General features: G+C 60.6%; 57 protein-coding genes (1 of these 57 running past the window's edge). 29 read left to right on the plus strand and 28 right to left on the minus strand.

What is annotated here, in order from left to right:
• The 3 genes in view from DA915_RS03500 to DA915_RS03510 are tightly spaced (at most 14 nt apart) and all read right to left on the minus strand, a layout consistent with a single transcriptional unit that may run on beyond the window.
• Positions 1–200: the 5' end (the start) of a 2-dehydro-3-deoxy-6-phosphogalactonate aldolase gene (locus DA915_RS03500; protein ID WP_003503136.1), read on the minus strand. 430 nt of this gene lie to the left of the window's left edge; the window shows 200 of its 630 coding nt (coding positions 1–200); it begins with the start codon at positions 198–200; the stop codon falls past the left edge of the window.
• A gap of 14 nt (positions 201–214) precedes the next feature.
• The gene (locus DA915_RS03505; protein WP_107675172.1) at positions 215–1,129 is read right to left on the minus strand and encodes a 2-dehydro-3-deoxygalactonokinase; all 915 of its coding nucleotides are present in this window, start codon (positions 1,127–1,129) and stop codon (positions 215–217) included.
• On the minus strand, positions 1,129–1,911 hold the full coding sequence (locus DA915_RS03510; RefSeq protein WP_192886393.1) for an SDR family NAD(P)-dependent oxidoreductase: 783 nt from the start codon (positions 1,909–1,911) through the stop codon (positions 1,129–1,131). The genes DA915_RS03505 and DA915_RS03510 overlap by 1 nt, the downstream gene beginning before the upstream one ends.
• 72 nt (positions 1,912–1,983) lie before the next feature.
• Between DA915_RS03510 and DA915_RS03515 the strand changes: the two genes are divergently transcribed.
• From DA915_RS03515 to chrA, 14 genes are all read left to right on the plus strand, one after another.
• On the plus strand, positions 1,984–2,853 hold the full coding sequence (locus DA915_RS03515; RefSeq protein WP_192886394.1) for an IclR family transcriptional regulator: 870 nt from the start codon (positions 1,984–1,986) through the stop codon (positions 2,851–2,853).
• A 212-nt stretch (positions 2,854–3,065) separates the two neighbouring features.
• A complete protein-coding gene (locus DA915_RS03520; protein ID WP_003503128.1) occupies positions 3,066–3,806 on the plus strand; it encodes an autoinducer binding domain-containing protein in 741 nt (246 codons plus the stop codon).
• Positions 3,807–3,884: 78 nt separating this feature from the next.
• A complete protein-coding gene (locus DA915_RS03525; RefSeq protein ID WP_107675173.1) occupies positions 3,885–5,108 on the plus strand; it encodes a CmpA/NrtA family ABC transporter substrate-binding protein in 1,224 nt (407 codons plus the stop codon).
• Between the two features lie 119 nt (positions 5,109–5,227).
• A complete protein-coding gene (locus tag DA915_RS03530) occupies positions 5,228–6,358 on the plus strand; it encodes an Mrp/NBP35 family ATP-binding protein (RefSeq protein WP_107675174.1) in 1,131 nt (376 codons plus the stop codon).
• 336 nt (positions 6,359–6,694) lie between these two features.
• The gene (locus DA915_RS03535; RefSeq protein ID WP_080865900.1) at positions 6,695–7,672 is read left to right on the plus strand and encodes a magnesium transporter CorA family protein; all 978 of its coding nucleotides are present in this window, start codon (positions 6,695–6,697) and stop codon (positions 7,670–7,672) included.
• A 15-nt stretch (positions 7,673–7,687) separates the two neighbouring features.
• A complete protein-coding gene (locus DA915_RS03540; RefSeq protein WP_003503124.1) occupies positions 7,688–9,607 on the plus strand; it encodes a potassium transporter Kup in 1,920 nt (639 codons plus the stop codon).
• 281 nt (positions 9,608–9,888) lie between these two features.
• Complete coding sequence (locus tag DA915_RS03545) at positions 9,889–11,052, plus strand: cell wall hydrolase (RefSeq protein WP_060726062.1); 1,164 nt, start codon at positions 9,889–9,891, stop codon at positions 11,050–11,052.
• 270 nt (positions 11,053–11,322) lie between these two features.
• Complete coding sequence (locus tag DA915_RS03550) at positions 11,323–11,688, plus strand: AtpZ/AtpI family protein (RefSeq protein WP_003503122.1); 366 nt, start codon at positions 11,323–11,325, stop codon at positions 11,686–11,688.
• 60 nt (positions 11,689–11,748) lie between these two features.
• Positions 11,749–12,498 carry a F0F1 ATP synthase subunit A gene (locus DA915_RS03555; protein ID WP_003503121.1) on the plus strand — a complete coding sequence of 250 codons (750 nt, stop codon included), beginning with the start codon at positions 11,749–11,751 and terminating at the stop codon, positions 12,496–12,498.
• Between the two features lie 72 nt (positions 12,499–12,570).
• Positions 12,571–12,798 carry a F0F1 ATP synthase subunit C gene (locus tag DA915_RS03560; RefSeq protein WP_003494147.1) on the plus strand — a complete coding sequence of 76 codons (228 nt, stop codon included), beginning with the start codon at positions 12,571–12,573 and terminating at the stop codon, positions 12,796–12,798.
• A gap of 80 nt (positions 12,799–12,878) precedes the next feature.
• Positions 12,879–13,520, plus strand: a complete 642-nt coding sequence (locus tag DA915_RS03565; RefSeq protein WP_003503119.1) for a F0F1 ATP synthase subunit B — start codon at positions 12,879–12,881, stop codon at positions 13,518–13,520.
• Position 13,521: 1 nt separating this feature from the next.
• Positions 13,522–14,007 carry a F0F1 ATP synthase subunit B gene (locus DA915_RS03570; protein ID WP_020010562.1) on the plus strand — a complete coding sequence of 162 codons (486 nt, stop codon included), beginning with the start codon at positions 13,522–13,524 and terminating at the stop codon, positions 14,005–14,007.
• A 392-nt stretch (positions 14,008–14,399) separates the two neighbouring features.
• The gene (locus DA915_RS03575) at positions 14,400–15,212 is read left to right on the plus strand and encodes a sulfurtransferase/chromate resistance protein (protein WP_003503114.1); all 813 of its coding nucleotides are present in this window, start codon (positions 14,400–14,402) and stop codon (positions 15,210–15,212) included.
• Positions 15,213–15,216: 4 nt separating this feature from the next.
• The gene (chrA, locus tag DA915_RS03580) at positions 15,217–16,614 is read left to right on the plus strand and encodes a chromate efflux transporter (protein WP_107675175.1); all 1,398 of its coding nucleotides are present in this window, start codon (positions 15,217–15,219) and stop codon (positions 16,612–16,614) included.
• 56 nt (positions 16,615–16,670) lie between these two features.
• Here the strand turns inward: chrA and DA915_RS03585 are convergent, their stop codons facing one another.
• Positions 16,671–17,324, minus strand: a complete 654-nt coding sequence (locus tag DA915_RS03585) for a ribonuclease HII (RefSeq protein ID WP_080570173.1) — start codon at positions 17,322–17,324, stop codon at positions 16,671–16,673.
• A gap of 449 nt (positions 17,325–17,773) precedes the next feature.
• Positions 17,774–18,931, minus strand: coding sequence for a PA0069 family radical SAM protein (locus DA915_RS03590; RefSeq protein ID WP_192886395.1), 1,158 nt, complete (start codon positions 18,929–18,931; stop codon positions 17,774–17,776).
• A gap of 286 nt (positions 18,932–19,217) precedes the next feature.
• Here DA915_RS03590 and DA915_RS03595 point away from each other — a divergent pair, with 286 nt between their 5' ends.
• Positions 19,218–19,736 carry a glycosyl transferase gene (locus DA915_RS03595; RefSeq protein WP_003503106.1) on the plus strand — a complete coding sequence of 173 codons (519 nt, stop codon included), beginning with the start codon at positions 19,218–19,220 and terminating at the stop codon, positions 19,734–19,736.
• Positions 19,737–19,746: 10 nt separating this feature from the next.
• Here DA915_RS03595 and DA915_RS03600 read toward each other — a convergent pair whose 3' ends face one another.
• The 3 genes from DA915_RS03600 to DA915_RS03610 all read right to left on the minus strand — a co-directional run bounded on the left by DA915_RS03600 (position 19,747) and on the right by DA915_RS03610 (position 22,962).
• Entirely contained in the window at positions 19,747–21,180 is a 1,434-nt protein-coding gene (locus DA915_RS03600) for an FAD-binding oxidoreductase (protein ID WP_192886396.1), read from the minus strand.
• 50 nt (positions 21,181–21,230) lie between these two features.
• Complete coding sequence (locus DA915_RS03605) at positions 21,231–22,208, minus strand: L-threonylcarbamoyladenylate synthase (protein ID WP_060723034.1); 978 nt, start codon at positions 22,206–22,208, stop codon at positions 21,231–21,233.
• Positions 22,209–22,353: 145 nt separating this feature from the next.
• Positions 22,354–22,962, minus strand: coding sequence for a DUF6656 family protein (locus DA915_RS03610; RefSeq protein ID WP_060722977.1), 609 nt, complete (start codon positions 22,960–22,962; stop codon positions 22,354–22,356).
• 332 nt (positions 22,963–23,294) lie between these two features.
• On the opposite strand from DA915_RS03610, the gene DA915_RS03615 reads away from it, so the two are divergent.
• The 4 genes from DA915_RS03615 (at position 23,295) to DA915_RS03630 (ending at position 27,026) form a co-directional block, all read left to right on the plus strand.
• A complete protein-coding gene (locus tag DA915_RS03615; protein ID WP_003503099.1) occupies positions 23,295–24,539 on the plus strand; it encodes an aromatic ring-hydroxylating dioxygenase subunit alpha in 1,245 nt (414 codons plus the stop codon).
• A gap of 7 nt (positions 24,540–24,546) precedes the next feature.
• Positions 24,547–25,629: a hybrid-cluster NAD(P)-dependent oxidoreductase gene (locus DA915_RS03620; RefSeq protein WP_107675177.1), complete on the plus strand. Its 1,083-nt coding sequence runs from the start codon at positions 24,547–24,549 to the stop codon at positions 25,627–25,629.
• A 185-nt stretch (positions 25,630–25,814) separates the two neighbouring features.
• On the plus strand, positions 25,815–26,282 hold the full coding sequence (locus tag DA915_RS03625) for a BA14K family protein (protein WP_003503095.1): 468 nt from the start codon (positions 25,815–25,817) through the stop codon (positions 26,280–26,282).
• A gap of 225 nt (positions 26,283–26,507) precedes the next feature.
• Positions 26,508–27,026, plus strand: coding sequence for a BA14K family protein (locus DA915_RS03630; RefSeq protein ID WP_003503093.1), 519 nt, complete (start codon positions 26,508–26,510; stop codon positions 27,024–27,026).
• Positions 27,027–27,084: 58 nt separating this feature from the next.
• On the opposite strand, the gene DA915_RS03635 is transcribed toward DA915_RS03630, so the two are convergent.
• Positions 27,085–28,080: a transporter gene (locus DA915_RS03635; protein WP_035212536.1), complete on the minus strand. Its 996-nt coding sequence runs from the start codon at positions 28,078–28,080 to the stop codon at positions 27,085–27,087.
• A 222-nt stretch (positions 28,081–28,302) separates the two neighbouring features.
• Between DA915_RS03635 and DA915_RS03640 the strand changes: the two genes are divergently transcribed.
• The 3 genes from DA915_RS03640 (at position 28,303) to DA915_RS03650 (ending at position 31,263) form a co-directional block, all read left to right on the plus strand.
• Positions 28,303–30,087, plus strand: coding sequence for an acyl-CoA dehydrogenase (locus DA915_RS03640; RefSeq protein ID WP_107675178.1), 1,785 nt, complete (start codon positions 28,303–28,305; stop codon positions 30,085–30,087).
• 10 nt (positions 30,088–30,097) lie between these two features.
• Positions 30,098–30,856 carry a crotonase/enoyl-CoA hydratase family protein gene (locus DA915_RS03645; RefSeq protein ID WP_107675179.1) on the plus strand — a complete coding sequence of 253 codons (759 nt, stop codon included), beginning with the start codon at positions 30,098–30,100 and terminating at the stop codon, positions 30,854–30,856.
• A gap of 89 nt (positions 30,857–30,945) precedes the next feature.
• Positions 30,946–31,263: a hypothetical protein gene (locus tag DA915_RS03650; protein ID WP_003503086.1), complete on the plus strand. Its 318-nt coding sequence runs from the start codon at positions 30,946–30,948 to the stop codon at positions 31,261–31,263.
• 196 nt (positions 31,264–31,459) lie between these two features.
• On the opposite strand, the gene DA915_RS03655 is transcribed toward DA915_RS03650, so the two are convergent.
• Positions 31,460–32,710 (minus strand): class I SAM-dependent RNA methyltransferase, encoded by a 1,251-nt coding sequence (locus DA915_RS03655; protein ID WP_107675180.1) that lies wholly within the window; start codon positions 32,708–32,710, stop codon positions 31,460–31,462.
• Positions 32,707–33,459 (minus strand): TlyA family RNA methyltransferase, encoded by a 753-nt coding sequence (locus DA915_RS03660; RefSeq protein ID WP_107675181.1) that lies wholly within the window; start codon positions 33,457–33,459, stop codon positions 32,707–32,709. The genes DA915_RS03655 and DA915_RS03660 overlap by 4 nt, the downstream gene beginning before the upstream one ends.
• Before the next feature lie 273 nt (positions 33,460–33,732).
• On the opposite strand from DA915_RS03660, the gene DA915_RS03665 reads away from it, so the two are divergent.
• On the plus strand, positions 33,733–35,754 hold the full coding sequence (locus DA915_RS03665; RefSeq protein ID WP_107675182.1) for a methyl-accepting chemotaxis protein: 2,022 nt from the start codon (positions 33,733–33,735) through the stop codon (positions 35,752–35,754).
• 82 nt (positions 35,755–35,836) lie between these two features.
• On the opposite strand, the gene DA915_RS03670 is transcribed toward DA915_RS03665, so the two are convergent.
• A complete protein-coding gene (locus DA915_RS03670) occupies positions 35,837–36,799 on the minus strand; it encodes a nucleoside recognition domain-containing protein (RefSeq protein WP_107675183.1) in 963 nt (320 codons plus the stop codon).
• Positions 36,800–36,919: 120 nt separating this feature from the next.
• Here DA915_RS03670 and DA915_RS03675 point away from each other — a divergent pair, with 120 nt between their 5' ends.
• Positions 36,920–37,372: an Lrp/AsnC family transcriptional regulator gene (locus tag DA915_RS03675; protein WP_003503071.1), complete on the plus strand. Its 453-nt coding sequence runs from the start codon at positions 36,920–36,922 to the stop codon at positions 37,370–37,372.
• A gap of 87 nt (positions 37,373–37,459) precedes the next feature.
• The gene (locus tag DA915_RS03680) at positions 37,460–37,843 is read left to right on the plus strand and encodes an ACT domain-containing protein (RefSeq protein ID WP_060726072.1); all 384 of its coding nucleotides are present in this window, start codon (positions 37,460–37,462) and stop codon (positions 37,841–37,843) included.
• Here the strand turns inward: DA915_RS03680 and DA915_RS03685 are convergent.
• Both DA915_RS03685 and DA915_RS03690 read right to left on the minus strand, forming a co-directional pair.
• Positions 37,840–38,154, minus strand: a complete 315-nt coding sequence (locus DA915_RS03685; RefSeq protein WP_107675184.1) for a putative quinol monooxygenase — start codon at positions 38,152–38,154, stop codon at positions 37,840–37,842. The genes DA915_RS03680 and DA915_RS03685 overlap by 4 nt on opposite strands.
• Before the next feature lie 5 nt (positions 38,155–38,159).
• A complete protein-coding gene (locus DA915_RS03690; RefSeq protein ID WP_107675185.1) occupies positions 38,160–38,951 on the minus strand; it encodes a helix-turn-helix domain-containing protein in 792 nt (263 codons plus the stop codon).
• Between the two features lie 107 nt (positions 38,952–39,058).
• Between DA915_RS03690 and DA915_RS03695 the strand changes: the two genes are divergently transcribed.
• On the plus strand, positions 39,059–39,421 hold the full coding sequence (locus DA915_RS03695; RefSeq protein ID WP_003503064.1) for a nuclear transport factor 2 family protein: 363 nt from the start codon (positions 39,059–39,061) through the stop codon (positions 39,419–39,421).
• Positions 39,422–39,463: 42 nt separating this feature from the next.
• Here DA915_RS03695 and dxs read toward each other — a convergent pair whose 3' ends face one another.
• The 7 genes from dxs to DA915_RS03730 form a co-directional block, all read right to left on the minus strand.
• Positions 39,464–41,383, minus strand: coding sequence for a 1-deoxy-D-xylulose-5-phosphate synthase (gene dxs / locus DA915_RS03700; RefSeq protein ID WP_003503063.1), 1,920 nt, complete (start codon positions 41,381–41,383; stop codon positions 39,464–39,466).
• Positions 41,384–41,481: 98 nt separating this feature from the next.
• A complete protein-coding gene (locus DA915_RS03705; RefSeq protein WP_003503061.1) occupies positions 41,482–42,405 on the minus strand; it encodes a pirin family protein in 924 nt (307 codons plus the stop codon).
• A 101-nt stretch (positions 42,406–42,506) separates the two neighbouring features.
• The gene (locus tag DA915_RS03710) at positions 42,507–42,761 is read right to left on the minus strand and encodes an exodeoxyribonuclease VII small subunit (RefSeq protein WP_003503059.1); all 255 of its coding nucleotides are present in this window, start codon (positions 42,759–42,761) and stop codon (positions 42,507–42,509) included.
• A 2-nt stretch (positions 42,762–42,763) separates the two neighbouring features.
• Complete coding sequence (locus DA915_RS03715) at positions 42,764–43,699, minus strand: histone deacetylase family protein (protein WP_060722985.1); 936 nt, start codon at positions 43,697–43,699, stop codon at positions 42,764–42,766.
• Between the two features lie 25 nt (positions 43,700–43,724).
• Complete coding sequence (locus tag DA915_RS03720; protein WP_107675186.1) at positions 43,725–44,288, minus strand: biotin transporter BioY; 564 nt, start codon at positions 44,286–44,288, stop codon at positions 43,725–43,727.
• A gap of 5 nt (positions 44,289–44,293) precedes the next feature.
• The gene (locus DA915_RS03725) at positions 44,294–44,926 is read right to left on the minus strand and encodes an energy-coupling factor transporter transmembrane protein EcfT (protein ID WP_107675187.1); all 633 of its coding nucleotides are present in this window, start codon (positions 44,924–44,926) and stop codon (positions 44,294–44,296) included.
• Positions 44,923–45,603 (minus strand): energy-coupling factor ABC transporter ATP-binding protein, encoded by a 681-nt coding sequence (locus DA915_RS03730; protein WP_080865927.1) that lies wholly within the window; start codon positions 45,601–45,603, stop codon positions 44,923–44,925. Before DA915_RS03730 ends, DA915_RS03725 begins: the two co-directional genes overlap by 4 nt.
• Before the next feature lie 113 nt (positions 45,604–45,716).
• Between DA915_RS03730 and DA915_RS03735 the strand changes: the two genes are divergently transcribed.
• The gene (locus DA915_RS03735) at positions 45,717–46,913 is read left to right on the plus strand and encodes a winged helix-turn-helix domain-containing protein (protein ID WP_107675188.1); all 1,197 of its coding nucleotides are present in this window, start codon (positions 45,717–45,719) and stop codon (positions 46,911–46,913) included.
• 246 nt (positions 46,914–47,159) lie between these two features.
• Here the strand turns inward: DA915_RS03735 and ribB are convergent, their stop codons facing one another.
• Together ribB and aroC are read right to left on the minus strand one after the other, a co-directional pair.
• Positions 47,160–48,260, minus strand: a complete 1,101-nt coding sequence (gene ribB / locus DA915_RS03740) for a 3,4-dihydroxy-2-butanone-4-phosphate synthase (protein WP_107675189.1) — start codon at positions 48,258–48,260, stop codon at positions 47,160–47,162.
• An 11-nt stretch (positions 48,261–48,271) separates the two neighbouring features.
• Positions 48,272–49,369 carry a chorismate synthase gene (aroC, locus tag DA915_RS03745; RefSeq protein WP_080864301.1) on the minus strand — a complete coding sequence of 366 codons (1,098 nt, stop codon included), beginning with the start codon at positions 49,367–49,369 and terminating at the stop codon, positions 48,272–48,274.
• A 454-nt stretch (positions 49,370–49,823) separates the two neighbouring features.
• On the opposite strand from aroC, the gene DA915_RS03750 reads away from it, so the two are divergent.
• Positions 49,824–50,084 carry a DUF1344 domain-containing protein gene (locus tag DA915_RS03750; protein WP_060726078.1) on the plus strand — a complete coding sequence of 87 codons (261 nt, stop codon included), beginning with the start codon at positions 49,824–49,826 and terminating at the stop codon, positions 50,082–50,084.
• Between the two features lie 206 nt (positions 50,085–50,290).
• On the opposite strand, the gene DA915_RS03755 is transcribed toward DA915_RS03750, so the two are convergent.
• From DA915_RS03755 to DA915_RS03770, 4 genes are all read right to left on the minus strand, one after another.
• Entirely contained in the window at positions 50,291–50,884 is a 594-nt protein-coding gene (locus DA915_RS03755) for a histidine phosphatase family protein (RefSeq protein ID WP_003509169.1), read from the minus strand.
• Between the two features lie 30 nt (positions 50,885–50,914).
• Positions 50,915–51,733: an enoyl-ACP reductase FabI gene (fabI, locus tag DA915_RS03760; RefSeq protein ID WP_003509163.1), complete on the minus strand. Its 819-nt coding sequence runs from the start codon at positions 51,731–51,733 to the stop codon at positions 50,915–50,917.
• A 131-nt stretch (positions 51,734–51,864) separates the two neighbouring features.
• Complete coding sequence (locus tag DA915_RS03765; RefSeq protein ID WP_065694895.1) at positions 51,865–52,977, minus strand: DnaJ C-terminal domain-containing protein; 1,113 nt, start codon at positions 52,975–52,977, stop codon at positions 51,865–51,867.
• 211 nt (positions 52,978–53,188) lie between these two features.
• The gene (locus tag DA915_RS03770; RefSeq protein WP_107675190.1) at positions 53,189–53,638 is read right to left on the minus strand and encodes an RT0821/Lpp0805 family surface protein; all 450 of its coding nucleotides are present in this window, start codon (positions 53,636–53,638) and stop codon (positions 53,189–53,191) included.
• 56 nt (positions 53,639–53,694) lie between these two features.
• Here DA915_RS03770 and pdxH point away from each other — a divergent pair, with 56 nt between their 5' ends.
• Positions 53,695–54,315 carry a pyridoxamine 5'-phosphate oxidase gene (gene pdxH / locus DA915_RS03775; protein WP_107675191.1) on the plus strand — a complete coding sequence of 207 codons (621 nt, stop codon included), beginning with the start codon at positions 53,695–53,697 and terminating at the stop codon, positions 54,313–54,315.
• Between the two features lie 29 nt (positions 54,316–54,344).
• Here the strand turns inward: pdxH and DA915_RS03780 are convergent, their stop codons facing one another.
• Complete coding sequence (locus DA915_RS03780) at positions 54,345–55,124, minus strand: sulfite exporter TauE/SafE family protein (protein ID WP_060722993.1); 780 nt, start codon at positions 55,122–55,124, stop codon at positions 54,345–54,347.
• Positions 55,125–55,175: the final 51 nt, after the last annotated feature.

Genomic DNA, 55,175 nt, shown 5'->3' on the forward strand with positions numbered 1-55,175 from the left:
GCGCCGATCAGGCAATCGGCGGGCGCCATCTTTGCGGCGATCTCGATCGAGCGGAACGGATCGGGCGAATTGAGCGGGATTTCGATGGCGCGGAAGCCGGTCTCGATCAACGCGCCGACAACGCCTTCGGTTTCCTCGGGCTTCAGACCGCGCAGGATGGCGATCAGCGGATATTTGATGGAAGGGAAGGGAATACGCATGATGTCTCTTTATCCTATGGCCAGATGGCATTTGCAGCGGCGAGCAATCCGCGCCGCACGGCCTCGTCGGCGTCGATGACCGTATATTGAATATCGAGGGCTGCGAAGGCACCCTCGTAAAGCGCGCCGAGCGCACCGGAGCCGATCAGCACCACGGGCGTCTCCCGCTGTGCCGTCGAATGCGCACCGGCGATTTCCAGCCCGATCATGATGCCGGAGAGCTTGGCCTTGGCGTCGGTCGCGGTAAGCCCGTGCAGCAATTGCCCGGAGCGCAGGGTGAAAAAGCGATTGGTCGCAAGCGCGGGATGGGCGTAAATATCGCGCACGGCCGCCGTGAAAGCCTCATGCTCGCCGGTAAAGGCTTCGGCCTCTGCCACCGCATGGGAAAGGATCGTCTGTTTCGAGATGACTTCGAAGAGTTCGCCGGTCATGAAAGTGGCAAAACCCGTCACGCCGCCATCCTTGACGGTCACCCATTTGGAATGGGTGCCGGGCATGCAGACGAGTTTTTCACCGGCGTCCGAAGAAGCGAGAGCGCCAAGCAATTGCGTTTCTTCGCCGCGCATCACGTCGGGCGCGTTTTTATCCCGCTGCGCCAATCCCGGCAGAATGCGCACATCCCGCACCTGGCCCGGCACGCGAACCGCGCCATCGAGAACCGCCGAAAGCGATGCCGGCACGTCGATATAACCCGCTTCGACCCAGCCCTGCCGCGCTCCCGCCATGCCGCAGACGAGAACCGGCAGATCTTCCGGTGCGCCGATAGCGTCGAGATGCGATTGCAGCACCTCGGCAAAACCGGTCCGCATGGCGGTGGTCATGCCTTCCGTGCTTCTGCGCTCCGCCAGCACCGCGCCCGATCGGCTCATGAGCCAGAGCCGGAAACTGGTTGTACCCCAGTCGACGGCGATGAAAGCGGGTTCAGACATTATAGAAGGCCTCCGTCTACGATTATGGATTGCGCCGTGATGGCGCTCGATGCCGATGATGCGAGAAACAGGCACGGACCCGCCAGGTCGGCGGCGACGAGCGTGCGCTTCAGACATTGCCGCGCCGTGGTGGCGGTAATGCCCTCATCCGTCAGCCATAGTTCCTTCTGCCGCTCCGTCACGATCATGCCGGGCAGCAGCGTGTTGACGCGGATGTTTTCCGGGCCCAGCCGGCCGGCGAGGCTTTTCGTCAACCCGATAATGCCGGCCTTGGCCGCCGCATAGGATGGCAGCTCGCCCATGTTGAGCAGAAACGAGATGGACGAAAAATTGACGATAGAGGCGCCCTTCGCCTGCCGGAGATAGGGCAGGGCTGCCTGAACCGAGAAGAACATCTGCTTGAGATTGACCGCCTGATTGGCGTCCCAATAGGCTTCGGTCACCGTTTCTATATCGTGGCGGTCGTCCCAGGCGGCATTGTTGACGAGTACCCTGATGCCGCCGGTGGCCAAGGCCGCCGCCTCCACCGTCTTTCCGATCGCCGCGATATTGCGAAGGTCGGTTTTGAAGAAGTGGACCGGATGCTGCGCCGTTGTCGCAAGCCGCTTTACGAGCGCCAGGCTTGGCTCTTCGGCGATGTCGATGAAGGAAACCGTCGCTCCCTGCATCGCGAAGGCTTCCACCAGCGATGCCCCGATGCCGGAACCGCCGCCGGTGACGAGCACGCCCGCATCCTTGAGGTCCGGAAATTGGGCTTGCGTCATCGGCGTCATCTCATCCATTGAAAGGCTTGATTGTTCCATTATTTGGAACTAGATTTTACTAAATGGAATTATTCTCTTGGCGTCACGCTTATGTCAAGACAGATGACGGTGGATGTTGCCATGGCCGATAATAAAAAGCCCAATGGGCAAAAGCCTGATGCGGTTCCGATGGTGCAACGGAAAACCGGGAGTGACACGGGCACGCTCGGCAAGGCCGTCTCGCTGCTGGAGTTGATCGCCTTTGCCGACAAGCCGATGCGCTTTACCGATGTGGTCGAAGCCTGCGGTCAGCCGCGCGGCTCGGTTCACCGCCAGCTCGCCCATCTCGTCGCCGAGGGCCTTATCGATCACGCTGCCGATCAGACCTATGCCGTGGGGCTGAGACTGCTGCAACTGGCAGCGAAAGCCTGGAGCGGCAATGACCTGCGCAGCGTCGCGGCCCCGCATCTGGCAGCGTTGCAGGAGGTGACGCAGGAGTCCGTGCATCTCGCCGCGTTGAACGGCAGGCAGGTGACCTATCTCGACAAGATGGAGGGGCAGCACACATTGCGCATGCATTCGCAGGTCGGCAAAACCTCACCGGTCTATTGCACGGGGGTGGGCAAGGCGGCGCTGTCGCTGCTCGCCGGTGATGAACTGGCGGCGCTGACTGCGGAACTCGATTTTCATCGCTTCACGGAAAACACGATCACGACGACGGACGCGCTGATGGCTGACGTGGCGACCATTCGCGACAATGGCTACGGTTTCGACCTTCAGGAGCACGAGATCGGGATTCATTGCGTTGCCGCACCGGTCCGGGCGCCCGGGCGCAATTTTCGCGCGGCGATCTCCGTCACCGGTCCGGCCTATCGTGTGGATGTGGAACAGCTTCGCAAATGGGCCCCTCTGGTGCGCGAGACTGCCGATAGAATTTCCGATGATCTTGCCTGCAGATTATCCCCGGTTGCGGATGGTTGAGGAAAAAACGGGGCGTTAGCCGGTGGATTTTCCCTTATGGAAAGCGCGGGGACGCGTCCATTCAGGTGCATTTGATATTATTTTCGACTATTCTGAATTAAGTTTTCAACTTTTGTTTGCATGAATCGTTTTGGTGAGTAACATCCGCAACAATTTCCGGGCAAAGGCGGGCCTTTGCGGCGGCATTTTCTCATTCTCGAAGAACAGCTTTGATGCAGAAAACAGAGACGGCCGCCGTTCAGTCGATTGGTGTTGATTGCGTTCGCGAGATCGCTGATCTCAACACGCAATTCGATATATTCCGGTTTCTGAAGCGGCTGACGGAGGCCTGGGAATTCAGGGCTTTCATGGTGCTCGACCTGTCCTCGGAAGTGGCGAGCGAACTGTCGCAATATACTGTTATCACCAGCTGGCCGGCCGAGCTTTTGCAGCGCTACGATGAAGAGGGCATGCTGCAGACCAGCCGGGTGATGGCGCAGTTGAAAAAATCGACCGTCCCCTTTTCCGTCTCGATGGATTTTCTGGTCAGAGGCGACGGAGAAATCGCCAAGAAAACCGTGATCAACCTTTTCGAACGTTTCGAGATGATCAATTCGGTGTGGTTTCCCGTTCACGACATCACCATGCGACGCGGCGCGGTCTCGTTTTCCGGCAACAAGACGTCTCTGCCGGCCAACCGGCTTGCCGAGCTTTTCTACATTTCCAGCCATGTCTTTGCCCGGCTATCTGAAATACGACGCCTCGATTTGAGGGTTCCCGAAACATTGAGCGAGCGGGAGATCGACTGTCTGAACTGGACCGCCGCCGGCAAGACCAGCGCTGAAATTGCTGAAATCATGATGCTGTCGGAACACACCATCAATCATTACCTGAACCGCGCAACGAAAAAACTCGACACGGTCAACCGCACCCAGGCTGTCGCCAAAGCGCTGCGGGTCGGCCTGATAAAATAGCGAAACCGTAATTTTATCATTGTGATAAAGCGCTTCCTGGGCGATCCTCCTTTCGAATCACCGGAAAGGAGAAATCGTTTGCCGGAACGGCATAGGGTAAAAGCAGGATTTTCTCCGACTATCGACTGCGCCGTGCTGATAGCCGCTGCCGAAAAAGGCTTTGCTGCCGATGAGGGCATAGAACTCGAACTTTTCCGAAAACAGTCCGCGCGCGCCGTGCTTGCGGCGCTTGGCGAGGATGGCGTTCATGTCGCGCATCTGCCCGCCCCGGTTCCTGTTGGTTCCGCTGTTGGCCTGGATGATCTGCCGGGCGATATTGTCGGCGTTTTCACACTTTCCCTTGGCGGATCGGCAACGACCGTTTCGCACGGATTTTATGACGAACTTTACCGCGAAGGCCTGAAGCTGCCGGATCCGGCGGCTTTTGGGCGGGCCATGGCCCGCGTCTGCGCCGCGCGCCGCGCAGCAGGTGAAAACCCGCCGGTCTTTGCGGTTGAGGATATTGTCTCCACGCCATTTTATGCCCTGCGTTATCTACTCGGAAGCTGCGGCGTGCTGCTCGGCCGGGACATGGAAATCGTCGAAGCCCTGCCGAAGGCGATGCCGTCTCTGCTGGAAAGCGGCAAGGTCGATGCGCTCTGTACCGCCGAACCGGCGGGCAGCGCCGTGGTGCTGGGCGGCGGCGGCCGTATCGTCACCACGGGCGCGCTGATCTGGCACAATGCGCCTGAAAAGATACTGGCCGTGAAGACGCGCTGGGCAGAGGAAAACGCCGCCCTTCTGGAAGGGCTGCTGCGGGCGCTTTACCGTGCCGGTGAATGGTGCGCCAATGCCGCCAACATAGAGGAACTGGCCGGCATCCTCGCCGCGCCTCAATATCTGGATGAGAACGGCGAATTCCTGCTGCCGGCGCTGACGGGCTATATTTCCACCTCGCAGCGGGACATGCAGCGGTTTCAGGAGTTTTTCGTGACGAGCGCCAAGGCCGCCAATTTCCCATGGCAGAGCCAGGCCCTGTGGTTCTTCAGCCAGATGTTGCGCTGGGGCGAGGTTTCCGCCGATTACCGGCTCGATGCCGCCGTGGTGGAGGCCGCCCGCAACGCCTACCGGCCGGATATTTTCCGCAAGGCCATGAAGCCGCTTTTCGTGCCGGTGCCGGGTGCCAATCTGAAACTCGAAGGCACGTTGCGCGAGCCTGTTCATGTCGGCGCGTCGCGCACGGGTCTGGTGGTCGGCCCCGACTGTTTTTTCGACGGCCATGTTTTCGATCCGGAAACGCTGGCGATGGACGACGAAATCTGAAACGGCAGCGTTAAATCGTCGCGAATGCCTGACTGTCGCGCTTTGGCATTGGCGAAGCGCTCCGGCTTGTCTATGGATGGCACGCAATACCCGGTCGGACGATGTAGCGGAGCAGGAATATGGCAGAGGTCAGCAAGAGCCAGGTGGAAAAGGCGCTGGAAGCGGTGATCTATCCCGGCAGCGGTAAGAGCATCATCGCACTCGGCATGGTCTCGGAAATCTTCATCGCCGATGCGAAAGCCTATTTCTCGATCACCGTACCGGCCGACAAGGCTGCGGAGATGGAGCCGCTGCGGCTTGCCGCGGAACAGGCGGCCAAGGGCGTTGAGGGTATCGTCGGCGCGGTCGTCGCGCTGACGGCCGATCGCAAGCCCGGCCAGCAGCAACCGGCGCCGGCGCGCCCCGCCGCCGCACCCGGCCGGCCGGCCACACAGCCCGGTTCGTCAAAGGTGGGCGTACCGGGCGTGCGGGCCATCATCGCCGTGGCCTCGGGCAAGGGCGGGGTAGGCAAGTCGACGACCGCGGTCAATCTGGCGCTGGGTCTCCAGTCGCTCGGCCTGAAGGTCGGCATGCTCGATGCCGATATTTACGGCCCTTCGCTGCCGCGATTGCTGAAAATTTCCGGCCGTCCGAAGCAGCAGGAAGACCGCATCATCCTTCCCATGGAAAATTATGGACTGAAGGTCATGTCCATGGGTTTTCTGGTGGATGAGGAAGCAGCGATGATCTGGCGCGGGCCGATGGTGCAGTCCGCGCTGATGCAGATGCTGCGCGAAGTGGCCTGGGGCGAGTTGGATGTGCTGGTGCTGGACATGCCGCCCGGCACCGGCGATGCGCAGCTTACCATCGCCCAGCAGGTGCCGCTCGCCGGCGCGGTCATCGTCTCCACACCGCAGGATCTGGCGCTGATCGACGCGCGCAAGGGCATCACCATGTTCCGCAAGGTGGAGGTGCCGCTGCTCGGGGTTATCGAGAATATGAGCTATTTCATCGCGCCCGATACCGGCGCTCGTTATGATATTTTCGGCCATGGCGGGGCGAAGGCGGAAGCGGAAAGGATCGGCGTGCCCTTCCTCGGCGAAGTGCCGCTCACCATCTCCATCCGCGAAATGTCGGATGCCGGAACGCCTGTTGTCGCCGCCGAGCCTGATGGCCCGCAGGCCGCGATCTACCGCGATATCGCGCAAAAAGTCTGGGCGCGCATTGGTGCGAGCGAGCAAAAAGCCGCGCCGAGGATCGTTTTCGAATAATGCGCCAGTCGCGGACGCAAAGCGGGCAGGCATCTGCCCGCTTTGAATAATCCTTTGAAAACAGAAGATTAACCGAAAGTATCTGGTAGCATTTCCGGATTTGAACTCCAGAGATGCTTCGCCTGCAATGCTGTCGCGAAAAAATATTGCTTGATTGCATCTCGCTTTGGGCGCATACGCCTGCGCCGTTTGGCTCTTGGTTCATCGGGCTGGCGAGATTGTGAAATCCCGCCTGGTCCGGCGCTCCCTGAAGTGTCGTCCAAAGGTTTGCCGACGGCAAACAGGATATGTTAAGCAGCATTGCGGCAAGCCCGCGATGTGGAGCGGAGAAGCGGATTGATAAAAGCCTATCGCGCCAATTGCGAGGCGATCAGCCTGTCGGCAGTCGACGGCTCCGGACCGATTCCCGACGACATCGTCTGGATCGATCTCGTCAATCCAGACAGGGCGGAAGAGCAGCATGTGGAAAAGCTGCTGGGCGTGGAACTGCCGACGCGCGAAGACCTGAAGGATATCGAGCCTTCCAGTCGTCTCTATATGGAAGACGCCAATGTCTTCATGACCGCGTCTCTGGTGTGGAAGGCGGATTCGGATGATCCGCGCCTCACCGATGTCGCCTTCGTTCTGGTTGGCAAGCGTCTGGTGACAATCCGTTATGCCGAGCCGAAATCATTCCACCTTTTCATTGCCGCCATTACCCGCGCGCCGCACGAAATGCGCAGCGGCACGGCGCTGCTTTTGAAACTGCTCGAAACAATCGTCGACCGCACGGCGGAAATTCTCGAAAACTCGGTCACTGGCATCGATAATCTCGCCGCCGACATTCTCGGCAGCCAGGCCCGTTCCAAACGCAAGGCGCCGCGCTATCTCGAAGACCGCCTGACCAATATCGCCGCCTATCACCGGCTGATCTCGAAGGTCCGCGTCAGCCTCGCATCGCTGGCGCGGCTGCAGACCTTCCTCTCCACCAGCGATCAGGCTCGCGAGGACAAGGGAGCGAGGGAACAGGGCAAGTCGATCGGGCGCGATATTCAGTCGCTGAACGAACATGCCTCCTTCGTTTCCGGCAATCTGACCTTCCTGCTTGACGCCTCGCTCGGCATCATCAACATCGAGCAGAACGGCATCATCAAGATATTCTCGATTGCCTCGGTGGTGTTTTTGCCGCCCACGCTGGTGGCCTCGGTTTACGGAATGAACTTTCAACTCATGCCGGAGTTGAACTGGACGTTCGGTTATCCCCTGGCGCTTGTTATCATGCTGATGTCCGCAATCATCCCGTTTCTCTTTTTTCGTTGGAAGGGCTGGCTCTGAGGAGCCAGGATCATCATGTCCCAGATCGTTGACAAGGACGTTGCCGAGAAACCGGATGCCGATGACGAGCACAAGAACAAGGGGCTTTACGCCGCGATCCTTGGTTCGATCGGCGTCGTCTATGGCGATATCGGCACCAGCCCGCTCTATGCCTTTCGCGAAGCCCTGCGGCCCATCGCCTATGACGGGGTGACTCAGGAAGAAGTCATCGGCCTGACATCACTGATGATCTGGTCTTTGACGATCATCGTCACCTTCAAATATATCACGCTGCTGCTGCGCGCCGACAATGACGGCGAAGGCGGCACGCTTTCGCTGCTGGCGCTGCTGATGAAGACGGCGGGCACCCATCGCGGCGTGCTCATCGTGCTCGGCCTCATCGGTGCCGCCCTGTTTCTCGGCGATGCCATGATCACCCCGGCACTATCGGTGCTTTCGGCGGTGGAAGGCCTGAAACTCGTCACGCCGGAAATGGACGAGTTCATCATTCCGATTTCCGTCGGCATTCTCATTGGCCTCTTCGCCATTCAGTCTCACGGCACGGGCACGGTGGCGAAGTTCTTCGGGCCGATCACCGCTGTCTGGTTCATCGTCATGGGGCTTGCGGGCCTCATCCATATTGCCGACGATTTCAGCATTCTCTTTGCCTTCAACCCGTGGCATGCGGTCGAGTTTCTGGCGAATGAAGGTTTTTACGGCATCGTCGTGCTGGGCGCGGTCTTCCTGACGATAACAGGGGCGGAAGCGCTTTACGCCGATCTCGGCCATTTCGGTCGCCGTCCCATCCAGTGGGCGTGGTTCTGTCTGGTTTTCCCGGCATTGACGCTGAACTATCTCGGTCAGGGCGCGCTGGTGCTGAAAGACCCGGCGGCGATGTCCAATCCGTTCTATCTGATGTTCCCGCAATGGGCGATCCTGCCGGCCGTCATTCTGGCGACTGCCGCCACCATCATCGCCAGCCAGGCGGTCATAACAGGTGCGTTTTCGCTCGTGCGTCAGGCGATCCATCTCGGCTACCTGCCGCGCATGGAAATCCTCTTCACCTCGGAAACCAATACGGGGCAGATCTACCTGCCCGCCGTCAACACCATCCTGCTGTTCGGCGTCGTCGCGCTGGTGCTCACCTTCAAGAGTTCGGATGCGCTGGCCACCGCCTACGGTATTTCCGTGACGGGCGCGATGGTCGTCACCAGCCTGATGTTCTTCGAATTCGTGCGCAAGCGCTGGCAATGGTCGGTCTGGCTGGCAATCGCCGTGCTGGCCCCGCTTCTGGCGCTGGAACTGATCTTCCTTGGCGCGAATCTGCTCAAGATTCACGATGGCGGCTACGTGCCGGTGCTCTTGGCAATTGCCTTCACCGTCATCATGACCACCTGGCAGCGCGGCTCGAAAATCCTCTTCGCCAAGACCCGCCGCGGTGATGTGCCGTTAAAGGCTTTCGTCGCTTCGGTGGAAAAGGAAAGCGCCCATGCGCCGGTGCGTGTGCCCGGCACCGCGATTTTCTTGACCGGCGATCCGGAGGCCGCGCCGGCGGCACTGCTGCACAATCTCAAGCATAACCACGTTCTGCACGACAAGAACGTCATCCTGACGATCCGCACCGAAGACCAGCCGCGCGTTCACCCCGAGGATCGTTATACGCTGACGAAACTGAGTGATCGTTTTGCCGTGGTCGAACTGCATTTCGGCTTCATGGAAACGCAGAACGTCACCCAGGCGCTCGGCTATCTGCGCCGTACCGGCTACAAGTTCGACATCATGTCCACCTCGTTTTATCTCGGCCGCCGCAAGCTGGTGCCGGATCCGAAATCGGGCATGCCGGGCTGGCAGAACCGCCTCTTCATCGCACTCGCCGAAACGGCCGCCGATCCCTCGGACTACTTCCGCTTGCCCGCCAACCGCGTGGTGGAACTGGGTTCGCACGTCGTCGTCTGACGACGGGAGCATGCCTCTCGGCAGTCTAAAGCGCTCCTTCCTTCCGTCATGCCGGCTCAAGACCGGAATGACGGCGGTGGGGATGCCGTGCATGAAGCTGTGTCCGATACTATGGAATCTAAAGCAGCGCGACGCGCATTAGAATATGTTCACACATTAACGTGAAACCGCGTCCGTGCCCGGCGTTAACCAAGCATCAAGGTTAATAAGAGATTCTCGAACACCTGTAGCAAATATGGTTGTCGGTGTTCGGAGTGCTGGTTTTGCGTTCGAAAAGAGTAATGCGTCGTCGGTCCCCCGTGTCCCTTCAGGGGTGGGTGTCAAAATGGACCTCGCCCGTCGTCTTCGGCCTTGCCGCCTGGCTCGTTTTTCCATCCCTCGCTGCGCGTGCGGATCTGGCCTCGCTTCTGGCTGGGCTGGACAAGGGCGGGGAGCAATGGCGCATGGTGCTGACGGCATCTCCGGCAGGCTCCGTTCATAATGCCTCGCTGACGTTCGATGATGCCGCAGGGGAGGCCGCATTGCATGGCGGCGGCATGACCCTGCCCAATGGCAGCAAGGTCGCCTTTGTCACCAACAAGAAGGGTGAGGCAACGACGCCGGACAGCGAGCGCGTCAACCGCGCCGCCAAGAAGGGCCGCATCGTCGCAACCGAAATCATGCAGCCGCCCAAGGCCTTCACCGCCGGTTCCGTCCTGCAGCGCACCAGCATGCTGGATATCGAGCCGCTGAAGCGCAAGGACCGCACGGCTTTCGTCAAGCCGAAGCGCGGCAAGGACGTGGAACTCGCCTCCTTCTATTTCCGTCGTGAGGAAAAGAAGGCGGACAAAAGCGTCTCGCCGATGCTGGCCGAACTCATCACCAACAGGACGCCGGATATTCTCGCCACGGCTTACGCGCCGGCCGAGCCGGATTTCGCCCGCGAGTCGCCCTTCGACGCCATTCTCAAAAAGCCCGAGGCCGGTCGTTTCGTGCCGCAGATCAGCCAGGACGATCACGCCTGGGCAGCCACCCCGCTGCCGGCCGCCGTGTTTTCCGCAGCCGAACAGCAATGCCTGGCTTCAGGCATCTATTTCGAGGCGCGCGGAGAATCGGTGAAGGGACAGGCGGCCGTGGCACAGGTCATCCTCAACCGCGTGCGCAACCCCGCTTATCCGAAAACCATCTGCGGCGTCGTTTATCAGAACAAGGACTGGCGCAACCGCTGCCAGTTTTCTTTCGCCTGCGACAATATCAAGGACCGGGTGAACTCCGAACGCCACTGGAAGATGGCGCGCGAAGTGGCCATGGCCACCACCGCCGGCAAAATCTGGTTAAACGAAGTGGGCTCCGCTACCCATTATCACGCCGTTTATGTGCGTCCCGCCTGGGGCAAGTCCATGAAGAAGGTCGGCAGGATCGGCCTGCACGTCTTTTACCGTACCTATGGTGGCGGCTGGAGCTGATACCACCGCCGATTTGTCGCATTTTGCGTGTCAAAAATGCCGATTCCCTGGGGAAACATCGCCGCTAAACCGCGATTTGATGTCAAGCTGTTGTTTTTGCATGATTAATTTGTGCCAAAACAACCGCTCGCAGTGCCTTGACTAGAGAAGCCCCTAAAACTATGTTGCGCGCGACTTCAGAGCGGGCTGGAACAGGCTTAATCCGTCACCGTTTACAACTCCAAAGGGTTCTGGCATGGCTGGAACGGAGAAAATGGGTGGGATTTTAAGATGACTGGCAACCGTGACGATAGTCTGGACGAGCGCCGCAAGCGCCTTGCCGAAGAGCTGGCAAAGGTGAAGGCGGAGGATGAGGCGGAAGTGAGGGCGGAGACCAACGCTGCGGAAAACCGGAAAGGTTTTGCGATGGCGGTTAAGCTCTCATCGGAGTTCATTTCGGCCATCGTGGTCGGCGCTATGCTGGGTTATCTTCTGGACTATTTTGTCGGCACGACGCCGTGGGGGATGATCGTTCTTCTTCTTCTCGGTTTCTGCGCAGGCGTATTGAATGTGTTGCGCTCGACCGGCGCGGTGGCCAAGCCGCCGCTGCTGGAAAAGGCGGACAGACAGGACGAGGGTGGAAAAGACGGCGTTTAAGCTGTTTTTTCTTGCAGTTGAGATGCCGCGACAGGCGGCGACAGGTAAAGAGGGCAGCCGGTGGCAAACGATCCGACCCATCAGTTCTTGGTGCAGCCGATCATTCCGATCGAAATTGGCGGCGTCGATTTTTCCTTCACCAATGCGTCGCTCTTTATGGTCGCGACCGTGGCTGCCGCTTCCGGTTTCCTTTATTTCGCAACGTCGAACCGCGGTCTGATCCCGACCCGCATGCAGTCCGTTGCTGAAATGTCCTACGAGTTCATCGCCTCCATGCTGCGCGAAGGCGCCGGCAAGAAGGGCATGGTGTTCTTCCCATTCGTGTTCTCGCTGTTCATGTTCGTGCTGACGGCAAACCTGCTTGGCATGTTCCCGTATTTCTTCACGGTCACCAGCCAGATCATCGTCACCTTCGCGCTTGCCTGCCTCGTCATCGGCACGGTCATCGTTTACGGTTTCTACAAGCACGGCCTGCACTTCTTCGGCATTTTCGCCCCCTCGGGCGTGCCGAAGGCGCTTTTGCCGCTTGTCGCGTCAATTGAAATGATTTCGTTCCTGTCGCGCCCGATCAGCCTTTCCGTTCGTCTTTTCGCGAACATGCTGGCCGGCCACATCACGCTCAAGGTTTTCGCAGGCTTCGTCGCCTCCATGGGTGCGCTCGGCGCGCTCGGCATCGGTGGCGCAGTTCTGCCTCTCATCATGACGGTCGCCATGACCGCTCTCGAATTTCTCGTTGCCTTCCTGCAGGCTTATGTCTTCGCGGTACTGACTTGCATGTACCTGAACGACGCCGTGCATGGTGGTCACTGAGAAGTAAAGTCGCTGGCCCCGGCAACGGGCGTCAAAAACAGCCGCAACAACCAATATCTCAAGGAGTCTCACATGGAAGCGGAAGCAGCAAAGTACATCGGCGCAGGTCTCGCATGCCTCGGCATGGCTGGTACGTCCCTCGCACTCGGCCGTATCTTCGGTGATTACCTGTCCGGCGCACTGCGCAACCCCTCTGCTGCCGACAGCCAGTTCGGCCGTCTGGTATTCGGCTTTGCCGTTACGGAAGCTCTGGGCATCTTCTCGCTGCTCGTTGCTCTCCTTCTCCTGTTCGCTGTTTAATATCAGCATCAGGTCTGGATCACGGCCCGCAACATAGCGTGCCGTGATCCTTCGCATTTGCAGTCCCCCTGGAGGTGAGCATGTTCGTGACCGAGGCTTATGCCCAGTCAGCACCGACCGTAGGTGAAACGCATACGGAAACTCCGGCTGTCGGCCAGCCGCAACCGGAAGCCACGCACACGGAAACCGGTGTGGCGCACGGCGCTGAACACGGTGCTTCCGGCGTATTCCCGCCGTTCGACCAGTCTACTTATGCATCGCAGGTTCTCTGGCTGGCGATTACGTTCGGCCTTTTCTACCTGCTCATGCAGAAGGTCATCGTTCCGCGCGTCGGCGGCATTCTCGAAAACCGTCATGGACGCATCGCACAGGATCTCGATGAAGCGGCACGCCTGAAAAGCGAAGCCGACGCTGCCGTCGAAACCTATGAAAAAGAACTCGCGGCAGCCCGCGCCAAGGCAAGCTCTATCGGCGCCGCGGCACGTGACTCCGCTAAAGCGAAGGCCGATGCCGACCGCGCCGCCATCGAGGCCGGACTTGCTGAAAAGCTTGCCGCCGCCGAAAAGCGCATCGCTGGTATCAAGGAACAGGCTTTCGCCGATGTCGGCGCCATTGCTGAGGAAACCGCGACTGCGATCGTTGACCAGCTGGTCGGCACTAAGGTCAAGGATACCGACGTCAAGGCCGCCATTGCAGCCGCTTCGACTGTGAAGGGAGCCTGATATGGCGTTTGATGCATCATTTTTCGCTCTCGTCGGTCTTGTTCTCTTTTTCGTCCTGATCGCCTATCTCAAGGTTCCGGGCATGCTCTCCAAGTCTCTGGACGAGCGCGCGCAGAACATTCAGGACGAGCTGGCCGAAGCCAAGCGCCTGCGCGAAGAGGCCCAGCACCTGCTGGCCGAATATCAGCGCAAGCGCAAGGAAGCCGAAGCTGAAGCCGCCGGCATCGTTGCTGCCGCCGAGCGTGAAGCCGCAGCGCTCACCGAAGAAGCCAAGCAGAAGACGGAAGAATTCGTCGCCCGCCGTACGGCTCTTTCGGAACAGAAGATCAAGCAGGCCGAAGAAGACGCCATCGGCGCCGTCCGCGCCGCCGCAGTCGATATCGCCATTGCCGCTTCCGAGAAGCTGCTAGCCGAAAAGACCACGGCTGCCACTAAGGCCAAGCTTTTCACCGCCACGATTGGCGAAGTGAAGTCCAAGCTGAACTGAGATTTATCTCGGACTGATAAGAACCCCTCCGGCGAGAGCTGTGAGGGGTTTTTTGTTGTCAAATCTGGTTGGAGTTATAGCGCCAAAGGTGGGTGATCGACCCGCTTTGGCCAAAGTCTTCTTAATGGCGGATATCGGATTGCTCTTCCGCTTTGCACCAACAGCGGACATGCTGTGCATTTTCTGACGCAACCAACTTATCGTCGGGAAGGCTTATTCGATAGCGAGGCACAGAAGCGCCATTTGCTGGTGTGGTCCGATAGGACGCCCGGTCACCTGCTTGACATATTCCAATTCCGGTGCGAATTTTTACCTATGGGGTAGCGATCGCCCCATGAGGCCACGGCCGAAGAATCGCGTCCTTTGAACCCGAGAAAACGGAGGGACGCGCGATGCCGTCATTTCTTGAAATCACACCCGAAAAGCTCAATCGCATTATCGGCACGCCCAACGCGCCGACGATTATCGACGTCCGCACTGACGAGGACTTTGCTGCTGATCCCCGCCTCATACCGGGAGCGATTCGGCGCGATTACCGCCAAGTGATGGACTGGGCCGAAGGGCTTACCGGGCCATTGGTCGTCCTCTGTCAGAAAGGCCAGAAGCTCGGTCACGGTGTTGCCGCTCACCTTCGTGCGGTTGGCAGTGCCGCCGAGGTTCTCGAAGGCGGCTTCGAAGCCTGGCGTGCGTCGAAAGCGGCCCTGGTCCCCGACGATAGGCTGCCGCCCCGCGACAGCCGTGGCCGGACGGTCTGGGTAACCCGCTCGCGTCCGAAAATCGACCGCATCGCCTGCCCGTGGCTGATCCGGCGCTTCGTCGATCCTTCGGCGGTCTTCCTGTTTGTAGCGGCGGCGGAAGTATCAGCGGTCGCCGATCGCTTCAACGCCACGCCCTTCGACATTGAAGAGGTCTACTGGAGCCACCGTGGCGAGCTTTGCACCTTCGACGTCATGGTCGAGGAATTCGGCCTTGCGACGGAACCCATGCTCCGCCTCGCGACAATCGTCCGGGGAGCAGATACGTCCAGACCCGAACTCGCCCCCGAAGTGCCGGGACTGCTTGCCGCCTCACTCGGCTTATCCCGGATGTTCAACGACGACCTCGAACAACTCGCGGCCGGCATGACGCTCTACGATGCGTTTTACAGATGGTGCCGTGATGCAACCGAGGAGACCCACAACTGGCCCAACCCGAGGAAGGCATGAGACCATGACCGACCTTGCAAAGACCAGTGTCCGCCTGGATGCGGGCGAAGACGACATCGTTCCGCTTTCCGAAGCCGTGAAGGTATGGGCGCGCGTGGCAGCGCTCAGCTTCGGCGGCCCAGCAGGCCAGATAGCAGTGATGCACCGCATCGTCGTTGACGAGAAGCACTGGGTGGGTGAGCACCGTTTCCTGCATGCCCTCAACTACTGCATGCTGCTGCCGGGGCCGGAGGCTCACCAGCTTGCCATCTATATCGGCTGGCTGCTGAACAAGACCAGGGGCGGCATGATCGCCGGCCTGCTGTTCGTCTTGCCGGGATTTCTATCCATTCTGGCGCTCAGTTACATCTACGTTATCTTCGGCGACGTCACCGCGATCGAGGGCATGTTCTTCGGGCTGAAATGCGCGGTCCTCGCCGTTGTCGTTCAGGCGGTCTTTCGGATCGGCAGCAGGGCGCTGAAAAACAATGTGATGGTCGCCATGGCGGCCGCCGCCTTCGTCGCGATCTTCTTCCTTCACGTGCCCTTTCCACTGATCATCCTCGCGGCCGCAATCATCGGCTGCTTCGGGGGGCGGGCAGGGCTTCCCGCCTTCAAGGCAAACGGCGGACACAAGTCGGGATCGGGCAAGATACTCGAAGACAGGGATTCCATCCTCGGCGAGGACATTCCTCCTCACGCCAGGCCCAACCTTGCCTGGTCGCTCAAAACCTCTGGCACTCTTGCGGCGCTCTGGCTCATTCCCGTCGCGACGCTGATCCTGGTGCTCGGTTGGGACAATGTGTTTTCGAAGATGGGTCTGTTCTTTAGCCAGATGGCCGTCGTCACCTTCGGCGGCGCCTATGCCGTGCTCGCCTACGTCGCTCAGGCTGCGGTGGAAAACTATGGATGGCTTCGTCCGGGAGAAATGCTCGATGGTCTCGGTATGGCCGAGACGACGCCCGGTCCTCTCATTATGGTAACGCAGTTCGTCGGCTTTCTCGCGGGCTATCGCGATCCGGGGGCGTTGTCGCCGCTGGCGGCGGCAACTCTCGGAGCGATCCTGACGACCTGGGTAACCTTCCTGCCGAGTTTCCTTTGGATATTCGCTGGCGCGCCCTTCATCGAGAAGATGCGCGGTAACGCGGCGCTTGGCGGGGCGATGTCGGCCATCACTGCGGCCGTCGTCGGGGTGATCCTCAACCTGGCGGTCTGGTTTGGACTTCACGTGCTGTTTGAGGAAGTCCGACCCGTGGCCCTCGGCCCGCTGGCATTGGATGTCCCAGTCTTCTCATCACTCCTGCTGCCGTCGCTCGCCCTGACATTGCTCGCGGCATTCGCCATTTTCCGGCTCAAGCTGTCCGTGATAGTCACGCTGGCCCTGTCTGCAGCGCTTGGGATTGCCTGGCGGTCGATAGTTTGAAACCCGGGGTCCGCTTTGGCCTATCGCGGAAGTGATTGCCGGACCTTCATTCACGATCAGTCCCGCTTCAGCGGCCGAAAGCTCATCCTGTGCAACGGGCAGGGGCCGTGGCTTTCGATGGCGCGCAGGTGGGCGGGCGTACCGTAGCCGGCATGGCCTTCGAAGCCGTAGGATGTGTGCACCACACCGGCGCGTTCCATCATCCGGTCGCGCGTCACCTTGGCGATGATCGAGGCTGCGGCGATGGAGAGGGAGCGGGAATCGCCCTTGATGACGGCCTTGGCTTCGCAGGTGATACCCGGCGGCCGGTCGCGGCCGTCGGCGAGAACGAGGGCAGGGGAGATTTCGAGACCGAGCACGGCGCGGCGCATGGCGTCCAGGCTGGCGCGCAGGATATTCATGCTATCGATCAGGCCGGGGCCGGAGGAGGCGACGGATACGATCGAGGTTTCCATGATCTGTACGAACAGGCTTTCCCGCTTCTGCTTGGTCAGCTTCTTGGAATCGTCCATCCCCTTGGGAATATTGTCCGGATCGAGAATGACGGCTGCCGCAACCACCGGTCCGGCCAAAGGCCCCCGGCCTGCCTCATCCGTGCCGGCGACGGGCCAGAGGCCCTTCTTTTTCGCTTCCAGTTCGAAGGAAAAATCCGGGCCGGCATCGGCAAGATCAAAAAGAGCAGGAGAATCGGGTGTGGCCGTGCGTTTCATGCGGCGAAACTGGCACACACACCCGATCTCCTGCAAGCCCCCGGAAGCGGGCGATGACAGGCATGGTGAGCCGGGGTCAAGGGGCGTGGCTCACCGTGCCCCGAAGGTCATCATGACCTTTGATCCTCCAACGGGGCGGCGGAGGAAAAACGATCGCACGCGAGGCGGCGGCTCCGGGGGCGATGTCCGGCGGGCCAGGGAAAACCCGCCGGGCATTTCGTGGGGAGCAACAAGATGAGAAGGTTGCTCCCTATCGTTTTGAATTCCGTTTAATCTAGGCTCACAGAGCCCCCGATTGTTGGCGAGTTATCCTTCATGCTCGACGTCATCCTCGGGCTTGACCCGAGGATCCATTATCGCGCTCGGTTTATATCCTCGGGTCAAGCCCGAGGATAACGTCGAGTTCAGTTCGGGCATCCATCACCTCAGTCACTTTCAGCGTTTACTTCTCAAAGCAGCGACAATTGCACGCCTGCACCGCCCGGCGGCACGAAGAGATCGTCACGCAGCTGGATGCCGCGGCGGATGAGGCCAAGCCGCTTCGTGGCCATCTCGAAACGCCTGCCGATCTGCCAGGCATAGGGGCCGGCGCCCTTCATGCGTTTTCCGAATTCCGCGTCATAATCCTTGCCGTCACGCATGGAGCGCACCAGCGACATGACATGGCGGTAACGGTCCGGATAGTTGCGCAGCAGCCAGTCGCGGAACAGCGGGCTCACCTCCAGCGGCAGGCGCAAAAGCACATAAGACGCTTCAGTGGCGCCGGCGGCCTTGCCGGCCTCGAGAATGCGCTCGATTTCATGATCGTTGAGTGCCGGAATGACAGGCGCCATCATCACGGCCACGGGAATGCCCGCCTCGGTCAGCGCCTTCACCGCGTCCAGCCGCTTCTCCGGCGTGGCAGCGCGCGGCTCCATGTTGCGCGCGAGCTTGCGGTCCAGCGTCGTCACGGAAATGCCGACCTTGGCGAGACCCTTTTTGGCCATGGGCGCCAGAATGTCGATATCCCGCTTGATCAGCGCCGATTTGGTGACGATGGCGACGGGATGATCGGCCTTGGCCAGCACTTCCAGTATCTGCCGCATGATGCGCCATTCGCGCTCAATCGGCTGATAAGGGTCAGTATTGGTGCCAATGGCGATCACCCTTGGCTTGTAGCCCGGTTTCGCCAGTTCCCTTTCCAGCAGCTTTGCCGCATCCGGCTTGGCGAAGAGCTTCGATTCGAAATCCAGACCGGCCGAAAGTCCCATATAGCTGTGTGTCGGCCTTGCGAAACAATAGATACAGCCATGTTCGCAGCCGCGATAGGGATTGATGGAGCGGTCGAACGGGATGTCGGGCGATTCATTGCGGGTGATGATGCTGCGTGGCTTCTCCACCTGCACCTCGGTGCGGAACTCCGGCATGTCCTCGAGCGTCTGCCAGCCATCGTCGAAAACCTCGTGCTGCAAGGTCTCGAAACGTCCGTCCGGATTGAGCCCGGCGCCACGGCCGCGACGGCGGTCGATCTCGATGCGCAGGCCAGATGCATCGGCCAGCGCATTGGCAATGTCAGGCATATGGCTCGGCTGGAAGGCAGCCTGCCCCGAAAGCGTATGGTTTCTCATCTGGATGCTCCCAGGACGTCGCACGCCTTTCGAGGCACGCTCAACGCCCTAAACCGTTTCCGTCCGGACGGGCTTTTATCGCCTTCCGAATGATTAAATTCCTACATCAGGAATGAGAACATTACAAGAACAAAATTGCAGATTCAGCTCGCGCATCAGACAGGGGCGTGACCGCGATATGCCTGACCGCGTGCGGAGGCCGTGTGACGTTCGGCATAAGCAGCCACGGATTTTACCGCGATCAGCACAGTGGCAATTTATTGTGCGATGCGTTAGAGCTATGCAGATGTTGACAGTCATAATGGAATGCCGGGATCACGAACCGGAGCTTGCGCATACGCTGTCTGCGCTTGTCACCGGGGCCGTGGAAGGGCTTGTGAGTGATGTTGTGATTCTTGATCACGGTTCGCGCGATGGGTCGTCGCGCGTCGCCGATGCCGCCGGTTGCCGTTTTTATGGGCAATGGGACATCGAGGATGTCGTGAAGTCCGCGCGCGGCGGCTGGCTGCTTCTGATCGAGCCTGGTGCGCGCCCGCAGGCGGGCTGGATCGACGAGATTCTGGAATATGTGGCGATCTGCGCACAGCCGGCCCGCTTCTCGCCCTCGCGCTATCACCGGCGCAATGTCTTCAGCCGCGTGCTGCGCCGTATTCCGCCATTGGAACACGGGTATCTTCTGCCAAAGAAGCATGCCGTGTCGATTGCGAAATCGGGCATGAGCCTGACGCAATTTGTCGGCGCGCAGAAACCGCGCCGGCTGAATGCGGAAATAGTGCCCGCCTGGGCGCTGCGGGCTTCGGCTTAACGGGCGCGTCTTACCCGGCCAGAACCTTGCCGGGATTCATGATGCCGGCGGGGTCGAAAGCATGCTTGATGCGTCGCATCAGCTCCATTTCGATGCCGGGGCGAATGGCGGCCAGTTCATCGCGCTTCAATTGCCCTATGCCGTGTTCGGCCGAAATGGAACCGCCGAGCGACAGCACGATGCCATGCACGATCTCGTTCATATCCCGCCAGCGGCCGAGGAATTCGGCCTTGTCGGCACCGACAGGCTGGGAAATATTGTAGTGGATATTGCCGTCACCCAGATGGCCGAAGGCACAGACACGCGCGCCCGGGATGGCGGCGAGAACCGCCTTTTCCGCCGTCGCCATGAATTCCGGTATTTTTGAAACCGGAACGGAAACATCGTGCTTGATCGACCCGCCTTCGGGCTTCTGTGCATCCGACATGCTCTCGCGCATGTGCCAGAGCGCCTGTCGCTGCGCCTCCGATGCGGCGATCACGGCGTCCTGAACCAGCCCGGCCTCAAAACCGCGCTCCAGCAGCGATTGCATCATGCTATCCGCCGTCTCCGCCGAATCGGAGGTGGAGATATCGATGAGCGCGTACCAGTCGTGCGGTTGCTCCAGGGGATCGCGCACGCCGGGAATATGTCTGGCGGTGAATTCGACGCCGATTCGCGGCATGAGTTCGAAGCCGGTCAGCGCCGTGCCGCAGAGGTTGGAGGCCATTTCAAACAGCTTCAGCGCATCTTCGGTGGAGGTCAGCCCCGCAAAGGCCACTTGGTGGCCGAGCGGCTTCGGGAAGAGCTTCAGCACCGCGCCGGTGATGACGCCAAGCGTGCCTTCCGAGCCGATGAAGAGATCACGCAGATCGTAACCGGTGTTGTCCTTCTTCAGCCGGCGCAGCCCGTTCCAGATTTCGCCTGTCGGCAGCACCACTTCGAGCCCGAGGCACAGCTGGCGCATATTGCCATAGGCCAGAACCGCCGTGCCGCCGGCATTGGTGGCGAGATTGCCGCCGATACGGCAGGACCCTTGAGAGCCGAGCGACAGCGGGAACATGCGCTCCACCGTGTCGGCGGCCTTGTGGATGTCGTCGAGAATGCAGCCGGCATCGGCGACGATGATATTGGCGACCGGATCGATATCGCGGATGCGGTTCATGCGTTCCAGCGACAGGATGATGTCGGCGCCATCGGCACGCGGCGTCTGGCCGCCCACAAGGCCGGTATTGCCGGTCTGCGGCACGATGGCAGTGCCGGTCTCGCTGGCGAGCTGCAGAATGGCCGAGACCTCTTCGACCGAACCGGGCTTGAGCAGCAACGGCGAGGCGCCGCGATAAAGGCCGCGATTTTCCACCAGCCGCGGCGCCATTTCCGCCGGGTCACGCACCGCGTTCTTTTCGCCGACAATGGCGGCAAAGCGGTCAAGGATGTCGGAGGAGGGGATGGCGGTGGTCGTCATGGGCGGCATCTCGCTGTCTTTTGAAACATGGGCGAAAGGGTGGGGTGCCGTCAGCCTCGCGGCGCGGCGGCGCGGGAAAGGCGGTCGTTGATCGCCTCTCCGAGGCCATGGGTGGGAATGGCGGTGATGGCGATGGTGTCCGCACCGCTCGCATCGGCGGCTTTCAGATAATCGAACAGATTGGCGGCGGCCTCGGCAAGATCGCCGATGGGGCTAAGGTCGAGAACGGTGCGCGCGGCCTCTTCGCCTGATATGGCGATGCCGCCGAAGCGGATCAGCGCTTCGCCCGGCAGAACCGTTGTGGCGCCGAGACGCACGGCAGCACCCGGTGCATAATGCGAGGCCAGCATTCCCGGTGCCTCAATGGCGGCGGAAGCTTTTTTCGGACGTTCGAGGCTTTTGCCCGCAACACGTTCGATGTCCTCGGTGACGATGCCGCCGGGACGAAGCAGCCGCACCCGGCCGTCCTCTTCCACCTTGACGATGGTGGATTCCACACCGACGGACGCGGCCCCGCCATCGAGAATGAGATTGATCTTTTGGCCGAGATCCGCCTCCACATGGGCGGCACTTGTCGGGCTGATCTTGCCGGAACTATTGGCGCTGGGGGCGGCGAGCGGCCTGCCGAAGCGGCGGATCAGATCACCGGCAAAACCCTGGGGCACACGAATGCCGACGGTATCGAGCCCGGCTGTCGCCAGCGAATGAATGTCGCTTTCTTGTTTGAGCGGCAGCACCAGTGTCAGCGGGCCGGGCCAGAAGGCCTCTGCGAGCTTCAGCGATATGGGATCGAAGACGGCGTAACGTTCGGCCATGGCGATATCGGCCATGTGGCAGATCAGAGGGTTGAACTGCGGCCGGCCCTTCGTCTCGTAAATGCGGGTAATCGCCGCCGGGTTGGTGGCGTCGGCGGCAAGGCCGTAGACCGTTTCCGTGGGCAGGGCGATGGGCTGGCCGGCGGCAAGCTCGGTTGCTGCTGCCTGCAGGGCTGTTTCCCGCTCGTTGTCTATATTGATATGACGCGCCATGATGCTGCCTTTCAGGGCGGTCAATAGCGTATTTCAGGGCGGAGTGGGAAGCGCTAATGCATGTCGCCCGAAAGTGGTCTGCGGTTTCGGGATAACGACATGCATAAAACAAATAAAGATAAAGCGCCGGGGCGCTCTATCGCTTCTATATCGCCTTGATGACCTTGCGCATCTCCTCGGACCGCGCGCCGAGCATGAGCACATTTTTCAGCGCCACGCGCGGATCATGGGTCTGGAACAGCAGGCCGCCGCGATGGATGGAGGTGTCGACGGCGATTTCCTGATCCGGAAGCGCGTTGATGGCGACGGCGAAATACATCCGCGAATAACGCGCATCGATATTTTCGAAGAAGTTTCCGGCCCCGCTCAGTTCGGCGAAGAAATTTGCGAAATAGAAGGACCAGAGCACATGGCGCTCGGCATCGAAGCTCGTTTTCGCCGCCGTGACATGACAATAGCCGAGATGTGGCCTGTCATTGAGCAGATGGTGAAAAACCATCTTCGGGAAACGGATGGACTGGTGAAAGGCGTTGAGACGGTTGTGGGTGGCATCAGCGGCGGCTTCCAGCTTTCGCCCGGTCAGCGCAGCCACTTCATCATGACTGTAATAGACGCGCTCCCTCGGCAACCAGCGCTCTTCATAACGGCTGATGCGCCCTGTCCGCAGGAAATCCGAATGCGCGGTCTTCGATCTTATCGGTGTGACCGAATGCCTGCTCGCATCGAAATAGCGTATGCGTGTCGCCTTCTCCACCGGAAGCGCCCTCGTTGCTGTCGATCCGGCAAGATAGTTTAGGGCGCGTTAATACTCCGTTGCGTCGCGCCTCCCGTTTTTTAACGGGTGGGGAGTAAAGCGCGCGACATCATGCGTCATATTGCGACGTGATTTCCGACATTGAATAGCTGTCGGATTTCCCAGCGGAATGGGCTGCGACGGCGAATTGCGCATGTCGCAATTTGTCGCCAATGCGGAAGCCGATGTCGCTGTTTGTGCTGCCGCAAATGACCGCCGGTGTTTAGATGAGTACATGCTTCCGCAACCCCGCAAATGGTGTCGGGCAGGGCGGTTTGATCGAGGATTTGGCCATGGAATTGCGTGATACCGTATTGCGCCAGCTGAAAAACCGCCGCGAAGGCTTCAGCCTGGAACAGCCCTTCTACACGGACCCGGATTATTTCAAGCTGGATATGGAAACGATCTGGTATCGCGACTGGCTGTTTGTCGGCCATGATTGCGAAGTGCAGAAGTCCGGCAGCTATTTCACCGTTCAGGTCGGCGCCTATTCCGTCGTCATCGTTCGCGGTCGCGATGGGCAGATCCGCGCCTTCCACAATTCCTGTCGCCACCGCGGCTCCCGCGTCTGCACCACGCAGAAGGGCCAGTCGGCGCGCCTTGTCTGTCCTTACCACCAGTGGACCTACGATCTCGACGGCAAGCTGCTCTTCGCACGTCACATGGGTGAAGAGTTCGACAAGGGCGATTTCGGCCTGAAGCCTGTCGCCTGCGAAACCGTCGCTGGTTACGTCTTCATCTGCCTTGCCGATCAGCCGGCGGATTTCGAGCCCATGCGCAAGGAAGTCGAGAGCTACATGGCTCCGCACCGCATCTGGGAAGCGAAGGTCGCGCATGAAAGCACGATCATCGAAAAGGGCAATTGGAAGCTCGTCTGGGAAAACAACCGCGAGTGCTACCATTGCGCCGCCAACCACCCGGAACTCTGCCGCACCTATCCCGAAAACCCGAGCGTGACGGGAACGGATGGCGGTGCCAGCGACCCCGAAATCGGCGGCCACTGGGCGCGCTGCGAGGCCGCCGGCCTGCCGAGCCGCTTCAAGATCGACCCGAAGGGCCAGTTCCGCGTCGCCCGCATGCCGCTGATTGGTGAAGCGGAAAGCTACACCATGTCTGGCAAGCGCGCCGTGCGCCGGCCGCTTTCTGAGGATGTCAGCATCAGCCATATCGGCGCGCTGCTCCTGTTCCATTACCCGACGACCTGGAATCATTTCCTCGGCGACCACACCATTTCCTTCCGCGTGCTGCCGCTCAGCGCCACGGAAACCATGGTCACCACCAAATGGCTGGTGCACAAGGATGCGGTCGAAGGCGTGGATTACGATCTCGAAGATCTCACCCACGTCTGGAACGAAACCAACGACCAGGACCGCCGCATCGTCGAGGAAAATGCCTTCGGCATTCGCTCGCCCGCCTATGAGCCCGGCCCCTATTCCATGGAGGACGAGGGCGGCGTGATGCAGTTCGTCAACTGGTATTCCGATTTCATGGTCGACCGGCTCTCCGGCGATAAGGCCCGGCTCTCTGCTGTAGCGTGATGCGAAGATGAATATGGTTGTGACCTACAAGCACATAGACGAGATGAAGCCGTGGAGCGACAAGCTCCAGCTGCTGGAATGCATTTCAGTGACGCCCGAGACCCCGGACGTCATGACGTTTCTGTTCCGCTCGGAGGACCAGAACTGGTTCCGTTATCTGCCGGGCCAGTTCGTCACGCTGGAATTGCCCGTGGGTGCGGAGCCGCTCTACCGCACCTACACCTTGTCCTCCAGCCCGTCGCGACCCTATGCGCTGTCGGTCACGGTCAAAGCGCAGGCCAACAGCATCGGCACGCGCTGGATGTTCGACAATCTGAAGCCCGGCATGAAAATCCGGGCGCTGGGGCCGCTCGGCGACTTTTCCTACGTCAAGCATCCCGGCGACAAATATCTCTTCATTTCGGCAGGCTCAGGCGTCACGCCGATGATGTCGATGGTGCGCGACATGAGTGACCGCGCGCCGCAGAGCGACATTGCCTTCGTCAATTGTTCGCGCACACCCGGCGATATCGTCTTCCGTCACGAACTGGAATATCTCGCCCGTTTCATGCCGAACCTGTCGCTCGGCTTCATTGTCGAGAAATGCGGTCGCACCGACCTGTGGTCTGGCCTGAAAGGCATGGTCGACAAGGCCAAGATCGCGCTTCTGGCGCCAGATTTCATGGAGCGCACCGTCTTCTGTTGCGGGCCGGAGCCGTTCATGGCCGCCGTCCGCTCGATGCTCGACGCATCCGGCTTCGATATGAGTCGCTACCATCAGGAAAGCTTCGCGCCGGCTGCCCCGGTCACCGTTGGTGAAAACGTCCTCACCGGTGCGGATGGCGAGGCACTTTCGATGGTGGGTTTCACCCTTTCCGGCAAGGAAATGCCCTGCCAGCCCGGCCAGACGGTTCTGATGACGGCGCGCGCCGCCGGCGTCCGTATCGGCGCTGCCTGCGAATCCGGCATCTGCGGCACCTGCCGGGTGCTGAAGCTTTCGGGTGAGGTGGAGATGAACCACAATGGCGGCATTCTCGATGAGGAAATCGAGGAAGGCTATATTCTTGCCTGCTGCTCGCGGCCTCTGACTGACGTGAAGGTGGAAGCCTGACACGAGCAGGCGTTTCATCTCATTCGTCTTTCACCGGATAGTTGTCTTGGAACTAAATTTCTCTAAACTCGTTTGCACGTCATCGAATTCTTTTCGGGCGTAGAACGGGGCTGTCCCATATCTCCGACAAGAGCGAGTGGGTGAAAAGGCGTGGTCCAACGCGCTGAAGCAAACGGAGGAAGATCATGATGAATTTCCGGACAACGAGTGTCGCCACGGCGATAGTCGTGTTCCTCACCAGCTTTACGCCATCGCAGGCGTTCCAGGCGCCCGTGCCGATGCCGAAGCCGGCGATCACGGCCGACAATAATGTTGTGCCGGTGCAGTACCGCGAATGGGACCGCAGAGGCGACCGCAGGTACGGCGACCGCATGTATCGCCCGCGCCCGCCGCGTGATGGATATTACAATGGTCACCGCGGTTATCGCGATCGCCGTCCGGGCTACCGTTATCACAACGGTTACTGGTTCCCGCTTGCAGCCTTTGCCGCAGGCGCGATCATCGGCGGCGCCATGTCGCAGCCGCGCCCGGCCTATGGCGGCAGCCATGTCGAATGGTGCCAGAACCGCTGGCGCTCGTATCGCGCTTACGACAACAGCTACCAGCCAAATAGCGGTCCGCGCCGCATATGCGTATCGCCTTACAGCCGCTGATAGTGGTTTTCGAAAGCCCGGATTTTGATCCGGGCTTTTGCTTTCAGGCGGCCGGGCCGGGTAACCGAAGCGTGAATGGATCGTTAATGCTGGGTTCAGGCGAAAACGCCTAGCCTGCAACCTGTAATGTTCCGGCCAGAACCGACAAACTGGCTGAGTAAGAAGAAAAAGGTGTTATTATTCACGTCCAACGGCCTGTCGACCGTCGTGAATGGAGGAAGTCAGATGAGAGACTATATGAAGAATATCTTGGCTGTCGGTCTTTCTGCGATCGTGGTAGCAGGAGCGATTGTTCCGGCAGAAGCAGCGATGCCACTACCAATGGCGCCGAAGAGTGTCGAGACGGTGGGCAACGACGCCAGCAAGAATATCGTGAATGTGCAGTACTGGCGCGATCGTCGCGACTGGGATGGCGGACGTCGAGGCTGGTATGGCGGCCATCGCGGCTATCGTGATTACCGCCCGGGTTATCGTCATCATGACGGTTACTGGTTCCCGCTCGCAGCCTTTGCGACGGGTGCGATCATCGGCGGCGCCCTGTCGCAGCCGCGTGAAGTCTACCGTCCGGTTCCCGAATATCGTCCGCGTCCGGTCTATCGCGAATATCGTCCGGTCCGCCGTGGCGGTATGAGCCAGGCGCATGTGAACTGGTGCTATGGCCGCTATCGGTCCTACGATGCCTATAGCAACACGTTCCAGCCTTACCATGGCCCGCGCCAGCCCTGCTATTCGCCCTACAGCTGATAGAATGTCAGGCTGAAATTGACAGAGCCGTCCGGTTACGACCGGGCGGCTTTTTGCGTTAGAGGATTCGTGCGCGCTTCAGTACGAACCAGGCGAGTGCAACCGAAATCACGATGAAGATGCTGGCCGACAGCGTGCCGCCGGTGCCGACGGTAAACGGCAGTTCATCCGTATTCATGCCGAAGAAACCGGTCACGAGCGATGGCGGCAGCAGGAATGCCGTCATCAGCGACAGGATATAAAGGTGCCGGTTGGTTTCGGACGAGAGTTTGGAATCGATTTCTTCATGCAGCAGCCTTGCACGCTCCTGCAGGGCATAGACGTCATGATCGACAGCCTCAAGGCGGCCCATGAGGCGTGAGGCGACATCCTCGAAACCGTCAGGCATTTCGTCATCATCGGCGGCCGAAGCCCGCCGCATCAGCGTCAGCACGGTGCGCAGATGCCGGTGCAGGCGAACCACCGTGCGGCGCAGCGGGGCGAGCCGCCGCCGTTCGTCGCGTGTCTCGCTGTCATAGACCAGATCCTCGATGGCGTTCAGTTCCTCCGTCGTCTCCATCACCAGATTGATGAGCGAGCGCTGGAATTCGGCGACGAGGCCTTCGAACACATGTGACGGTGTGAGATAGCGGTTGGAATTCTTGTCGACCGCCGCCTTCAGCCGGTCCACCGAATGCAGCGGCTGCAGGCGGGTGGTGATGATGAAGCGGTCGCTTACCGCAAAATGCAACCAGCCGAAATCGCGCGTTTCCTTGTCGAATTCCCGCTGGAAATCGACAAGCGTGCCATAGAGCGATTTTTCATCGACCACGATGGACGGATGTGTCTCATGGGTGGTGAGGCTTGCGCGCGCTGCCGGATCGAGACCGTCGATGGTCTCGAGAAAACCCGCCACGCGCTGATCGGCGAGATTGAGATGCAGCCAGAAGAAGCCTTCGCACTCGGCCATTTCGTGAAAGCCAGCATCGGGTGCAAGCCGGCGGCACGGGGCTGTGCCGGGGTGGAATTGATAGGCCCAGACAAGGCCTGGAATAACTGGCGTTATGAGATCCATCGTGGCAGTCCTGACCGGCTGGATGGGAGGAGGGAGGCGCCCGTCGTTCCGGTGTGGGAGCAGCGGCGTCGTCGGGCGACTTTCAGCGCATGCTGAGCAAATTCATATGACAGTTTTATAACAATCCCGTCGAAATGACGGGAATTTTCAAATTGACGTTTACGTAAAAATCATTTAGCCCGAAGCCAGTAGCAAGATGCCAGAGCTTCGGGAGGAGGCAGCATGTATAGCGCGCCGGTGGATGATATCGCCTTTACACTCAAACATGTAGCGGGTCTTGGAGACGCGCTTTCAAAGGGTGTGCTTGGCGATCTCGGTGAAGACCTCGTGGATGCCATCCTGCAGGAAGCTGGCCGTTTCGCCACCGAACAGGTCGCACCGCTTGCCGATATTGGCGACCGTCAGGGCGCGAAGCTCGCCGACGGCAAGGTGACGACGCCTGACGGTTGGGCCGATCTTTACCGCCGCTGGACGGAAGCGGGCTGGAACAGCCTGACCGCGCCGGAAGAGTTCGGCGGCCAGAACCTGCCGCATATGCTGAATGTCGCTGCACTCGAAATGTGGAATTCCGGCTCCATGGCCTTCGCGCTGGCGCCGACGCTGACCATGGGCGCGGTGGAAGCCATCGTCGCCCACGGCAGCAATGATCTCAAGCGCATCTATCTGCCGAAACTCGTTTCCGGTGAATGGACCGGCACCATGAACCTGACCGAGCCGCATGCGGGTTCGGATCTCGGGGTTCTGAAGACCCGGGCGGAGCGCAATGGTGACGGCACCTACCGCATCTTCGGCCAGAAGATTTTCATCACCTGGGGCGAACACGACGCGGCTGACAACATCATCCACCTCGTTCTCGCCCGCCTTCCGGATGCACCGGCCGGCACGCGCGGCATCTCGCTGTTCCTCGTTCCGAAATTCCTGCCTGATGAAAACGGTGCGCCGGGTGGCCGCAATGACCTTTTCTGCCATTCGCTGGAGCACAAGCTCGGCATTCATGGTTCGCCCACCTGCACGATGATCTTCGGCGATGGCAAATTCGGAGATGAAAAGGGCGCTCTCGGCTGGCTGGTCGGCGAAGAGAACAAGGGTCTCGCCTGCATGTTCACCATGATGAACAACGCCCGCCTTGCCGTCGGCATGCAGGGTGTTGCGATCTGCGAAGCGGCGACCCAGAAGGCGATCGAATACGCCAGGGAGCGCACGCAGGGCAAGGCGCCCGGCTGGCAGGGCTCCGGCATGAGCCCGATTATCGAACATCCTGATATCGCCAGAACGCTTCTGACGATGAAGGCGCTGACTCAAGGGTCGCGGGCGATTTCCTTCAGCTGCGCGCATGCCATCGATATGGCGCATGCGAGCGAAGACGCCCGGCAGCGCGCTCACTGGCAGGAGCGCGCTGCCCTTCTGACCCCGATCGCCAAATCCTTCTCCACCGATGCCGGTGTGGATGTCGCCTCCATGGGCATTCAGGTGCATGGCGGCATGGGCTTCATCGAGGAAACCGGCGCGGCGCGTTATCTGCGTGATGCCCGCATCGCCCCGATCTACGAAGGCACAAACGGCATTCAGGCCATCGATCTGGTGCTGCGCAAACTTCCGCTCTCCGAGGGCGCGCAGGTGCGCGGTTTCATCGCCGAACTGCGCGAGATCGCCGCCCGGACAGCCGCATCGAACCGCGATGATCTCGGTGAGACGGCCCCTTATCTTGAAGCCAGCCTCAACGATCTGGAAACGGCGACTGACTGGCTGCTGGACCGCATCAAGGCGGGCGAAACCGAAACGGCACTCGCCGGCGCGACACCCTATCAGCGCCTCTTCGGTCTGGCGCTGACAGGCGGCTATCTCGCCAAGGGCGCATTGGTCTCTGTCGATGATGGCAGGGGTGGGCATCGCGCCGCACTTTGCCGCTTCGCAGCGGAAAACCTGCTGGCGGAAACGGCGGCGCTGAAGGATCGCGTTATATCAGGCGCGGCAAGCCTTGCCGCCGCCCGCACCGTACTGGCTTGAGGAGGCTCAGATGTCGAACGATCATATTCTCGTCGAGCGGGTGGGTCATGCGCCGGAGGTTCTGACCATCCGCTTCAACCGGCCGGACAAGAAAAACGCCATCACCGATGCCATGTATCTGCGCATGGCCGAGGCCCTGCATGCCGCCAATGCGGATCCGGACATCCGCGTCGTTGCGTTTCTCGGTACGGAAGGCTGCTTTTCCGCCGGTAACGACATGGCCGATTTTCTCGCCTTCGCCATGTCGGGCGGTAAGGGCAAACTCGCCGCATTGGAACTTTTGAAAGCGCTCGTCGCCTTCGACAAGCCAATGGTATCAGGCGTGGACGGGCTCGCCATCGGCATCGGCACGACGCTGAACCTGCATTGCGACCTGACGGTCGCTTCCAGCCGTAGCCTGTTCAAGACGCCCTTCGTGGATCTGGCGCTGGTGCCGGAAGCGGCCTCCAGCCTGCTTGTGCCGAAGCTTATGGGCCACCAGCGCGCCTTTGCGCTGCTTGCCATGGGCGAGGGTTTTTCCGCCGAGCAGGCATTGCAGGCCGGGATGATCTGGAAAGTCGCCGCCCCCGAACATGTCGAAACCGAAACGCTGGCGCTTGCCACCCGCCTTGCCGCCAAACCACAGCAGGCGCTGAAGATCGCCCGCGATCTGGTTCGCGGCAACCCGGCCGATATTCTCGCCCGCATCGAAGAGGAAGGCCGCCATTTCATCGCGCAGCTGCAAAGTGCGGAAGCGCGAGCCGCCTTCGAGGCATTCATGCGTCGTTAAGTGTGCGGGCAGGAATTCCTTGCGGTTAAGCAACCGGGCAATATGGCTTGGGTTAGATAACGCAACGTCATTGTCCGAAGGCCACCCACATGCGTCACTTCGTTTTCGCCCTGACTGTCTTCCTATCCGCCGCGACGATTGCCGAAGCGGCGGCGATAACACGCGCTCCAGCGGCTTCCACCAACGACGTCATTCTGGCGCAGTCCACGGACGACGATAGCCCGAACTTCTATTCCGGCAACAACCGCGACCGCCAGCGCCGTGCGCGTTTCGTCTGCGTCATCACCCCGCCGGACAGCGCCAACCGCCGCCGGCCCTATATCTGCCCGCTGGAGCGGGGCCGTGTGGGCGGTGCCTGCCGCTGCTCGGGCGTGGTCGGCAACGGCACGGTCGATACGGCCTGGTAAGACTCCCAGGCTTCCTCTCCACCCTCATTCCTGTGCTAATCCAGCCAGCCCAAGTCCTTGGGCTGAAAAGACTCCTTCCGCCGCGCAGACGCGCGTCGGCTGGATTCCTGTGACAAGCACAGGAATGAGGGCCGTTGGGATTGCGGGCATATGAATCGTTGCGTCAGCTTCGCTGAGCGGCTCTGCGCCCGATTGTTTATTTCTCCAGCGTCGCCACCGCTTCCACATGCGGCGACCACAGGAACTGGTCAACCGGCGTGACGCGGGTGATGCGATAGCCGCCCTCGGTCAGGATGGCGAGATCGCGCGCAAGCGTCAGCGGGTTGCAGCTCACGGCAACGATCTTCTTCACCGTGCTGCGGGCCAGTTCCTTGCACTGGGATTCCGCACCGGCGCGCGGCGGATCGAACACGACTGCATCGTAATTCTTCAGTTCGCTTGTCATCAGCGGCCGGCGGAAGAGATCGCGCTTCTCGACGCTCGCCGGCTTCAGGCCCTGCGTGTTGCGGGCGGCGAAATCCAGTGCCTTCAACGGCTTGTCTTCCGCTTCCACCGCATGAACTCTGCCGACGCGCGCAAGCCTCAGCGCAAACGTGCCGGAACCGCAAAAGAGATCGGCAATGCGTTTGGATTTGCCGATATGGGCAAGCACCAGCTCGGCCATGGCGTCTTCCGCCTGCTTCGTCGCCTGCGTGAAACCGCCGGCCGGCGGCGAAACGGGAACACCGCCGAATTCGATGATCGGCTTCTGCGGTTCGATCAGGATTTCGCCGGCAAGCGAGACGCGGGCAATGCCGCGCATGGCCAGCACTGTTTCCGTGAGCGTGCGCCGCTGCTTGTCATTGACCGACTTGATGCCCTCGACCGAAATATCGAGACCGGAGAGCGTTTCGAGAACGGTGATGCGGAACGGCTCGGCGTTCGCCACCATGGAAAGGCCGATGGCGCGGATGGCGTCCAGCCGCGAGACGATGCCCGGCGAGGTGACGGGACATTCCTCGATGGCGACGATGTGATGGCTGTTTGCCTGGCTGAAGCCGAGCAGCAGGCCCTTTTCCGTCTTGCGGGCGGCGAACACCGCGCGGCGGCGTTCGCCGGGGCGACAGATGACGAGATCGTCCACATCAGGCGTCAGGCCCTTCGATTTCAGCGCCGAAACCACCAGCTCGCGCTTGTAGGCATGGTAAGGCTGATCGGAAAGGTGCTGCAGGGAACAGCCGCCGCAGGTGCCGTTCTTGCCATCGGGACCGAAGTGGCGGCAGGCGGGTTCACGGCGCTCCGCAGAGGCTTCCGTTATCGACATGACGGTGCCGTGATCCTTGACCTTGGCGATGGCGACCGTTTCACCGGGCAGCGCGAAGGGCACATAGACCGGGCCGTCGGGACAGTGCGCGATGCCGTCGCCCTGCGCGCCGAGGCTCTTGATGGTGACGGTCTGTGTACTCATGGCTTTTCGCCTCCGAGAAGAAATTCGATATTGCCGTCACCGCCGGAAATCGGCGAGGGAATGAGGCCAAGGCTTTTCCAGCCCATGTCCTCCGTCAGCCAGCGCTCAAGTTCGGCCGCCACGGCAGGCGCGGTTTCCGGCTCCTTCAAGAGCCCGGCCTTGCTGATGGCGTCGCGGCCCGCCTCGAATTGCGGCTTCACCAGCAGGACAGCCAGAGCGCCTGATCCAGCAAGCTCAAGTGCCGGGGCAAGTGCGAGCTTCAGCGAAATGAAGGACACGTCTGAGACGATGAAACCGATGGCCCGGTCATCGATATCCTCTGCCGTCAGGTAGCGCGCATTCAGCCCTTCCAGATTGGTCACACGCGGATCGTTCTCGATCCTTGGATGCATCTGCCCGTGCCCGACATCGATGGCGGTGACGTGTTTAGCACCACGATGAAGCAGCACCTCGGTAAAACCGCCAGTCGAAGCGCCGATATCAAGACAGTCATGGCCCTTCGGATCGAGCCGGAAATGATCGAGCGCGGCTGTCAGCTTGAGGGCCGCGCGGGAGACGTAAGCCTGCGCGGGATCGCTGATAGCGATCTCGGCATTGCCGGCGACGGTCTGGCTCGGTTTGGTGACGGTCTTGCCGTTGACGCTCACGGTGCCGCGCGCAATCGCGTCGCGTGCACGCGAGCGGCTGGCAAAGTGGCCGAGCGACACAAGAAGCTGGTCAAGCCGTTCATTTTCAGATGTTTTGGACATGGTTCCGTGTCAATGACCGCCAAACTCCGCCGATGCAAGCGATTTATCGCCGAGACGGGCCGGCAATGCCCGCTGCCGGCCATAATGGCGATGTTGCACCGCAAAGTCAGAATGTTCGATTAATCCAATATAAAGGCTTGTATAGCACTTTGTGCGTAAGGCCCGTGCGGCCACCGGAACCTGCCATGACGGCGTCTCCTCCCATCCACAAAATTGCGACCGTTGCAGCGCAGACGCTTGCTTCGAGGCATCAGGTCGCCGAGAGAGTTTGCGATGTCGCTGAAAAATCTCCCCATTAACCTGAAGCTCATAGCCACCTTCTGCGCCCTGATGAGTGTGTGTCTGCTCGCGTCTGCGGTCGTATTCTGGCAGACGCTGGGGAGCGAGCGCGTCACGATCGAAAACAACCGCACCAAGGATATCATCCAGGCAGTGGATGGCGCGACGGCCGCCATGCTGGAACAGGCCGTCAACCAGCGCGGCTTCCTGCTGTTCCGCAGCGACAGCACCTATAATGATGTGTTCGCCCAGCGCGACCTGATGCTGAAGAAGCTCGATGAAGCCCGCACGCTGGCCGTCGGCCGACCGGACATCCTGAAATCCATCGACGACATGCAGAAATCCGCCACCGTGTTCTTCAAGGAACTGGCGGAACCGCAGATCGCTGCGCGCAAGACGACTGAAGCGCCGATTTCCGAAATCATCGAGATCGGCCGCAATCAGGCGAAGGGCCAGCTCGATGGCTTCCGCACCTCCGCCGCCAAGATCAAGGAACAGCTGAACGGCCTGTCCACCGCTTACGCGGCGGAACAGCAGGCAGCGGCATTGAACCTTAAATATGCGCTTCTGGGCGGCGGCGCGGTTGCCGGTCTTCTGGCCGTTGCCCTCATCTGGGCGCTGTCGCGCTCCATCGTCACGCCGATCGTCGGCATGACGGCGGCCATGAGCCGTCTCGCCGATGGCGATCTGGCGACGGAAGTGCCTGCCACGGATCGTGGCGACGAAGTCGGCAAGATGGCGAAGGCCGTTCTCGTCTTCAAGGAAGCCGGGCTGGAAAAATCCCGCCTTGCCGGCGAGACCGAGCGCATGCGCTCCGCCACCGAGACCGAACGCCGCCGCAACGAGGAGGAAAAGGCGCGGGACGAAGCCGCCAGCGCCTTCGCCAGCGCCGAGCTTGGCAAGGGCCTTGCCGCTCTTGCGGATGGCGATCTTTCCTATCGCATTGAAACGCCTTTTGTGCCTGCCATCGATCCGGTGCGCCTCAATTTCAACAGCGCTGTCGACAAGCTGCAGCAGGCGCTCAAAACCGTTGGCGAGAACGCTGCCGCCATCAATTCCGGCGCTTCGGAAATGCTCTCCGCTGCCGACGATCTGTCGCGCCGCACCGAGCAGCAGGCTGCCTCCATCGAGGAAACCGCTGCCGCACTGGAAGAAGTCACCACCACCGTGCGTGATAGCGCCCGCGGTGCGGAAGATGCCGGCAATCTGGTCCAGCGCGCCCGCGCCGGTGCGGAAAAATCCGGCGTCGTGGTCCGCAGGGCGGTTGCCGCCATGCGCGAAATCGAGAAGTCCTCGGGCGAAATCGGCAACATCATCGGTGTCATCGACGATATCGCCTTCCAGACCAACCTGCTGGCGTTGAACGCCGGCGTGGAAGCCGCTCGCGCCGGTGATGCCGGCAAGGGTTTTGCGGTGGTTGCGCAGGAAGTCCGTGAGCTTGCCCAGCGTTCCGCCAATGCCGCCAAGGAAATCAAGACGCTGATCGGTGCTTCCAGCCAGCAGGTGGAAAACGGCGTCAATCTTGTCGATGAAACCGGCAAGGCGCTGGAACTCATCGTGGCGGAAGTCGAAGAGATCAATGCCCATGTCAGCGCCATCGTCGTCGCTTCCCGCGAACAGGCAACCGGCCTGCAGGAAATCAACACGGCCGTGAACACCATGGATCAGGGCACGCAGCAGAATGCCGCCATGGTGGAACAGCAGACCGCCGCCAGCCATTCGCTGGCCCGCGAAGCGGAAGCGCTGAACAGCCTGCTCGGCCAGTTCAGGATGGGTGGCGCGCGCGCTGCCGTTGCGAGCGCCGGCGGCTATTCTGCGTCGCGCCAGTCTTCGGCAAAGCCTGCCTTCCAGTCAGCACCGGCCGCGCCGGTTCGCAAGGCTCCGGTAAAATCGGCCTCCACAACCGCAAGGCCCGTCGCTTCGCCGGCCCGTGCGCTCGGCCAGAGCCTCGCCCGCGCCTTCGGTGGCGCTGCCGAAGCACCGGCCGCGAAGGATCAGGACTGGACGGAGTTCTGAGCCTGGCTTTCAGAGTGAACCTATGAATTGGGGGCCGAAAGGCCCCCTTTTTGCATCGGCGTTTTCAGGCGGGTAACGCCGCTTATGTGCCCTGTAGCCGGAACATCCGCGTAAAGAACAGCTCATCCGACAGGCGGTGAAGCAGGGCGGCAATGACGGCGGTTGCGGCAACAGCGAAAACGAGGCGTCCGGCCAGAACGCCATAGACATCGGCGCCCAGCGACATCACCACGAGCGTGTCTTCAATCACGCTATGGGCAAAACCCATGAACACGCAGGACAGAAACACCTGACGCGGTGATATCGTCCCCGATTGCGCCTCGCGGATCAGGAAGCCGGCGCCGTAGGAAATTCCCAGGAACAATCCGATGGCGGTGAGATGTTCGGCCTCGCCGCGAATGCCCGCAAGACGCAGCAGGGGCGAAAGCGCTTTCATCATCAGCGCCAGGAGGCCGGTGAGCCTGAGGATTTCAAGGCAAAAGGAAAGGGCAAGCAGGATGACGAGCATCCAGACCATGGTTTCACCGAGACCGAGGAAATAGGCGGTCCATTCAGGCGTGGCGCCCATCGCAATCCAGGCAGGGTTTACCGGGCCTGACAACCATCCCGTCGCTTCCAGAAGCTGGTGCAGGAGAAAGGCATAGAGCAATCCGCCGCCGACGCGCAGCGCCGTGGTGACGATCATGCCCGGTCCCGCCTTTTCAATGATCTTCTGTTCGATGGGCAGGCCATGGGCGAACAGGATGAGCGCCGAAAAAACGGTGATATCAGCAACGGTGAGCGACGACGCGGGTACAAGTGTGAAGATGAGCGGCACCGCGCCCCAAATGCCGACCAGCATTGCGGTCAGCCAGGCAAGACCGAGTTCTGGCGGCAGTCCGATGTGGTTCATGATCGGCGCAAAGGCAGGCGCCACCGCCTCGATCGCGCCCATCCTCGATAACAGCTCGGTTAGAATGGCGATCGGAACCGTGATCCGCACAAGCACCCAGTAGATTGCAAGCGTTTCCCGCATTTTTTGCCAGACGGGCAGGAAAAGTGACATGTGAAGGCTCCCTGAAGATTGTTCCCATTCACTAATCCCGGCCCGTTCGCATTTGCGGTCAAAGATTGCAGTTTTGTGCAATTTTATTGCAAATATAGTGGTGGGCGATATGCTGCCGGCATGGATCGGATCGACCGGAAACTTCTGAACCTTTTGCAGAACGATGCATCGCGCACCAACGTGGATATGGCCGATGAGGTCGGGCTGTCTCCGTCCAGTTGCCTGCGCCGCCTGCAGCGGCTGCGCAAGTCGGGCGTGATCGATCGCATCGTGGCGATCCTCAATCCCGCAAAGGCGGGGCGCGTGATCAAGGCTCTGGTGACGGTGGAGCTGAAATTGCACGGCGAGCAGCATATGCGGCGCTTTCTGGATATTGCGAGCGCCGAAGAGGCCGTGTCGCAGGCCTATGCCGTCACCGGCGCATCCGATGTCGTGCTGATGTTGCGCCTGCGGGATATGGAAGAGTTCGATGCCCTGTGCGACCGGTTGTTCCGCGACCAGCACAATGTGGCGCGCTTTTTCACCATGGTCGTCATCAAGACGGCGAAAGAAGAAACGGCCATCAGGCTTTGAAACTGATGGCATTGCATCAGGGAGAGGCGTTTAATCCCCTTCAACTCAAAGAAAGCCGCGTCTGGCTTTCGGGAAGGCAGTTTTCAGATGGCGCCTCGCGTTAAGTTAAGACTTCTGGATGGCGCCTATGGGGTGGCCCGGCTCCATGCCGATGCATCCATTCCAGCCTGGGCCGATGGCGCAGGGTTTCTCAGCATCAGCCGGACTGATGACGAGCTTTCCGTTGTCTGCCGCCAGGAGCGAATCCCTGATGATGTTCAGTCCGATATCGGCTGGAACTGTCTCAAACTTCAGGGTCCGTTCGCCTTTGATGAGACGGGCATCGTCCTTTCGGTGATCGAACCGCTATCGACCAATGACATCGGGATATTCGTGGTTTCGACTTTCGATGGCGATCACCTGCTGGTGAAATCGAAAGACCTGGAGAAAACGTCCGAGCTACTGGCAGATGCAGGACACTCGCTCGTCTAAGATCTGCGAGCGTGATCCGCCCGCATGGGGTGCCATACGGAAATATCGCGCGGGGCGTCCAGAAGATCGGGCAGGGCATCGAGCCATGCCTGCCGATAGGGCCGGTGAATCTGAACGTCGATGACATCCTGATGGTCGCTCCAGGTCTCATGCAGCAGGAAGCGGTTCTCGTTTTCACCATCCCGGTGCAGGGTTGCGTTCACGAAGGTCTTTTCGTGCCGCATGGCATCAAGCAGCGCATTCAGCAATTCGAGAAAGCGGTCGCGCTGGCCGGGGCGGACCTGAAATCCGATGAGATAGGTGATGTGCACGGGTGTTACTCCTTGGCGCCTTGCATCAGTGCTTCGCGGGTTGCCGCGTCGGCGGGGTAAAAACACTCCAGCACGAGTTCGGCCAGTGTGACGTCTGTTGCCGTTCCGAAAACCGTGGTGGTTGAAATGAAGCTCAATATGCCGCCCGAAGAGGGATCACGGAGCTGGAGCGGTATGGCCAGAGGGTCGGCTCCGGCATGGGACGAGGCCTTTGGCGCGGAATAGGCCGCGAGCTCCGCATGCAGCCGAGAAAGCACCTCGTCTCCCGTTTCCTCGACCTGACGGCGCAGGCGTTCCAGCAGGTGATGACGCCACTCGGCGAGATTGACGATGCGCGAACTCAAACCCTGCGGATGCAGGCTCAGCCTCAAGGCGTTAAGCGGCGGGCGAAGCAGTTCCTCGGAAACACCGGCCAGAAGCGATGTGATCGCCCCATTGGCGAGAACGACGTTCCAGTGCCGGTCGACGGCAAGGGCGGGGAAGGGCATATGCCCATGCACCACGGTTTCGACGGCCTGCCGGGCCGCCGTCATATCAGGCGCATCCATCGGCCGTTCGGAATGGATAGGAGCATAACCCGCTGCCAGCATCAGCCGGTTGGCGGCACGGGCGGGCATCGAAAGCTGCTCGGCCAGTTTCGCGAGCATGTCGCGGCTGGGGGATGATCGCCCGCTTTCCACAAAGCTCAGATGGCGCGCCGATATTTCCGCCTCAATCGCCAGATCGAGCTGGCTCAACCTGCGGCGGGCACGCCATTCCTTCAGCACCTGGCCGACATGTTCTCGATGATGTGTCATGCCCCGCAGCCTAGCAGAAGATATCGGCAATGCGATTACCTCCGAGGTAATTGTTCCGCTTCCCGACACCCGTCATGTTTGGGCCGTCAACCACAAGGAGCGCAATCATGACGCAGCATCTCGCAATCGCCGAAACCTATCTCGCGGTCTGGAACGAGGAGGACAATGAACGCCGCAGGCATCTCGTTGGTCAGGCGTGGTCGGAAAATACGCGTTACGTCGATCCGCTGATGCAGGGCGAGGGGCAGCAGGGAATTGCCGCGATGATCGAGGCGGCGCGGCAGAAATTCCCGGGATATCGTTTCGTTCTTGCCGGCACCCCGGATGGCCACGGCGACTTCACCCGTTTCTCATGGCGTCTCATTTCGCCTGACGGGGACGATGTGGCCGGTGGTACCGATGTCGTCAGCCGTGATGCCGAGGGACGGATCGAAAACGTCGTCGGCTTTCTCGATGGCGCGGCATCCTGAGGCAGAGGCGGGATAGTCCCGCCTCCCGTCCCGGCAATGTTGTTAGCCGGCGAAACCGACGCCGGCCTGACGCTGGCCGAGCGCATTGAACACGGTGGACACGATGCCGGCCCGGTCGAGGCCGGCATTGGCATACATGGTCTCGGGCTTGGCCTGCTCCACCCACTGGTCGGGAAGGGTCAGCGTCCGGACTTTGGGGCCGTGGTCGAGCAATCCGGCGCTTGCCATGAAATGCAGCACATGCGCGCCAAAACCGCCGACTGAGCCTTCCTCGATCGTCACCAGCACTTCGTGATGGGCCGCAAGCTGGCGGATGAGATCGAGATCGAGCGGCTTGGCGAAGCGCGCATCGGCAACGGTCGTCGAGAGTCCGGCGGCATCCAGGTCTTCGGCAGCCGCAAGGCATTCCGCAAGCCGGGTGCCGAAGGAGAGCAGCGCGACCTTGGTGCCTTCCTTGATGATGCGGCCCTTGCCGATCTCAAGGATTTCACCGCGTGCGGGCATCTCGACGCCCACACCTTCGCCGCGCGGGTAACGGAAGGAAATCGGGCCTTCGTCATAGGCTGCCGCCGTGCGCACCATATGTTTCAGTTCGGCCTCGTCGGCCGCCGCCATCACCACCATGCCGGGCAGGGTGGCGAGGAAAGTGGTGTCGAAGGAGCCGGCATGGGTCGGTCCGTCAGCGCCGACGAACCCGGCGCGGTCGATCGGGAAACGTACGGGCAGGCTCTGGATCGCCACGTCATGCACCAGCTGGTCGTAACCACGCTGCAGGAAGGTGGAATAAAGCGCGCAGAACGGCTTGTAGCCGTCAGCCGCAAGCCCCGCCGCGAAGGTGACAGCGTGCTGTTCGGCAATTCCGACATCGAAGGTGCGGGACGGGAAAAGCTCGGCCATCTTGTCGAGGCCGGTACCATTCGGCATGGCGGCGGTGACGCCGATGATCTTGTCGTCGAGGGTCGCTTCCTGGATCAGCGCTTCGGCAAAGACGCTGGTATAGCTCGGCGCATTCGGCTTGGCTTTCGCCTGCGCGCCGGTGATGACATCGAACTTGTTGACGCCGTGATATTTGTCCGCAGCCGCTTCCGCCGGCGCATAACCCTTGCCCTTCTGCGTCACCACATGGATGAGGACGGGGCCTTTCTGGTTGTCGCGCACATTGCGCAGAACAGGCAGCAGGTGGTCGAAGGAATGGCCGTCGATCGGGCCGATGTGATAGAAACCGAGCTCCTCGAACAGCGTACCGCCGGTCACATAACCACGCGCATGGGTCACGGCGCGGGTAATGGCGCGGTCGATGGTCTTGCCGAGATAGGCGGTGAGTTTCTTGCCGAAATCACGGAAACCCATATAGGTGCGCCCGGAGGCGAGACGGGCGAGATAAGCGCTCATCGCGCCGGTCGGCGGCGCAATCGACATGTCGTTGTCGTTGAGGATGACGATCAGCCGCGCGTCGAGCGCGCCTGCATTGTTGAGCGCCTCGAACGCCATGCCGGCAGACATGGAACCGTCGCCGATGACGGCGATCACCTTGCGGTCGCTTTCGTCGAGACCCGCTGCCACCGCCATGCCGAGACCGGCGGAAATGGAGGTGGAGGAATGGCCGGCGCCGAAATCGTCATATTCGCTTTCGGCCCGCCGGGTGAAACCGGAAAGGCCGCCTTCCTGGCGCAGCGTGCGGATGCGCTCGCGACGGCCGGTCAGGATCTTGTGCGGGTAACATTGGTGGCCGACATCGAAGATCAGCCGGTCTTCCGGTGTGTTGAAGACCTTGTGGATGGCAATCGTCAATTCCACCACGCCAAGGCCGGCACCCAGATGGCCACCGGTCTTCGACACGGCGTCAATCATCTCGTCGCGCAGTTCCCGTGCCAGTTCCGGCAGGTCGCGATCATCGATCTCCTTGAGATCGGAGGGAAAATTCACCCGGTCGAGCAATGGGGTCTGGGGCATTCCGGTCAATCGTTCGGCCTTTTCTCGTGGTCAGCGGGGGCGCCAGAGCGTCTTTCATAGGGAAAGCCGACGGTCCATTCCTGCATGTCGTACACTTCTATAGAATTTCAACCTTCCGGCAAAGGGACAAACTCTTCTTCGTCGCCGGGAACGATATCGAAGCGTCCGGTTCTCCACTCCTGTTTGGCCTGTTCTATGCGTTCTTTTGATGACGAAACGAAGTTCCACCAGATGTAGCGGCGCTGATTGAGCGCCGCCCCGCCAAAGATCATGATGTGACAGCCATTGCTGCCGGCCTGAAGCGTGATGTCGTCACCCGGCCGGAAGACGAGCAACTGGTCGGCGGCGAAGATATCGCCTGCCACATCGAGCGAACCGGAGAGAATATAGATCGCCCGTTCCTCATGATCGGCGGAAAAGGGAAATTTCACTCCCGGCTCCAGCGTCAGATCGACATAAAGTGTATCGGTAAAGGCCGAAACGGGGGAGGTAAGGCCCTCGAATTCGCCGATCACCACCCTACCGGAAGCGCCCTTGATATCGATCAGCGGCATGTCTTCCTTGGCGGTATGGGCAAAGGCCGGGGCGATTTCTTCCATATGGTCGGGCAGGGCAAGCCAGGTCTGCAGGCCGGACATGGAAAGCGGATGGCCGCGCAGGTTCTCCGGCGTGCGTTCCGAATGCACGATGCCGCGCCCGGCGGTCATCAGGTTGATGTCTCCGGGGCGAATGACGAGTTCGGTGCCGAGACTGTCGCGATGCTTGATTTCGCCGTCGAACAGATAGGTGACGGTGGAAAGCCCGATATGCGGATGCGGCTTGACGTCCAGCGCCTCACCAGCCTTCAGGATCGCCGGTCCCATGCGGTCAAAAAAGATAAAGGGGCCGACGAGACGACGCTGTCGGGTCGGCAAGGCGCGGCGCACCGCAAAGCCGCCAATATCGCTGGTGCGCGGAATGATGAGGTTCTCGATGGCGTCGCAGGCAAAGGCATCACCCGCGACGGGATCGTTACCGGGAAAAAAGGACATCGCAAGCTCCTCGTATCGTTACACGAAAGCTTAGCACGAACGGAACGGGGTGGGAGCGCCGTAATGGTGAACGCAGCGTCACACCGTTCAACAGGACGTGTTTACTCGCCGTCGAGAGGCTCGACGCCCTGCGGTTTTCCGGCGCGATCGAGACGGATTTTCTCGATTCGCTTTTCCGCAGCGTTCAACAGCGTTTCGCAGTGCTTCTTCAGGGCTTCGCCACGCTCGTAGATGGCGATGGATTCGTCCAGCGCCACGTCTCCGCGCTCCAGGCGTGCGACAATGCTTTCCAGCTCGGCGACGGCTTTTTCGAAGGAATAACCGCTGACATCGGCTGTGTTGGCATTTTCCGTCATGTTCAACCCTTCATCATTCTCAATATGTGCATGGCTGCCGATTCCGCCAGCCCTTCCAGATCATAACCGCCTTCAAGCAGGCTGACGACCCGGTTCGATGCGTATTTATCGGCCATTTCCAGAAGCCGGCCCGTCGCCCAGTCGAAATCCTCACCCACCAGATTGATCTGCGCCAGAGGATCGCGGTGATGCGCGTCGAAACCAGCGGAGATGAGGATGAGGTCAGGCGAAAAATCGGCAATGGCCGGCAGGACGCGGGATTTGAACGCCTCGCGAAAATATTCGCTGCCGGTATTGGGCGAAAGCGGGGCGTTGACGACGTTGTTCTTTACGCCGGTCTCGTTCTTGTCGCCGCTCCACGGATAAAGCGGCATCTGGTGGGTGGAACAGAACAGCACTGACGTGTCGTTCCAGAAAATATCCTGCGTACCGTTGCCGTGATGCACGTCCCAGTCGATGATGGCGACGCGCTCTGCCCCGTGCGCCTTCTGCGCATGGCGGGCGGCAATTGCCACATTGTTGAAAAGACAGAAACCCATGGCCTTGGCTGTTTCGGCGTGGTGGCCGGGCGGGCGGGCCGCGACGAAGACATTGTCGGCAGCGCCGGTAAACACGTCGTCCACCGCCGCCATGGCCGCACCGATGCCGGTCAGCGCCGCCTGCAGGCTTTTGCGTGATACATAAGTGTCGGCCTCGACGCGGTTGATCTCGCCATCCTCTTCAGGAATCTGCCGCATGACGGCAAGCAGGTGCTCCTCCGGATGCGCCAGCAACACCGCGTCTTCATTGGCCTGAGGCGCTTCTTTGCGGATCAGGCGCTCGAAATTCGGATGTTCGAGCGCGATGTTCAGAGATCGCAGGCGATCCGGCCGCTCGGGGTGGCCTTCGGGCGTGATATGCTCCAGGAAGATCGGATGTTCGTATAAACGCGTCGCCATTCTTTTCCTCCCGAAGAAAGTGTGTTCAGGCGCGCTGCGGCAGAAGCGGATAACCCGCCATCACGACGCGGCCGGCCAGCGCTGCAAGCACAGCCTTCAGCGCATCGCCCGGAATGAAGGCGAGCGAACCCATGAAGGCCTTTTCGAAACCAAGACCGATGACCAGCGCCAGATAGGTGATGCCGAAAGCATAAAGCACGACCACGCCGCCGATCAGGCTGGCGACGAAAAAGCCGATGCCCTGTGTAAGGGCAGACTGGCTGCGATTGACGAGTTTTTCCGAGAGCGTGCCGGTGACGAAAACCGCCGCGATCCAGCCGATCAGGAAGCCCGTCGTCGGCGTGGTGAAGATGGAAAGGCCGCCGCGTCCGCCCGAAAGCACCGGCAGGCCGATGGCGGCAATCAGGATTGTCAGGAGAACCGCGAGCGTACCGCGCTTTGCGCCGAGGACGACGCCCGCCAGCATGACGCCGAGCGACTGCGCGGTGATCGGCACCGGAATGAAACCGAGCGTGATCGGCGGCAGAAGCCCGAGTGCGATGATGATGGCGGAAAACAGCGAAATCAGCACAAGGTCGCGGGTCGTCATGACACTCAAAACTCCGGATGGTTATCTGGCCGCAAGCTTTGGCCTCTGAAGCCGCGCGCGTCAATGGCGTCGGCGATGGCATCGGCATCCTTCAACGTCATAATGACGAGCGGCACGATGATGGTGGCCATGCGCACGGGCAGGCCGCGCGCCCGGTGCGCATCGCGCACCGCATGGTAGCGGTTGACGATCTCAGGCACGAACCGCACCACCAGCCCGACGGCAAGTCCGATATCGGCGGCCTTGACCAGCCCCAGCCGTTCCAGAGGGGCCGCGGCACGCGTAATCTCGTCCATGAATTGCGAAATGCTGACGGTGATGGTGACGGCGGTGGCAAGCAGCGCCAGCGCCGTCAGCCGCAGAAGATTGACACTCGCATCATGGGCTGGAAGCAGGAGATAGCTGAAGGCCGCGATGAGCAGGATGGTCAGCATCACCGGTCGCAGCCGCAAAGCGATCTCGTGGAAGGGCAGGCGCGTCTCGCGCAGGAAGGCGGCGGCGAGAACCACGGCGCATCCCAGAAGCGGCAGATCGCGGGTGAGGAACAGCGCGATGCTGAAGCCCATAAGCGTCAGGAGCTTGACGCGCGGCGAGACGCGGTAGAGCCAGCCGGTGCCTTCGACATGCAGCGATTTCATCGCGATGCCACCTCCAGATAATGCGCAACCGCCTCTTCGGGGCCGGCATCGGCAACCAGCGCGCCTTCATGGAAAACCAGCACGCGGTCGAAGCCTGCAACCAGCGACAGGTCATGGGTGATGACAACAAGCGCCTGCGACAGCGCCGCCATGGTTTTTTCAACGATAGTACGGTTTTTCAGATCGAGCTGGTTGGTCGGTTCATCGAGAATGAGGATTTGCGGATCGGTGACTAGAAGGGCGGCAAGCGCTGCAAGCTGCAGTTCTCCGCCGGAAAGCTCATGCGCGCGCCGCTCTTCCAGATGGGGAATGCCGAGCCGCGCAAGAACGGCCTTCACCCGGTTTTCGGTTTCCGCCCTGCCGATGCCGAGCCGCTTGAGGCCGAAGGCGACATCGTCGCGCACGATCGGCAGGATGATCTGGTTCTGCGGATTCTGGAAGATGAAGCCGACCGTCTGCAATACCGCTTTGGCGTCGCTCACGGTGTCGAGACCGTTTACCGAAACCTTGCCCGCACTCGGCTTGTTCAGCCCGTTGATCAGCCGGGCAAAGGTGGTCTTGCCGGAACCATTGAGGCCGATCACGCCGATGCGCCGTTCCGTCAATGTCACAGACAGCGGCTGCAGGGCCTGCCGGCCCTCGAAAGCGACACCGGCGGCATCGAAACGGATTTCCAAGCTTACATCCTCGCGCTCGTTTTCCGGTTCTATACCCCGTCATCAACAGAAGTGAAACAAGGAACAAAAAAAGAACATTGCAATCCTGAAAAAGCCGTCATACCTTTTGCGCCATGACGATCAAGGTTTCGAACGAAGCGGCAAGGCGGATTTTTCTGGCGCGGCAGGGGCTTTGCTCCCCGCCCGGCAAGGCGCTTTCCAAGGATGGCCTGCTGCAGCTCATCACCGATATCGGTTTTGTGCAGGTGGACAGCATCGGCACCGTGGAGCGCGCCCACCACCAGATTATCTTCTCACGCAACCAGACCTACAGGCGTGACCATCTGACCACGCTGCTGGAAAAGGACCGCGCGCTTTTCGAGCACTGGACGCATGACGCTTCCATCGTACCGACGGAATTTTACCCCTATTGGAAACACCGCTTCCGCCGCCGCGAGCCGATCATTCAGGAGCGCTGGCGCAAATGGCATGGAGAGGGCTTCGATGCCGCTTTCGGCGAAACGCTGGAGCGCATCGCCGCCACCGGCCCGGTTCTGGCGCGGGAGTTGAAGGAGGAGGGGCATCAGTCTGGCGGCTGGTGGAACTGGCATCCCTCCAAGACGGCGCTCGAATATTTATGGCACACCGGCAAGCTCGCCATATCCGGCCGCGTGAATTTCCAGAAGGTCTATGATCTCGCCGAGCGCGTCATTCCCGGCGAGCACCACGAAACCGAGGTGGAGCACGCCGAATTTGTGGACTGGGCCTGCCGTGAGGCGCTGAAGCGGCTTGGTTTCGCCACCCATGGCGAAATCGCCGCCTTTTTCGATCTCGTCACCCCGCAGGAGGCGAGGGACTGGGTCAAGAGCCATCGCGATGAACTCTGCGAGGTTTCGCTTCTCTCCAGCGACGGAGACACCGCCCGCCCGTCTCTTGCCTTTGCCGATTTCACCGCCGACCTGACGGATGTACCGGAACCCTCCGCCCGCGTCCGTGTTCTCAGCCCCTTCGATCCGCTGTTGCGCGACCGAAACCGCACGGAACGGCTGTTCGGCTTTTATTACCGCATCGAGGTCTTCGTGCCCGAGCCGAAACGGCAATATGGCTATTATGTCTTCCCGCTTCTGGAGGGCGACCGGATGATCGGCCGCATCGACATGAAGGCGGATCGCAAGCGCGGCACGCTGGATGTGCGCCGCCTGTGGCTGGAGCCTGGCGTGCGCGCCTCAGCAGGGCGGCTTGAAAAGCTCGACGCGGAACTATCGCGGCTTGCGAAGTTTACCGGGGTTGAGAGCGTGAATTATCTGGAGGGCTGGCGGGAGGACAAATGAAGGTGTCTTTTCGCGGTGCCTGAATGTAGTGGCGAGCGCCGCCACACTCGACGTCATCCTCGCCCTTGAGGCGAGGATCCACAAGCCGCGGAGACAATGGCTTCCGGGATCATGACTTCACGTGTCCGGAACATCTCAAGCGTGTCACGTCGGGAACTGCGGGATGGATCCTCGGCACAAGGCCGAGGATGACGCCGAACGGGCGAAGAGCGCGCCAAGCCGAAGCGCTCCCGCGAAGCCCCTAAATCACCCGATATCCGTCGCCGAAATCTTGATGCCAAAGCCTTCCAGGCCGACATAATGACGCTCGCGCGTCGTCATCAGCTTGATCGAGCTGATGCCGAGGTCTTTGAGGATCTGTGCGCCGAGACCGATTTCCAGCCATTCGTTTTCGCGGGAGCGGGCCTGCGCATGCGCCTCGTCGGGATCACGCGCCTTGCGACGGCCGGCCACCTGGCCGACGCCGACGGAGCCCTCACGCAGATAGACGATGACGCCGCGGCCTTCCTCGGCAATCTTCTGCATATAGTGCTGCACCGGCTGGCGGTCGCCGAACACGTCGTCGGCGACATTTTCCGGGTGCAGGCGAACGGGAATGTCGACACCGTCTCTGATATCGCCGAAAATCACCGCCATATGCTGCATCCGGTCCCACGGCAGGGAATAGGTTTGCGCCTTGGCCGGTCCGAACGGCGTTTCGATGGTGAAGGAGGATTCCATCTCCACCAGCGTTTCCTTGCGTTGGCGATAGGCGATCAGATCGGCGACGGACACCTGCTTGAGCTGGTGTTTTTCCGCAAAGGCGGTGACCTGCGGTCCGCGCGTCACGGTGCCGTCATCATTGACGAGTTCGCAGATGACACCGATGGGCGGCAGGCCCGCAAGCTTGCAGAGATCGACCGCCGCTTCGGTATGGCCGGAGCGCATCAGGACGCCACCTTCACGGGCAATCAGCGGGAAGATGTGGCCGGGCCGGGTAAAATCGGCAGCCCCGACATTGGGATTGGCGAGATTGCGCACGGTTAGCGTCCGGTCATCGGCGGAAATGCCCGTCGTGGTGCCGTGCTTGAAATCGACGCTGACGGTGAAGGCTGTCGTGTGCGCACTGTCATTTTCCGCCACCATGGCGTTGAGGTTCAGCCGCTTGGCTTCTTCGCGCGGCATGGGCGCGCAGACGATGCCGGAGGTGTGGCGCACGATGAAAGCCATCTTTTCCGCCGTGCAATGCACCGCCGAAATGATCAGATCGCCTTCATTCTCGCGGTCGTCATCATCGGTCACGACGACGATTTCGCCTGCCTCGAAAGCACGGATGGCGTCGACAACGCGTTTCTGGTCATAGGCCATGGCGGTCCCCCTTACTTCAGCCGGCCGGTCTGGCCGCGGTCTCGCAGATAATGGTCGGCAACGGTGCAGGCGATCATCGCTTCGCCGATCGGCACGGCGCGGATGCCGACGCAGGGGTCGTGGCGCCCCTTGGTGCGCACATCCACATTATTACCGTCGGTATCGATGGACAGGCGCTCCGTCAGAATGGAGGAGGTGGGCTTGATGGCGAAGCGCGCGATGACAGGTTCACCGGTCGCGATGCCGCCCAGAATGCCGCCGGCATGGTTGGAGAGGAAGATCGGCTTGCCGTCATTGCCCATGCGCATCTCATCGGCATTTTCCTCGCCGGAAAGCTCGGCGGAGGCGAAACCTTCGCCGATCTCCACACCCTTGACGGCGTTGATCGACATCAGGTTTGAGGCGATATCCTGGTCGAGCTTGGCATAAATGGGGGCGCCAATACCGGCCGGAACGCCCTCCGCCACCACTTCGATAACGGCGCCGATGGAGGAGCCGGCCTTGCGGATACCGTCAAGATATTCTTCCCACACCGGCACCATGGCCGCATCCGGGCAGAAGAACGGGTTCTGGTCGACCTGATCCCAATCCCAGTTGTCGCGGTTGATCTTGTGCTTGCCGATCTGCACCAGCGCGCCGCGTACATTGAGGCTCGGCACCACCTTGCGGGCGATTGCGCCGGCGGCGACACGCGCTGCCGTCTCGCGTGCCGAGGAACGCCCGCCGCCGCGATAGTCGCGAATGCCGTATTTCAGGTCATAGGTGAAGTCGGCATGGCCGGGGCGGAAACGTTTGGCGATCTCGCCGTAATCCTTGGAACGCTGGTCGGTATTCTCGATCAGCATGGAGATCGGCGTGCCGGTGGTTATCATCGTCTCGCCGTCCTCATCCAGCATCACGCCGGAGAGAACTTTTACGATGTCATCTTCACGGCGCTGGGTGACGAAGCGGCTCTGGCCGGGCTTGCGCTTGTCCATCCAGTGCTGCACCTCGGCCAGCGTGAAGCGAATGCCGGGCGGGCAACCGTCCACCACGCAGCCCAAAGCGGGCCCATGGCTTTCTCCCCAGGTGGTAACGCGAAAAAGATGACCGAAGCTGTTATGCGACATATTTCTCTAGACCGGAAAACAGGGCACGCCTGCGGACAGGGGCCGTTTAAAACAAGCGGACTTGTCATAGTAGAAAATCGGACCAAGGCAAAAGCCTTTCTTTCATCGCAAGTCCGATAAGAAGGTGACGCACCGTTCACGACGCGGAGCACACCGGAAAACGACAGGCTTCGCCATCGGAGCCGACCCGGGCGGGGGAAATGATTCGGCGGCAATGGCCAGGTTTTTTCCAGATGACAGAAGTGTAAAAACGCCGTCGTTTTCCACGCTAATCCGGAGTTTTCCAATATTGCCGGGAAATGCGGTGTAAAAATCACTAACGGCTTGAACGGGATCCCAAATCCGTTCATCAATTGGGCTGAAAATGTCATGGTTGCGGGCAATTTCCGCCACATTCGAAAGGCAATTCTTCATGCATGTAAGGTTTTCACGCAAATCCACGAAAGCTAGATCGATGCGTATGATGATTGCCGCCCTTCTGGCCGCCACCAACCTCCTGATGCCCATCAACAGCTTCGCGCAGAGCGTCGACGTGGAAGGCACGATCAGCAAGATCGATGCCAATGGGCTGAGCATTACGCTCAACGACGGCAAGACCTATCGCGTGCCGGAAGAGTTCAATTTCGAAGGCCTGAAAGCAGGCGTGAAGGTCGTGGTTTTCTACACGGAAGTGGATGGGAAACGCGTGGTCGACGATCTTCAGGTCGTGCAGTAAGGCTGCGGTTGCAGCGTTGCCTGTGACGGGGCGAACCTCTGTAAACTTGTTCGGGAAGCACCAACATTTCCGTCATGCCGGACTTGATCCGGCATCCAGCCGACGCGTGTCTGCGCGGCGGGATGAATCTTTTCAGCCCAAGGACTTGGGCTGGCTGGATTTCGGCTCAAGGCCGGAATGACGGGAGAGGGGGTGACCCATGCCCCTCACGAAATCCACTCCGCGCTGTTCCTGTTGATCTCGACCTTCAAAATCTGGTCCTGCGGAATCTGCGTTCGCGACGCCTCATCCTTGTCCATGCCTGATACCAGCCGGAAGATCGAGCGGATCACGCCGCCGTGGCAGACGCAGATCGTTGGAACCTCAACGGAGGAAAGCCATGCGCCGATGCGCCAGGAGAGGATTTCGTAACTTTCGGCATCCTGGCCGGGGGGAATGAAATCCCACTTGTTGGCCTTGCGCGCCTTCACCCGGTCCGGGAATTCTTTTTTCAGCTCCGGCAGGGTCTGGCCCTCCCAGTCGCCGAAGGAAACTTCGATCAGGCGATCGTCGGTGCGATAGGCGAGCGGATCGAGGCCCATCGCCGCGCGCATCAGTTCCATGGTTTCGCGTGTGCGCCCGAGCGGGCTTGCCACATAATCGAAGTCCGTGGCCTGTTCTCCCAGCAGATGCGCAAGGAGTTTGCCGTTACCGACCGCCTGCTGGCGGCCGAAATCGTTGAGCGGAATGTCTTTCTGGCCCTGAAGCCGGCGTATCGCATTCCAGTCCGTTTGTCCGTGCCGGATCACATAGACGAGCAAGGCGATACCCCGTTTTCAAACTTCGCAGGCTTAGTCCTTCACCACCGAAATGTCAGGCGCATCCACGGCCTTCATGCCGATGGTGTGGTAACCGGAATCGACATGGTGGATTTCGCCGGTCACGCCGGTGGAAAGGTCGGACAGCAGGTAAAGCGCCGACTTGCCGACTTCCTCGATGGAAACGGTGCGCTTCAGCGGCGCATTATATTCGTTCCACTTCAGAATATAACGGAAGTCGCCGATGCCGGAAGCCGCAAGCGTCTTGATCGGGCCGGCGGAAACGGCGTTGACGCGGATGCCGCGGTTACCGAGGTCGACGGCGAGATAACGCACGCTGGCCTCGAGAGCAGCCTTGGCCACGCCCATCACGTTGTAGTTCGGCATGACCTTCTCGGCGCCGTAATAGGTCAGCGTGATGATCGAGCCGCCGTCATTCATGATCGGTTCCGCGCGCTTGGCCACAGCCGCCAGCGAGAAGACGGAAATGTCCATGGTGCGGTTGAAGTTGTCGCGGCTGGTGTCGAGGTAACGGCCGGTCAGCTCATCCTTGTCGGAAAAGGCGATGGCGTGCACGACGAAGTCGATCTTGCCCCAGTGCTTTTCCAGCCCGGCAAAAACCGCATCGATCGTCTCGAGATCGGTCACGTCACAGTGCCCGGCCATGAAGGCGCCAAGTTCCTGCGCCAGCGGCTCGACGCGCTTCTTCAATGCGTCGCCCTGCCAGGTGAGTGCGATTTCCGCGCCTGCGTCTGCGCAAGCCTTGGCAATGCCCCAAGCGATGGAACGATTATTGGCGACACCCATGATGAGGCCGCGTTTGCCAGCCATAAGACCGGATGCCTGAGCCATTTTGTGCTCCCTAATACTTTTGATCGGTCCTGCCTATGGCATAGGCTGCAATCCTGTTCAAGATTGCCAAAGATCATCAACTGTTAGGGAGCGTAACAAAGGGTGCGTTGTCCCGGCTATTCGCAAAACTTTCACAAATAAAGGCCTTCGCGCATGTGCCGCATCAGGTCGGTCACTTTCTCATCCGGCTTTTCGAGCAGGACGATGCGCAATTCGATGACGAGATCGCCCTGTCCACCCTTGCCGTCGGCAAGGCCCTTGCCGGCGAGGCGCAGCACGCGGTCCGAACCGGACCAGGCAGGAATGGTGATGTTTTCCTCGCCGAGCGGAGTCGCGACTTTCGTTTCACAACCCAGAACCGCGTCGCTGAGCGATATCGGCAGCGTTGTGTGAATATCGAAACCACGAAGGGAAAACGCGTCCTCACGTGCGGTCAGCAATGTCACGGCAAGGTCGCCGCGGGCCATGTTGGGAAGCTTCAGCCCCTGTCCCTTCAGCCGCACCACATGCCCGTCCGTCATGCCGGCTTCGAGCTGGAAGCGAACGTCGCGTTCGTCGGCAAGCGGCACGGTAATCCACTTGTGCTCCAGCAGATCGGCGACCGTGACGGTGGCTTCCGCGGTAATATCAGGCGCCTTTTCGGGGGCCGGCTGCGGGGTGCGGAACCGGCGCACGAGAGCATTGAAGAGATTGACGGCAAGTGAGGCGGGCGCGGTCCGGTCATCGCCAGCGCCGGGCGTGGTCTCGCCGGCCGCAGGCATATCGCCTTTTGCGGCGCTCGCGGCAGCCTTTGCCGCTTCCGCAGCCTGCTGCACCTTGGGATCGTTCTGCGCCTCGGCGCCAAAAATCCGCTCGACGATGTCTTCGGCGGTTTCCGCCTTGCCGTCGGTTTTCTGGCCGGTCTGCGCCCGGTTGCGGGCATCGGCGCGGGCCAGTTCTTCCATCAGCTTTTCGGCCGCCTTGGCGCGCTCTGCGGCCTCGCGCGCGGCTTCCCGCTGCTGCATGATGGTTTCGCCGCGCTGCTTCTTTTCGGCGGCCCTGCGGGCCTGATCGTAGAGATCGCGCTTTTTGGGATCTTTGAGGAGATCATAGGCCTGGCCGATCTCGGCGAATCGCGCCGAGGCATCGGGATCGTCGCGATTGGCGTCCGGATGGACGGTTTTCGCCTTCGTGCGCCAGGCGGCCTTGATTTCCTCGTGGCGGGCGTCACGTTTTACGCCGAGGATCGAATATGGATCGCGCATGCGAAACACCAGTTACGTTGGCTCAGGCGCTGCCGCCCTTCATGGCGCAATCCTGAAACTAACCCCTCCGAAAAGGGCTGCCCGCGATCATTCGCCTGCACGCCCTCGGTTTAATCAACGTCGACTGTTGCAATAAGTTGCTAATCACTCCTTTACGGAGGAAGCGCGCCGCACGCAGGCCGGCTCTATTCCCTGTGGAAGGGTAAACAGATTATTTCTGTTCGAAGCGGGTCAGCAGCCATTCGCCGGTTTCCGACAGGCAGGCCTGTCCGGCATAGCTCGAAACACCCTCGAAGGAGTGACGCGTCGTTTTGAAAGCGCGGCAGACGAAACCGCTCGATTTGTCTTCGTGAATGGCGGTGACGACGCCGGCGCTGCCGGTGGCCGCATTGGCCCAGGGCAGCGGCTGGTCGGCGAGCTTGGCGAGATCGGCCGAGGTTACCGCATTGCGGATCGTCGCATCGTCCGTCTGGGGCGCATTGTTGGGCTGGTTGGGAACGGAGGCCGTGGAAAGCGAGCGGTCGACCTTGTCGCCGCCGAACAGATCGAGGCTGACGCAGCCGCTCAGCACCACGAGCATTGACACGACAGCGGAAACTTCCGCTACCGACGAAAGGAGGCCCTTTGTTCGACTGTTCGACTTTGCTATGACGGTCACCATCTTTCACCAGAGATCATCTCTGGGGTCCAAATCAGCTCGGGAGCATTTTAGTCAATATGTCGGAAACGGGGTTAACATCCAGTGACTTCACGGAAGAAAATGAACCGTTCACGCTTTTTGCCGAATGGCTGAAGGACGCAACGGCTTCCGAAATCAACGATCCGAACGCGGTTGCGCTTGCCACCGTGGACGAAAATGGCCTGCCGAATGTGCGCATGGTGCTGCTGAAAGGCGTCGACGATCGCGGCTTTGTTTTCTACACGAATTTTGAAAGCCAGAAGGGACAGGAGATCCTTGGCCAGAAAAAAGCGGCCATGTGTTTCCACTGGAAAAGTCTCCGCCGGCAGGTGCGCCTGCGCGGCGAGGTGGAGATCGTGAGCGACGAGGAAGCGGATGCCTATTACGCCTCGCGCCCGCGCGGCAGCCGCATCGGCGCCTGGGCTTCCAAGCAGTCTCGGCCGCTGGAGGGCCGTTTCGCGCTGGAGAAGGCGGTCGCCGAATATACCGCCAGATATGCCATCGGCGAGATTCCGCGCCCGTCCCATTGGTCCGGTTTCCGCATTCGTCCGCTCAGCATCGAATTCTGGCACGACCGCAAGTTCCGCCTGCACGACCGCATCGAATTCCGTCGCGAGACGCCTGACGGTGCATGGTCCAAGGTCCGCATGTATCCGTAATCGCCCTCGGGCAGGCCATCGCGGCCTGCCTATTTCAGCAGCGAATCAAACAGCGGCAGGCCGATGATCGCGGAAATGGCGATCAGCCCATAGCAGATGCGCCGGAACGACGCTTCGTCCGCAAGCCCGTGCAGTCGCGCGCCGGCATAAAGACCCGCGCCGTAAAAAGGCAATGCCAGCAGGAAAAACACGAAGACTTCAACGGTAAACAGGCCACTGACAAAATAGCTGGCGATGGAAAATACCGTCGAAACCGCGAAATAAAGAATGACATTGGCGCGCACGAAAGCGCCTTTCAGCGCTCCGCCCAGCCAATAGGCGACGACGGGCGGACCGCCCAGTTGCGCAGCGCCCGAAAACAGCCCGGCCAGAAGTCCGGTAAAGAGGGTGAGCGGCGTTTTCGGCCGGCCGCTGTAACGCCAGCCGGACACCAGAAATAAGAGCAGCACCACGACCACGCCGGAGATGAGCCAGCGCAGGGTCAATGGATCCCCCTTTGAAAGCAGCAGGGTGCCGACCGGTATGCCGACAAAGGCGCCTGCCGCCATGATGAAGACCTCGCGCCGGTCCGCCATGCGAAAGGCGGGCGGTATCATGCCGAGCGTCAGGACGCCGTCCACCACCAGCAGTACCGCCGAGGCGACGCGCGGCCCGACGATGGCGCTGGCAAGCGGGATGAAAATCAGCGCTGCGCCGAAGCCGGAAAAGCCGCGGGCGAGACCGGCGAGAAACGCCGCACCCGCAAACATCGCCAGCAGCGTCGGACTATGGGCGGTGATGAGGGATGAGAAAAAATCGAGGTGGGACATGGGCGATGGCACGGTTGTTCGAATATCTTTTTTCTATCTCGCTTGCATGCA

Origin of the sequence: Agrobacterium sp. LAD9 (genome assembly GCF_003031125.1) — a bacterium.
Taxonomy (GTDB): Bacteria; Pseudomonadota; Alphaproteobacteria; order Rhizobiales; family Rhizobiaceae; genus Agrobacterium; species Agrobacterium radiobacter.

Bases quoted from the DNA above. Each gene is read 5' to 3' on its own strand.
- DA915_RS03505 (WP_107675172.1), bottom strand. From the start codon at position 1,129: ATGTCTGAACCCGCTTTCATCGCCGTCGACTGGGGTACAACCAGTTTC.
- DA915_RS03510 (WP_192886393.1), bottom strand. From the start codon at position 1,911: ATGGATGAGATGACGCCGATGACGCAAGCCCAATTTCCGGACCTCAAG.
- DA915_RS03515 (WP_192886394.1), top strand. From the start codon at position 1,984: ATGTCAAGACAGATGACGGTGGATGTTGCCATGGCCGATAATAAAAAG.
- DA915_RS03520 (WP_003503128.1), top strand. From the start codon at position 3,066: ATGCAGAAAACAGAGACGGCCGCCGTTCAGTCGATTGGTGTTGATTGC.
- DA915_RS03530 (WP_107675174.1), top strand. From the start codon at position 5,228: ATGGCAGAGGTCAGCAAGAGCCAGGTGGAAAAGGCGCTGGAAGCGGTG.
- DA915_RS03540 (WP_003503124.1), top strand. From the start codon at position 7,688: ATGTCCCAGATCGTTGACAAGGACGTTGCCGAGAAACCGGATGCCGAT.
- DA915_RS03545 (WP_060726062.1), top strand. From the start codon at position 9,889: ATGCGTCGTCGGTCCCCCGTGTCCCTTCAGGGGTGGGTGTCAAAATGG.
- DA915_RS03550 (WP_003503122.1), top strand. From the start codon at position 11,323: ATGACTGGCAACCGTGACGATAGTCTGGACGAGCGCCGCAAGCGCCTT.
- DA915_RS03560 (WP_003494147.1), top strand. From the start codon at position 12,571: ATGGAAGCGGAAGCAGCAAAGTACATCGGCGCAGGTCTCGCATGCCTC.
- DA915_RS03565 (WP_003503119.1), top strand. From the start codon at position 12,879: ATGTTCGTGACCGAGGCTTATGCCCAGTCAGCACCGACCGTAGGTGAA.
- DA915_RS03570 (WP_020010562.1), top strand. From the start codon at position 13,522: ATGGCGTTTGATGCATCATTTTTCGCTCTCGTCGGTCTTGTTCTCTTT.
- DA915_RS03575 (WP_003503114.1), top strand. From the start codon at position 14,400: ATGCCGTCATTTCTTGAAATCACACCCGAAAAGCTCAATCGCATTATC.
- chrA (WP_107675175.1), top strand. From the start codon at position 15,217: ATGACCGACCTTGCAAAGACCAGTGTCCGCCTGGATGCGGGCGAAGAC.
- DA915_RS03585 (WP_080570173.1), bottom strand. From the start codon at position 17,324: ATGAAACGCACGGCCACACCCGATTCTCCTGCTCTTTTTGATCTTGCC.
- DA915_RS03590 (WP_192886395.1), bottom strand. From the start codon at position 18,931: ATGAGAAACCATACGCTTTCGGGGCAGGCTGCCTTCCAGCCGAGCCAT.
- DA915_RS03595 (WP_003503106.1), top strand. From the start codon at position 19,218: ATGTTGACAGTCATAATGGAATGCCGGGATCACGAACCGGAGCTTGCG.
- DA915_RS03600 (WP_192886396.1), bottom strand. From the start codon at position 21,180: ATGACGACCACCGCCATCCCCTCCTCCGACATCCTTGACCGCTTTGCC.
- DA915_RS03605 (WP_060723034.1), bottom strand. From the start codon at position 22,208: ATGGCGCGTCATATCAATATAGACAACGAGCGGGAAACAGCCCTGCAG.
- DA915_RS03615 (WP_003503099.1), top strand. From the start codon at position 23,295: ATGGAATTGCGTGATACCGTATTGCGCCAGCTGAAAAACCGCCGCGAA.
- DA915_RS03620 (WP_107675177.1), top strand. From the start codon at position 24,547: ATGAATATGGTTGTGACCTACAAGCACATAGACGAGATGAAGCCGTGG.
- DA915_RS03625 (WP_003503095.1), top strand. From the start codon at position 25,815: ATGATGAATTTCCGGACAACGAGTGTCGCCACGGCGATAGTCGTGTTC.
- DA915_RS03630 (WP_003503093.1), top strand. From the start codon at position 26,508: ATGAGAGACTATATGAAGAATATCTTGGCTGTCGGTCTTTCTGCGATC.
- DA915_RS03635 (WP_035212536.1), bottom strand. From the start codon at position 28,080: ATGGATCTCATAACGCCAGTTATTCCAGGCCTTGTCTGGGCCTATCAA.
- DA915_RS03640 (WP_107675178.1), top strand. From the start codon at position 28,303: ATGTATAGCGCGCCGGTGGATGATATCGCCTTTACACTCAAACATGTA.
- DA915_RS03645 (WP_107675179.1), top strand. From the start codon at position 30,098: ATGTCGAACGATCATATTCTCGTCGAGCGGGTGGGTCATGCGCCGGAG.
- DA915_RS03650 (WP_003503086.1), top strand. From the start codon at position 30,946: ATGCGTCACTTCGTTTTCGCCCTGACTGTCTTCCTATCCGCCGCGACG.
- DA915_RS03655 (WP_107675180.1), bottom strand. From the start codon at position 32,710: ATGAGTACACAGACCGTCACCATCAAGAGCCTCGGCGCGCAGGGCGAC.
- DA915_RS03660 (WP_107675181.1), bottom strand. From the start codon at position 33,459: ATGTCCAAAACATCTGAAAATGAACGGCTTGACCAGCTTCTTGTGTCG.
- DA915_RS03665 (WP_107675182.1), top strand. From the start codon at position 33,733: ATGTCGCTGAAAAATCTCCCCATTAACCTGAAGCTCATAGCCACCTTC.
- DA915_RS03670 (WP_107675183.1), bottom strand. From the start codon at position 36,799: ATGTCACTTTTCCTGCCCGTCTGGCAAAAAATGCGGGAAACGCTTGCA.
- DA915_RS03675 (WP_003503071.1), top strand. From the start codon at position 36,920: ATGGATCGGATCGACCGGAAACTTCTGAACCTTTTGCAGAACGATGCA.
- DA915_RS03680 (WP_060726072.1), top strand. From the start codon at position 37,460: ATGGCGCCTCGCGTTAAGTTAAGACTTCTGGATGGCGCCTATGGGGTG.
- DA915_RS03690 (WP_107675185.1), bottom strand. From the start codon at position 38,951: ATGACACATCATCGAGAACATGTCGGCCAGGTGCTGAAGGAATGGCGT.
- DA915_RS03695 (WP_003503064.1), top strand. From the start codon at position 39,059: ATGACGCAGCATCTCGCAATCGCCGAAACCTATCTCGCGGTCTGGAAC.
- DA915_RS03705 (WP_003503061.1), bottom strand. From the start codon at position 42,405: ATGTCCTTTTTTCCCGGTAACGATCCCGTCGCGGGTGATGCCTTTGCC.
- DA915_RS03710 (WP_003503059.1), bottom strand. From the start codon at position 42,761: ATGACGGAAAATGCCAACACAGCCGATGTCAGCGGTTATTCCTTCGAA.
- DA915_RS03715 (WP_060722985.1), bottom strand. From the start codon at position 43,699: ATGGCGACGCGTTTATACGAACATCCGATCTTCCTGGAGCATATCACG.
- DA915_RS03720 (WP_107675186.1), bottom strand. From the start codon at position 44,288: ATGACGACCCGCGACCTTGTGCTGATTTCGCTGTTTTCCGCCATCATC.
- DA915_RS03725 (WP_107675187.1), bottom strand. From the start codon at position 44,926: ATGAAATCGCTGCATGTCGAAGGCACCGGCTGGCTCTACCGCGTCTCG.
- DA915_RS03735 (WP_107675188.1), top strand. From the start codon at position 45,717: ATGACGATCAAGGTTTCGAACGAAGCGGCAAGGCGGATTTTTCTGGCG.
- ribB (WP_107675189.1), bottom strand. From the start codon at position 48,260: ATGGCCTATGACCAGAAACGCGTTGTCGACGCCATCCGTGCTTTCGAG.
- aroC (WP_080864301.1), bottom strand. From the start codon at position 49,369: ATGTCGCATAACAGCTTCGGTCATCTTTTTCGCGTTACCACCTGGGGA.
- DA915_RS03750 (WP_060726078.1), top strand. From the start codon at position 49,824: ATGCGTATGATGATTGCCGCCCTTCTGGCCGCCACCAACCTCCTGATG.
- fabI (WP_003509163.1), bottom strand. From the start codon at position 51,733: ATGGCTCAGGCATCCGGTCTTATGGCTGGCAAACGCGGCCTCATCATG.
- DA915_RS03765 (WP_065694895.1), bottom strand. From the start codon at position 52,977: ATGCGCGATCCATATTCGATCCTCGGCGTAAAACGTGACGCCCGCCAC.
- DA915_RS03770 (WP_107675190.1), bottom strand. From the start codon at position 53,638: ATGGTGACCGTCATAGCAAAGTCGAACAGTCGAACAAAGGGCCTCCTT.
- pdxH (WP_107675191.1), top strand. From the start codon at position 53,695: ATGTCGGAAACGGGGTTAACATCCAGTGACTTCACGGAAGAAAATGAA.
- DA915_RS03780 (WP_060722993.1), bottom strand. From the start codon at position 55,124: ATGTCCCACCTCGATTTTTTCTCATCCCTCATCACCGCCCATAGTCCG.